At 66.2% G+C, this 56786-nt stretch carries 55 protein-coding genes and 2 tRNA genes (2 of these 57 only partly in view); 30 read left to right on the forward strand and 27 right to left on the reverse strand.

Annotation, left to right across the window (positions count from 1 at the left end; all coding sequences use genetic code 11):
- The 3 genes from WYM_RS07665 to WYM_RS21925 all read left to right on the forward strand — a co-directional run.
- Positions 1–2129: the 3' portion of an error-prone DNA polymerase gene (locus WYM_RS07665; protein WP_019180247.1), read on the forward strand. Its footprint begins 1480 nt before the window's first position; only the last 2129 of its 3609 coding nucleotides appear in the window; its start codon lies beyond the left edge, outside the window; its stop codon occupies positions 2127–2129.
- A 187-nt stretch (positions 2130–2316) separates the two neighbouring features.
- On the forward strand, positions 2317–2583 hold the full coding sequence (locus WYM_RS07670) for a hypothetical protein (RefSeq protein ID WP_019180248.1): 267 nt from the start codon (positions 2317–2319) through the stop codon (positions 2581–2583).
- 39 nt (positions 2584–2622) lie between these two features.
- On the forward strand, positions 2623–2796 hold the full coding sequence (locus WYM_RS21925; protein WP_019180249.1) for a hypothetical protein: 174 nt from the start codon (positions 2623–2625) through the stop codon (positions 2794–2796).
- 17 nt (positions 2797–2813) lie between these two features.
- Here WYM_RS21925 and WYM_RS07680 read toward each other — a convergent pair whose 3' ends face one another.
- The 3 genes from WYM_RS07680 to WYM_RS07690 form a co-directional block, all read right to left on the reverse strand.
- Positions 2814–3419 carry a hypothetical protein gene (locus WYM_RS07680; protein WP_019180250.1) on the reverse strand — a complete coding sequence of 202 codons (606 nt, stop codon included), beginning with the start codon at positions 3417–3419 and terminating at the stop codon, positions 2814–2816.
- A gap of 34 nt (positions 3420–3453) precedes the next feature.
- On the reverse strand, positions 3454–4383 hold the full coding sequence (locus WYM_RS07685) for an alpha/beta fold hydrolase (protein WP_040569179.1): 930 nt from the start codon (positions 4381–4383) through the stop codon (positions 3454–3456).
- An 80-nt stretch (positions 4384–4463) separates the two neighbouring features.
- The gene (locus tag WYM_RS07690; protein ID WP_019180252.1) at positions 4464–5207 is read right to left on the reverse strand and encodes an alpha/beta fold hydrolase; all 744 of its coding nucleotides are present in this window, start codon (positions 5205–5207) and stop codon (positions 4464–4466) included.
- Positions 5208–5469: 262 nt separating this feature from the next.
- Between WYM_RS07690 and WYM_RS07700 the strand changes: the two genes are divergently transcribed.
- From WYM_RS07700 to WYM_RS07715, 4 genes are all read left to right on the forward strand, one after another.
- Entirely contained in the window at positions 5470–5652 is a 183-nt protein-coding gene (locus WYM_RS07700; protein WP_019180254.1) for a hypothetical protein, read from the forward strand.
- On the forward strand, positions 5649–6068 hold the full coding sequence (locus WYM_RS07705; protein ID WP_019180255.1) for a hypothetical protein: 420 nt from the start codon (positions 5649–5651) through the stop codon (positions 6066–6068). The genes WYM_RS07700 and WYM_RS07705 overlap by 4 nt, the downstream gene beginning before the upstream one ends.
- An 87-nt stretch (positions 6069–6155) precedes the next feature.
- Positions 6156–6911 (forward strand): SDR family oxidoreductase, encoded by a 756-nt coding sequence (locus WYM_RS07710; RefSeq protein ID WP_026059655.1) that lies wholly within the window; start codon positions 6156–6158, stop codon positions 6909–6911.
- Positions 6912–6964: 53 nt separating this feature from the next.
- Positions 6965–7765 (forward strand): alpha/beta fold hydrolase, encoded by an 801-nt coding sequence (locus WYM_RS07715; RefSeq protein WP_019180257.1) that lies wholly within the window; start codon positions 6965–6967, stop codon positions 7763–7765.
- Here the strand turns inward: WYM_RS07715 and WYM_RS07720 are convergent, their stop codons facing one another.
- Positions 7766–8734 carry a hypothetical protein gene (locus WYM_RS07720; RefSeq protein ID WP_019180258.1) on the reverse strand — a complete coding sequence of 323 codons (969 nt, stop codon included), beginning with the start codon at positions 8732–8734 and terminating at the stop codon, positions 7766–7768.
- A 349-nt stretch (positions 8735–9083) separates the two neighbouring features.
- On the opposite strand from WYM_RS07720, the gene WYM_RS07725 reads away from it, so the two are divergent.
- Together WYM_RS07725 and WYM_RS21435 are read left to right on the forward strand one after the other, a co-directional pair.
- Positions 9084–9299: a hypothetical protein gene (locus WYM_RS07725; RefSeq protein ID WP_157524970.1), complete on the forward strand. Its 216-nt coding sequence runs from the start codon at positions 9084–9086 to the stop codon at positions 9297–9299.
- 34 nt (positions 9300–9333) lie between these two features.
- Positions 9334–10377 (forward strand): endonuclease/exonuclease/phosphatase family protein, encoded by a 1044-nt coding sequence (locus WYM_RS21435; RefSeq protein ID WP_083866176.1) that lies wholly within the window; start codon positions 9334–9336, stop codon positions 10375–10377.
- Here WYM_RS21435 and WYM_RS22360 read toward each other — a convergent pair.
- From WYM_RS22360 to WYM_RS07750, 4 genes are all read right to left on the reverse strand, one after another.
- Positions 10261–11673: a helix-turn-helix transcriptional regulator gene (locus tag WYM_RS22360; RefSeq protein WP_019180261.1), complete on the reverse strand. Its 1413-nt coding sequence runs from the start codon at positions 11671–11673 to the stop codon at positions 10261–10263. The genes WYM_RS21435 and WYM_RS22360 overlap by 117 nt on opposite strands.
- Before the next feature lie 7 nt (positions 11674–11680).
- Complete coding sequence (locus tag WYM_RS07740; RefSeq protein WP_157524972.1) at positions 11681–12265, reverse strand: hypothetical protein; 585 nt, start codon at positions 12263–12265, stop codon at positions 11681–11683.
- 292 nt (positions 12266–12557) lie between these two features.
- Positions 12558–13124, reverse strand: coding sequence for a dihydrofolate reductase family protein (locus tag WYM_RS07745; protein WP_019180263.1), 567 nt, complete (start codon positions 13122–13124; stop codon positions 12558–12560).
- Between the two features lie 206 nt (positions 13125–13330).
- Complete coding sequence (locus WYM_RS07750) at positions 13331–13729, reverse strand: VOC family protein (protein ID WP_019180264.1); 399 nt, start codon at positions 13727–13729, stop codon at positions 13331–13333.
- 68 nt (positions 13730–13797) lie between these two features.
- Between WYM_RS07750 and WYM_RS07755 the strand changes: the two genes are divergently transcribed.
- Positions 13798–14400, forward strand: coding sequence for a TetR/AcrR family transcriptional regulator (locus WYM_RS07755; protein WP_019180265.1), 603 nt, complete (start codon positions 13798–13800; stop codon positions 14398–14400).
- A 532-nt stretch (positions 14401–14932) separates the two neighbouring features.
- On the opposite strand, the gene WYM_RS21445 is transcribed toward WYM_RS07755, so the two are convergent.
- Complete coding sequence (locus WYM_RS21445; RefSeq protein WP_192813725.1) at positions 14933–15241, reverse strand: Dabb family protein; 309 nt, start codon at positions 15239–15241, stop codon at positions 14933–14935.
- A 199-nt stretch (positions 15242–15440) separates the two neighbouring features.
- Here WYM_RS21445 and WYM_RS07760 point away from each other — a divergent pair, with 199 nt between their 5' ends.
- A complete protein-coding gene (locus WYM_RS07760) occupies positions 15441–16016 on the forward strand; it encodes a dienelactone hydrolase family protein (RefSeq protein ID WP_040569182.1) in 576 nt (191 codons plus the stop codon).
- A 414-nt stretch (positions 16017–16430) separates the two neighbouring features.
- Positions 16431–16712, forward strand: coding sequence for a hypothetical protein (locus WYM_RS07765; protein WP_019180267.1), 282 nt, complete (start codon positions 16431–16433; stop codon positions 16710–16712).
- A gap of 248 nt (positions 16713–16960) precedes the next feature.
- On the opposite strand, the gene WYM_RS07775 is transcribed toward WYM_RS07765, so the two are convergent.
- Together WYM_RS07775 and WYM_RS21930 are read right to left on the reverse strand one after the other, a co-directional pair.
- Positions 16961–18166, reverse strand: coding sequence for an RNA polymerase sigma factor (locus tag WYM_RS07775; protein ID WP_019180268.1), 1206 nt, complete (start codon positions 18164–18166; stop codon positions 16961–16963).
- Between the two features lie 6 nt (positions 18167–18172).
- Positions 18173–18550: a YciI family protein gene (locus tag WYM_RS21930; protein ID WP_019180269.1), complete on the reverse strand. Its 378-nt coding sequence runs from the start codon at positions 18548–18550 to the stop codon at positions 18173–18175.
- 529 nt (positions 18551–19079) lie between these two features.
- Between WYM_RS21930 and WYM_RS07790 the strand changes: the two genes are divergently transcribed.
- Entirely contained in the window at positions 19080–19682 is a 603-nt protein-coding gene (locus WYM_RS07790; RefSeq protein ID WP_019180270.1) for a DUF998 domain-containing protein, read from the forward strand.
- Positions 19683–20206: 524 nt separating this feature from the next.
- Here the strand turns inward: WYM_RS07790 and WYM_RS07795 are convergent.
- A complete protein-coding gene (locus WYM_RS07795; RefSeq protein WP_237739350.1) occupies positions 20207–20851 on the reverse strand; it encodes a hypothetical protein in 645 nt (214 codons plus the stop codon).
- 119 nt (positions 20852–20970) lie between these two features.
- Between WYM_RS07795 and WYM_RS21455 the strand changes: the two genes are divergently transcribed.
- Positions 20971–21150 (forward strand): helix-turn-helix domain-containing protein, encoded by a 180-nt coding sequence (locus tag WYM_RS21455; protein WP_026059659.1) that lies wholly within the window; start codon positions 20971–20973, stop codon positions 21148–21150.
- 219 nt (positions 21151–21369) lie between these two features.
- Here WYM_RS21455 and WYM_RS07805 read toward each other — a convergent pair whose 3' ends face one another.
- Positions 21370–23400, reverse strand: a complete 2031-nt coding sequence (locus WYM_RS07805; protein ID WP_083866180.1) for an AAA family ATPase — start codon at positions 23398–23400, stop codon at positions 21370–21372.
- 317 nt (positions 23401–23717) lie between these two features.
- Between WYM_RS07805 and WYM_RS07810 the strand changes: the two genes are divergently transcribed.
- Entirely contained in the window at positions 23718–24659 is a 942-nt protein-coding gene (locus WYM_RS07810) for a hypothetical protein (RefSeq protein WP_157524978.1), read from the forward strand.
- 194 nt (positions 24660–24853) lie between these two features.
- Here the strand turns inward: WYM_RS07810 and WYM_RS07815 are convergent, their stop codons facing one another.
- From WYM_RS07815 to WYM_RS07840, 8 genes are all read right to left on the reverse strand, one after another.
- The gene (locus tag WYM_RS07815) at positions 24854–25537 is read right to left on the reverse strand and encodes a hypothetical protein (RefSeq protein ID WP_019180275.1); all 684 of its coding nucleotides are present in this window, start codon (positions 25535–25537) and stop codon (positions 24854–24856) included.
- On the reverse strand, positions 25534–25947 hold the full coding sequence (locus WYM_RS19680; protein WP_026059660.1) for a hypothetical protein: 414 nt from the start codon (positions 25945–25947) through the stop codon (positions 25534–25536). The genes WYM_RS07815 and WYM_RS19680 overlap by 4 nt, the downstream gene beginning before the upstream one ends.
- 808 nt (positions 25948–26755) lie before the next feature.
- Positions 26756–27418 carry a hypothetical protein gene (locus WYM_RS07825; protein WP_157524981.1) on the reverse strand — a complete coding sequence of 221 codons (663 nt, stop codon included), beginning with the start codon at positions 27416–27418 and terminating at the stop codon, positions 26756–26758.
- A gap of 155 nt (positions 27419–27573) precedes the next feature.
- A complete protein-coding gene (locus tag WYM_RS21710) occupies positions 27574–28419 on the reverse strand; it encodes a hypothetical protein (RefSeq protein WP_157524984.1) in 846 nt (281 codons plus the stop codon).
- Between the two features lie 51 nt (positions 28420–28470).
- Positions 28471–28582, reverse strand: a tRNA-OTHER gene (locus WYM_RS21715).
- Between the two features lie 260 nt (positions 28583–28842).
- The gene (locus WYM_RS07830; protein WP_019180278.1) at positions 28843–31581 is read right to left on the reverse strand and encodes an AAA family ATPase; all 2739 of its coding nucleotides are present in this window, start codon (positions 31579–31581) and stop codon (positions 28843–28845) included.
- Positions 31582–31879: 298 nt separating this feature from the next.
- Positions 31880–32950, reverse strand: a complete 1071-nt coding sequence (locus tag WYM_RS07835) for a hypothetical protein (RefSeq protein WP_157524987.1) — start codon at positions 32948–32950, stop codon at positions 31880–31882.
- Between the two features lie 167 nt (positions 32951–33117).
- Complete coding sequence (locus tag WYM_RS07840) at positions 33118–34647, reverse strand: AAA family ATPase (RefSeq protein WP_019180280.1); 1530 nt, start codon at positions 34645–34647, stop codon at positions 33118–33120.
- Positions 34648–34960: 313 nt separating this feature from the next.
- Between WYM_RS07840 and WYM_RS21460 the strand changes: the two genes are divergently transcribed.
- From WYM_RS21460 to WYM_RS07860, 5 genes are all read left to right on the forward strand, one after another.
- Complete coding sequence (locus WYM_RS21460; RefSeq protein ID WP_192813726.1) at positions 34961–36157, forward strand: DNA cytosine methyltransferase; 1197 nt, start codon at positions 34961–34963, stop codon at positions 36155–36157.
- Positions 36158–36262: 105 nt separating this feature from the next.
- Complete coding sequence (locus tag WYM_RS21465; protein ID WP_083866181.1) at positions 36263–36685, forward strand: very short patch repair endonuclease; 423 nt, start codon at positions 36263–36265, stop codon at positions 36683–36685.
- Between the two features lie 864 nt (positions 36686–37549).
- Positions 37550–38680, forward strand: a complete 1131-nt coding sequence (locus WYM_RS07850) for a tyrosine-type recombinase/integrase (protein ID WP_040569183.1) — start codon at positions 37550–37552, stop codon at positions 38678–38680.
- Positions 38681–38904: 224 nt separating this feature from the next.
- A complete protein-coding gene (locus tag WYM_RS07855) occupies positions 38905–41121 on the forward strand; it encodes an McrB family protein (protein ID WP_157524990.1) in 2217 nt (738 codons plus the stop codon).
- Positions 41118–42302 (forward strand): McrC family protein, encoded by a 1185-nt coding sequence (locus WYM_RS07860; RefSeq protein ID WP_019180283.1) that lies wholly within the window; start codon positions 41118–41120, stop codon positions 42300–42302. Before WYM_RS07855 ends, WYM_RS07860 begins: the two co-directional genes overlap by 4 nt.
- A 474-nt stretch (positions 42303–42776) precedes the next feature.
- Here WYM_RS07860 and WYM_RS21720 read toward each other — a convergent pair whose 3' ends face one another.
- Positions 42777–43331, reverse strand: coding sequence for a hypothetical protein (locus WYM_RS21720; protein ID WP_157524993.1), 555 nt, complete (start codon positions 43329–43331; stop codon positions 42777–42779).
- 66 nt (positions 43332–43397) lie between these two features.
- Between WYM_RS21720 and WYM_RS22365 the strand changes: the two genes are divergently transcribed.
- Positions 43398–43526 carry a hypothetical protein gene (locus WYM_RS22365; RefSeq protein WP_019180284.1) on the forward strand — a complete coding sequence of 43 codons (129 nt, stop codon included), beginning with the start codon at positions 43398–43400 and terminating at the stop codon, positions 43524–43526.
- Between the two features lie 219 nt (positions 43527–43745).
- Here the strand turns inward: WYM_RS22365 and WYM_RS07870 are convergent.
- Positions 43746–43817: transfer RNA gene (locus WYM_RS07870), tRNA-Arg, on the reverse strand.
- 224 nt (positions 43818–44041) lie between these two features.
- Between WYM_RS07870 and WYM_RS07875 the strand changes: the two genes are divergently transcribed.
- Entirely contained in the window at positions 44042–44908 is an 867-nt protein-coding gene (locus WYM_RS07875) for an EamA family transporter (protein WP_019180285.1), read from the forward strand.
- A gap of 31 nt (positions 44909–44939) precedes the next feature.
- On the opposite strand, the gene WYM_RS07880 is transcribed toward WYM_RS07875, so the two are convergent.
- Positions 44940–45692 (reverse strand): GntR family transcriptional regulator, encoded by a 753-nt coding sequence (locus WYM_RS07880; RefSeq protein ID WP_019180286.1) that lies wholly within the window; start codon positions 45690–45692, stop codon positions 44940–44942.
- A gap of 181 nt (positions 45693–45873) precedes the next feature.
- Here WYM_RS07880 and WYM_RS07885 point away from each other — a divergent pair, with 181 nt between their 5' ends.
- From WYM_RS07885 to WYM_RS07910, 6 genes are read left to right on the forward strand one after another with little or no spacing between them, the layout of a single operon-like run.
- Positions 45874–46803, forward strand: a complete 930-nt coding sequence (locus tag WYM_RS07885) for a phosphate/phosphite/phosphonate ABC transporter substrate-binding protein (protein ID WP_019180287.1) — start codon at positions 45874–45876, stop codon at positions 46801–46803.
- 44 nt (positions 46804–46847) lie between these two features.
- Positions 46848–47672: a phosphonate ABC transporter ATP-binding protein gene (phnC, locus tag WYM_RS07890; protein WP_019180288.1), complete on the forward strand. Its 825-nt coding sequence runs from the start codon at positions 46848–46850 to the stop codon at positions 47670–47672.
- Complete coding sequence (locus tag WYM_RS07895; RefSeq protein ID WP_019180289.1) at positions 47669–49405, forward strand: PhnE/PtxC family ABC transporter permease; 1737 nt, start codon at positions 47669–47671, stop codon at positions 49403–49405. The genes phnC and WYM_RS07895 overlap by 4 nt, the downstream gene beginning before the upstream one ends.
- Entirely contained in the window at positions 49402–50553 is a 1152-nt protein-coding gene (locus tag WYM_RS19685; RefSeq protein ID WP_019180290.1) for a TIGR03364 family FAD-dependent oxidoreductase, read from the forward strand. The genes WYM_RS07895 and WYM_RS19685 overlap by 4 nt, the downstream gene beginning before the upstream one ends.
- Positions 50550–51272, forward strand: a complete 723-nt coding sequence (locus WYM_RS07905) for an HAD-IA family hydrolase (RefSeq protein ID WP_019180291.1) — start codon at positions 50550–50552, stop codon at positions 51270–51272. The genes WYM_RS19685 and WYM_RS07905 overlap by 4 nt, the downstream gene beginning before the upstream one ends.
- 1 nt (position 51273) lies before the next feature.
- Positions 51274–52494 carry a zinc-binding dehydrogenase gene (locus WYM_RS07910; protein ID WP_019180292.1) on the forward strand — a complete coding sequence of 407 codons (1221 nt, stop codon included), beginning with the start codon at positions 51274–51276 and terminating at the stop codon, positions 52492–52494.
- 134 nt (positions 52495–52628) lie between these two features.
- Here WYM_RS07910 and WYM_RS07915 read toward each other — a convergent pair whose 3' ends face one another.
- Complete coding sequence (locus WYM_RS07915) at positions 52629–52913, reverse strand: hypothetical protein (RefSeq protein WP_019180293.1); 285 nt, start codon at positions 52911–52913, stop codon at positions 52629–52631.
- Positions 52914–53167: 254 nt separating this feature from the next.
- Here WYM_RS07915 and WYM_RS07920 point away from each other — a divergent pair, with 254 nt between their 5' ends.
- Positions 53168–54748 carry a Re/Si-specific NAD(P)(+) transhydrogenase subunit alpha gene (locus tag WYM_RS07920; protein ID WP_019180294.1) on the forward strand — a complete coding sequence of 527 codons (1581 nt, stop codon included), beginning with the start codon at positions 53168–53170 and terminating at the stop codon, positions 54746–54748.
- A complete protein-coding gene (pntB, locus tag WYM_RS07925; protein ID WP_019180295.1) occupies positions 54745–56181 on the forward strand; it encodes a Re/Si-specific NAD(P)(+) transhydrogenase subunit beta in 1437 nt (478 codons plus the stop codon). The genes WYM_RS07920 and pntB overlap by 4 nt, the downstream gene beginning before the upstream one ends.
- Positions 56182–56202: 21 nt before the next feature.
- On the opposite strand, the gene WYM_RS07930 is transcribed toward pntB, so the two are convergent.
- On the reverse strand, positions 56203–56553 hold the full coding sequence (locus WYM_RS07930) for a histone-like nucleoid-structuring protein Lsr2 (RefSeq protein ID WP_019180296.1): 351 nt from the start codon (positions 56551–56553) through the stop codon (positions 56203–56205).
- A 93-nt stretch (positions 56554–56646) separates the two neighbouring features.
- Positions 56647–56786 carry the 3' end of a helix-turn-helix transcriptional regulator gene (locus WYM_RS07935; protein ID WP_019180297.1) on the reverse strand. It continues 718 nt past the right edge of the window, so the window shows 140 of its 858 coding nt (coding positions 719–858); its start codon lies beyond the right edge, outside the window; its stop codon occupies positions 56647–56649.

The following is a 56786-nucleotide window of genomic DNA, read 5'->3' on the forward strand; positions in this document are numbered from 1 at the left end:
ACGCGGTGCGCGACATGGCCAAGGCGCTCGGGCACTCGCCCGGCCAGCAGGACGCCTGGTCGAAGCAGGTGGAGCGGTGGGGCGCGATGCTCGACACCGGCGACGACCACGACATCCCCGATCAGGTCATCGAGTTCGCCTCCGAGCTGCTCAAGGCGCCGCGGCACCTCGGCATCCACTCCGGCGGCATGGTGCTCACCGACCGCCCGGTGGGCGAGGTCGTGCCCATCGAGCACGCCCGCATGGAGAACCGCACGGTGATCCAGTGGGACAAGGACGACGCCGCCTGGATGGGGCTGGTCAAGTTCGACCTGCTGGGATTGGGGATGCTGGCAGCCCTGCAGTACTGCTTCGACATGATCCGCGCCTCGACGGGCGAGGAGTGGGAGCTGTCGACGCTCCCGAAGGAGGAGCAGGCGGTCTACGACATGCTGTGCCGCGCCGATTCGATCGGGGTGTTCCAGGTCGAGTCGCGCGCGCAGATCGGCCTGCTGCCCCGGCTGCAGCCGCGACGGTTCTACGACCTCGTGATCGAGATCGCCCTCATCCGGCCCGGACCCATCCAAGGCGGCGCGGTGCACCCGTACGTGCGGCGCAAGATGGGGCTCGAGAAGGTCACCTATGCGCACCCGAAGCTGAAGCCGGTGCTCGAGCGCACGCTCGGCATCCCGGTGTTCCAGGAGCAGCTCATGCAGATGGGGGTCGCCGTCGGCGACATCAGCGGCGAGGACGCCGACCTGCTGCGCCGGGCGATGGGTTCCAAGCGCGGCATCGAGCGCATCGAGTCGCTGAAAGAGAAGCTGTACGCCGGCATGGCGAACAACGGACTGGTGGGGGATGCCGCGGATCAGATCTACGCGAAGATCCAGGCGTTCGCGAACTTCGGCTTCGCGGAGTCGCACTCGCTGTCGTTCGGGCTGCTCGTGTACGCCAGCTCGTGGATCAAGCTCCACTACCCGGCCGCATTCCTGGCCGGACTGCTGCGCGCTCAGCCGATGGGCTTCTACTCACCGGGAACACTCGTCGCCGACGCCCGGCGCCACGGCGTCGAGGTGCGTCGCCCCGACCTGCACCTCTCGGGCGTCGAAGCCCTTCTCGAACCGGTCGAGGGCGCTTCGACAGGCTCAGCGACCGGGGTGGGCTCAGCGACCGGGGTGGGTTCAGCGACCGGGGTGGGTTCAGCGACCGGGGTGGGTTCAGCGACCGGGGTGGGTTCAGCGAACGGGGTGGGTTCAGTGAACGGGGTAGGTTCAGTGAACGGGGTGGGTTCAGCGAACGGGGCGGGCTCAGCGAGCGAGGGCTCGGCGGGTGGGGTTCGACCGCCGACGGGGATGGACTCGTGCGCGAACCGGCACCAGCCGCCGGTGGGCGAGTTCGACCGCGAGGCGCCCGACGAGTCCGCCGCGCATCGTCGAGACGGCGGCTTCGCGGTCCGGCTCGGACTCGCCGGGATCAAGGGGATCGGCGCCCCGGTCGCCCAGCGCATCGTCGCCGCGCGCGACGAGGGTGGGGCGTTCCGCGATCTGCGCGACCTCGTTCGCCGCACCGGCCTCACCGCTGCGCAGGTGGAGGCGCTGGCGACGGCCGGGGCGTTCGAGAGCCTGGGGCTCGCCCGTCGCGAGGCGATCTGGCTCGCCGGCTCGGCCGCACAGGATCGGCCAGAGTTCCTGCCCGACTCCCTGGTCGCGGTGCAGCCGCCGCTGTTCACCGATCCCAGCAGCTACGAGATCCTCGCCGCCGACCTGTGGGCCACCGGCGTCTCGACCGACGACCATCCGATGACGCACTACCGCTCGGGGCTGGACGCACGCGGGATCCTGACCTCTCACGAGCTGCGCAGTCATGAGACCGGGCGCCGCGTCGAGGTCGCAGGACTGGTGACGCACCGGCAACGGCCGGCCACGGCATCCGGAGTCACCTTCCTCAATCTCGAGGACGAACACGGGCTGGTGAACATCGTGTGCTCGGTGGGGGTGTGGAACCGGTATCGCCGCATCGTGCGGGATTCGCCCGCGCTGATCGCGCGGGGCATTCTCGAGCGCTCGGCCGAAGGCGTGACCAACCTCGTCGCCGACCGGTTCGAAGACCTGCGGGTCGGCGTGCAGCACCGCGCGCGCGACTTCCGCTGACCGGGCAACACCTGGCGGGCACTTCTCCGTAGCGGTGACCGGCCATCGTCGCAAGCCCCTACGGCGTGGGCGACGCGGCCCGTAGCGTCGCAAGCATCGAAAGGAGTCGCGATGCCTGAGCACCCGCCATCACGGATGGCGGGAAGACGCAGACGTCCACTCGGGGGGAGTGGTGAGGAAGGTGATAGTGACGACCCGGCACCAGCTGGTCATCAACGGCCATACGTATCCACTCGTCGACGACGCTCAGGTCGTCGACGCCAAGCGAACCATTCTCACCGCCATTCATGACGGCGGCGCTTTCGTCGAGGTGCCGGCCGGGTCGATCACGACAGCCGAGGTGCTGATCACCTCCGCGACCTCGATCGTCATCGAGCACATCGACGTTCCCGACTCGGCTCCCGAAGAGGGCGCCCCGTCATCGGACTCCGACGGGACGGAATTCTGGCTGTGAACGGCCGTTCCGATCAGATGCAGCGAAAGGATGAACAGCATGAACCGTGACGCGACCGATCAGCCGTCGGAAGACCAGGTCGAAGGAACGCCGAAGCCCGGTGGCCTCGGCCAGGACGGCACCATCCCGAACGACCCCGACGGCGTCGCCGCCGGTCACACCGGTGAGATGTCGACCTTCGAGCCGGAAGAGGACGAGGACGCGCCGGAGTAGCGCGATGGGTCCGTGCCTCACGAACGCTCGCCCGGGTACAGCGACCGGATGCGGTGACGCTCGTAGCGAAGAGTGGCGATGAGCACCGCCAATCCGAGGGCGATCCCGACCAACGTCGCCGGCACGGTGGGAAGGCCGAGCCCGACCGTGAGCGCCAATGTCACCAGCGCACCACCGAGGACGGCGTTCACCGCACCGATCATGCTGGCCATCGTGAAGAGGTAGGAGGACTTGGAGTACCGCACGCCGAGCTCGCCGGTGACTCGTGGGTCGTCCAGGGCGATCAGCGACGGGCCGATCGGGTCGAGTGCGGCGAAGTACTCCCGGATGCGAGCCATCCGGCGCTTGGCGGTGATGTTCTCGACACTGGTGTCGACGAGCCGCACGACGGTGAACCACCCGAGCATGAAGACCGTGGGGAACACGGTGAACGTGAGCACCGCGAGCAGCGACGGCGATGAACCGGCGAAGCCGACGGCGACGAGCCCGCCGGACAGCGTCGACAGGTAGATCGTGGATCGTGTCCCGGCCTCGCTGATCGTCGAACTCGCCGCGGACTGCAGCACGAAAAGCTCTGTGCCGAGGGCTCCCCGCAGTGCGGCGGAGTCGTCGGGCTCGCTCATTCCGCTTCTCCTCTTTCTCGTGTGACGAGGCGTGTCACGGTGTTCCGGCGCCGTCGCCGGGGGGTTCAGCGACCGCGAAGATCGCCTCGGCGAAAGCGTGGGGTGCTTCGGCGGGCAGATGGTGTCCCGCACCGGGCACGAGCCGGTGCTCGCGTGGTCCGGTGAAGAGATGCGCGTGCTGCGTTCCATCCGTGGCAGGAAAGTTGCCGTCGGCCGTGCCGTCGAGCGTGATCGTGGGGACGCTGATGACAGGTGTCGTGGCGAGCAGCCGTTCGATGTCGTCGTATCGCGGGGCGCCCGGGGCCAGACCGAGCCGATGGCGGTACGAGTGGATGACGACATCGACGAAGTCCGGGTTCTCGAATGCACGGGCTGCTCGTGCGAGGTCTTCGTCAGCGAACGCCCATTCGGGCGAGTTGCGCCGCCAGATGACGTCCGCCACCTCGCGCCGGTTCAGTTCGAGCCCGCGTCGACCGCGTTCGGTCGCGAAGTACCAGAAGTACCAGAGGCCGGCTTCCAGGTCGGGTCGGCCGGGCTTCTGCGATGCCGCGATCTCTTGGATGAGGTATCCGTTCACCGACACCAAGCCAGAGATCCGCCCGGGATGCAGCGCCGCGACCACGCATGCCGCTCGGCCACCCCAGTCGTACCCCGCGAGAACCGGCTGTTCCAGCTGGAGTGCGTCGAGGAACGCGATCACGTCTGCGCCGAGAGCAGCCTGCTGACCGGTGCGACTGCTGCGCGCGTCGAGGAACCGGGTCGGTCCGTGGCCCCGCAGGTAGGGGACCAGAACACGGAATCCGGCGTCGATGAGCAGCGGTGCTACTTCGCTGTAGCTGTGGACGTCATACGGAAAGCCGTGCAGCAGCACGACCGCCTCGTCGGCGGGGTCGCCCAGGTCGTAGTAGGCAACCGAGAGTTCGCCCGCGTCGACCCGACGCAGGAGGGGAGTAGGTGTGATCATGCGCTTCTGTGCCTTCTCTTCGGGGACGGAGGAGGTGGCGCCCCGCACGCCGGACCCGGGTGCGGAGCGCCACGGATCACTCACGCGGCGTTTGCCTCGACGCCGGCGACATACGCCTTGCCGGCCTCGGCGATCACGGCGGCGACGGCGTCGGGCTGCGAGACCGAGATGGCGTGAGATGCTCCTGCGATCTCGTGAATGCCGCGGGATGCGGCTCGTTCGGCCCCGGCACGGTGGACGGCGACGGGAATGTTCAGGTCCTGGTCTCCGAAGACGTGCCACGACGGGATGCTCTTCCACGCCGGTCGCGGTGTGGGAAGCCCTTCCGAGAGCGCGGCTTCGGTGACGGGGCGCTGGGTCGCCGCCATGAGGGCGGTCTCGGCCTCATCGACATCGGCCGCGAACTGGTGGTGGAACGCGTCCGGGCGGATCGCGAACTCGTTCCCGCCGCCGGCAAGCGGGTATGCGGCGAGGGCGTCGCCCAGCGTGCTCCCGGGCGCGCTCGTCGACAGCTCGAACGCGCTCTGCCCGGTGTCGGGCACGAACGCGCAGACGTAGACCAGACCGACCACAGCGTCGTTGTCAGCCGCGGCCTCGGTGATCACCAGCCCTCCATAGGAGTGACCCACGAGGATGACGGGACCGCCGACGGAGGCGATGACGTCGCGGACGTAGGCGGCGTCGCCGGCGACGCTACGCAGCGGATTGGCGACCGCGACAGCGGTGACGCCATGACCCTGCAGTCGGGCGATGACGCCGTTCCAGGAGGCGGACTCCGCGAAGGCGCCGTGGACGAGGACGATGGTCGGTTTCTGAGCGGTCATGATCTTCTCTCTGTTCTTTCTCGTGTTGGGTGGGTGGTCGGTCGGTCAGACTGCGGCGAAGGCCTTGCGGAGAACACGCACGGCCTGCTCGATGGCGGCCGTCGTCGCCGCGGAGGACGTATCGAGCTCGATGTGTCTGCGGGCGGCCATGCCAGAGAAGACCGGGCAGCGCGGCGACCTGTGACGGATTTCTCGCATCAGGCATCAGCCGACGGCAACTGTCACAGATCGTGAGGCTGCTCGGTCATACCTGTGAGCACTCATGACTGACAACGACACCCACGCACATCTCGCTGCCTCGCACGCGGCGTTCCAACGTTCCCGCCGCCGCGCTTTCGGCATCGCGTACCGCATGCTGGGCAGTGTCACCGCCGAAGGGATCACGCGTCTGCTCTGGGTCATGAGCCCGGACAAGCTGCGCCACGTCGCGAATGTCGGGGCATGACCTCGTGGTATGCCCGGCGACTGCAGCACCTCCGCCCGGGCCGGGGATCGCAGGCGTCCTCAGCTGGCGCCATCACTGAAGCACTGCGCCATGCCTGGGAGCAGCGGGACGCGGAGCAGTTGGCGGCCGCCGTGACCCGGCGCGCGACCCTCACCATGGACAGCGGCGGCGAGACGCCAGGCCTTTCCGGCGTCCTCTCCGGCCGTGCTGAAGTCGGAGCGGCGCTCCTCCGTCTGACCGACACCTACCACCCGGCATCCGTCGAACCGGCTGAGGTCAACGGCGGTCCCGGAATCGTCCTCCGTTCGGGCGCCCGAGTCGTGGGTGTGATCGCCGTCGCCATCCGTGGTGGCCGCGTCGATCAACTGTGGGCAGTGCTCAACCCCGACAAGCTCACGCACTGGAACCTCTGCTGAATCCGCCGGTCTGTCACAACGACGAGGTCGCCCTTGTCATAGCTGGTGGGCGTCACAACGACGCCCGCTCACTCGGAAGGCATGGACATGGCACGAATCGTCGTCATCGGAGGCACCGGCCTCATCGGCTCTAAGGTCGTCGCAAAGCTCACCGAACACGGGCATGACGCCGTCGCGGCGGCTCCCAACACCGGGGTCAACACCATCACCGGCGAAGGATTGGCCGAGGCGCTGACCGGCGCGAACGTCGTCGTCGACGTGTCCAATTCGCCTTCCTTCGCTCCGGACGATGTCATGAACTTCTTCACGACCTCGACGAGCAACCTGCTGAAGGCGGAAGCCGAGGCGGGGGTCACGCACCACGTCGCACTGACGATCGTGGGCACGAACCGCCCACAGAGCATCCCGTACTTCGCGGCGAAGGTCGCTCAAGAGAAGCTGATCCGCGAGTCGGGAATTCCGTACTCGCTCGTGCACGCGACGCAGTTCTTCGAGTTCGTCGGAAGCATCGCCGACATCTCTACCGAAGGCGAGACGGTCCGCCTTCCCGGTGCCCTCGTGCAGCCCATCGCGGCGGAGGATGTCGCCACTGCCGTCGCCCGCACGGCGGCCGGCAGCCCCGTGGGCGACGTCGAGATCGCGGGGCCGGAGGCGTTCGGCATGGACGAGTTCATCCGACGCGGCCTGAGCTTCCGCAAGGACTCTCGTACGGTGGTCCGCGACGACACAGCGCCGTACTACGGCGCCGTCGTGGAGGAGCGCACCCTCGTTCCCGTCGACGGAGCGCAGATCTTCGAGACGCGCCTCGAGGAGTGGCTTCCCCTGAACCCGCCGCGCGCCTGAACCTGCGCCATGATGCTCCGCCGGCCGGTCCGCCGACGGAGCATCATGGAGCCATGACGATGCGCGTGCAGCTGAGTCCGACGGCGACACTGGCCTACGACGCGATCGGGAGCGGTATTCCGCTCCTGGCGCTGCACGGTGCGTACTCGGCACGTGCCGAAGTGCGGGGCTTTCTCGAGCCGATGCTCGCCGAGCGGCCGGTGCGCCGGATCTATGCGGATCTGCCGGGCCACGGCGAGTCACGGCCTTCCAGCGGACTTCGAACTCCGGATGACGTCCTCGACCTCGTCGACCGATTGTTGGAAGCCGAGACGTCCGGCGGCCGGTTCCTCGTTCTCGGGCACTCTTTCGGGGGCCATTTCGCACGGGCGATCGCCGCGCGGCATCCCGACAGGGTCGCCGGGATGGCGCTCATTTGCTCGTTCGTCGCGGGGGAGCAGCGCACCGCCGAGAGCCGGGTGGTTCGTGACGACGGAGCGTCAGCCGCCCTCGACCCTGACCGGCGGAGCGAATACGAGGGCTACTTCGTCGTGCGGACGGCGGACACCCTCGAGCGCTTTCGAAGGGCGGTCATACCGGCCACCGGCGATGTGGACGACGAGACTCTCGAGGTCGCCATCGCCGCAGGACCCCACGCTGCGGACCCGGATGAGGTCGCCGTCGACGCCCCGGTGCTCGTGATGTCGGGACGACACGACAGCTGGGTGGGGTGGGAGCGCCAGGAGCGCCTCGGCGATCTCTATCCGCATGCCACTGTCGTGACTGCCGCCGACGCAGGCCACGCGCTGCCGCACGAACGTCCCGGTCTGGTTACGGCGCTCCTTTGCGACTGGCTGGACGAGATCGGCGTGTGATCAGCGGGCTTCGTCCCACCACTGCAGCACGCGTGTTCCGAAGAGGGTGAGCCACCGCGACGGCTCGCCCTCGGCGACGTCGACATCGAACCACGTTCGGCCGGCGAGCGCCGCTCCCTGCAACCAGGTCCCGTCCGGTTGCCGGGCCTTCCGTACGACCTCGACGGCGTCGGCCAGTCGAGGATCGGGTGGGATGCCGTCGTGCAGGGCTGCCTCACGGAAATAGTCCAGCGCAGCCAGGGCGCTGTACCGGTGCCGGTTGGGGTAGACGAACTCCGTCGCGAAGTCGCCGACCAGCGCTCCGGTACTCGCGCGGTAGAGCAGGTTGCGGGAGAGAAGGTACTTCTCACCGAGTCGCCGCGTCTCACGAAGGGTCGTGGCGCCGGTCAGCTTCTCGTACGCGAGCAGGCCGACGACCGCGTTCAGGGTCGAGTGGAACGAGGAGCGGGTCGAGTTCCCCTCTTCCGCTTCGCAATTCCAGCCGCCGTCGGCGAGCCGGTGCGAGGGGAACCACTCGGCGAGCGCGCTCACATCGGCACCGAGCCAGGCGCCGGCGGCCAGCGTGTACGAGTTGATGCAGACGTCGATCTCGCCACCCCAGTAGGGGAGGTCGGCATAGTCCCACCGGCTGTTCGCATCCAGCTTCTCTGCGGTGCCGCTCAGGGTCGAGGCGTCGAGACCCCATTCCCGCAGGTCTTTGAGCGCCCAGGTGGTCGCGATCCACGGCTGGCCGGGTCGACTCGGCTCATCGCTCTCGAAGAAGCCGGCCGGGAAGAACGAGCCGCCGGCCCACTGCCCGTCCGGGTCCTGCTTCGACAGCAGCTGCGCACCGAACCCCTCGGACGCGATGAGGGAGCGGGTCGCCTCCCACGTCGCTTGGGGAGCTTTCACGAGATCACGTTCGACCTGCCACCGCAGGGCGGGATCGGAGTCCATCAGCCAGGTCAGCACGCGAGTCTCGATCGCCATTTCTGCACCGTACCGGCGACCGCGGACGCGACGAAAGCGCCGGCCTGCGGCATCCGCTGCGCGAAAGAGGCGTGCGTGGACGGACCGAAGCGTAAGAAATACTCGGCGGTTCGACCTTCGTCAAGCCCCTCATCGAGAGCGCGACCATCGCGCACGCTGAACGCACTTCGCCGCTCGAATCGTCGTCGCAGCGGACCTGCTCGGGCCGATGTCGTAGCCCGGCTGGCTCGTGCGGGATGACAGCGCGGCGAGACGATCGTTGGATTGACGACGGCATCGTGGGACGATGCCGTGGACGGCTCGCGATCGGGGGAGAGGCGGCTGTTGCTCAGGGACTGGAGGCCAGCAGGTGAGCTTGGGGTATGACGTATCGGTGTGGGAGCGGTATGCGACCGAGCTGGCGCTCGCCTTCGGCGATACGGCGACGCGGATCAAGGCCGTGCGCACCGCCTACTACGTGCAGGGCTTCGACGTCGATCTGATCTCGGACGCCAGTGGCTTTCCGGTGTGGAGGGTGCGGCAGGCGATCCGCGACGGGGCGCCGAGCCCGGAACAGGATGCGTAGGTCCACGGCTCTTTGACTGCGCGAGGACCGAGGAATGGAGCGACCCGAGATTTTGCGCCCGCCGGAGCGGCTCAGGGTATTGACGTTCAACGTCCTGGACCGTGCCCAGGCGGAGGGCGACAAGCGGGAAGTGATCCTCAAGGACGGACTGGCGCGTCTCGACGCCGATGTCATCGCCCTGCAGGAGGTCACGCGGTCGGACGAGGTCGACCAGGCACGTGACTGGTTCGGATTCGAAGTGACGATCATCGACCACCCGAACGCGCCCGGGGAGTCGGTGGGGGCGTGCTTGGTCAGTCGCCACCCCGTGGCCGCGACGCACGTGCTGGGCAGCCCGGCAGCTGCACGCGCGCCCGGACTGCCCTGGCTCGGCGCGGTGGCGGCGGAAGTGCTCGTCCCGCCGCCGATAGGACCGGTTCTGGTGATCCACCACAAGCCGAGCTGGCAGCTCGACAGGGAGGACCTGCGCGAGAACCAGGCGGTGGCCGTCGCGCGGTTCGCCGACGACCTCACTCGCGACCGTCCCGATCTGCCGGTCATTCTCGTCGGAGACTTCGACGCTGCTCCGGATGCCGCGAGCATGCGGTTCCTCACCGGCAAGGCGTCGCTCGGGGGGATGGCAGTCCGCTACGAAGATTGCTGGGAGGCCCTTCATCCGCGGGAGGCCGGCCACACCTTCAGCCCGCGGAATCCGCTGGTGAGGGCGGGCCAGATGCCCCTCGAACGAGGCCGCCGCATCGATCACATCATGGTCAGATCCGGCGACCACGGGCCGCTTCTCGATGTGGCAGAGTGCCGGCTGGTCTTCGACGAGGAAGTGGACGGAGTATGGGGGAGCGATCACTTCGGGGTCTGCGCCGACCTGGTTCCGCCACCGCATCGGCCCCGGGGAGTGGGGCGCAGCGTCGCGGTGATGTTCGAACGGCCTCACGGAGTCGAGTTGCGACCCCCGCACCGAGGGTCAGTTAGCGAGTCCATGCGCTGTCTTGGGCTGCGATTCGTTCGGGCCGAGTCTCTGTGTCGAATCGGTCCGCAGCCACGCTGCGGCGGCTTGGACACGGCGGTTGACGTCGGCTGACCGGCCGAGTCCGAGCTTGTCGAAGATGTTGGAGACGTGGGTGTCGACGGTGCGTTCGGAGACGAATAGCTGGGCCGCGATCGCTGCGTTGCTCCGTCCCTCGGCGATGAGCGCGAGCACTTCACGCTCACGTGGCGAGAGCGATCCCTCGAGGAACGGGCGCGCGCCGATGAGTTCACGCGGCGGCTCGGCCGCTATGAATCTCTGCAGCCGACGGGAGAGCGGAGTGAACGCTGCGACGAACAGGACAGCGAGGACGAGTGTGCCGACGCTCGCGATCAATACCGCCTGATCTCGTGCCACCACAGCGAGCATGGAGGCGAGCAGGCTGGCCAGTTGCGCGCTCACGAGCGCCCAGAGGCCCAGCAGAACCCACCGCACTGAGCGGGCCGCGGCACCTGTTACACCGTCGTCGCGAGTGGTGTGGGCGATGAGGACTCCCGCGGCGACGATCACCGGCGGCATGCAGAATGCGACCCAAAGCACCGCCGCCGCAAGGGACTGGTCGATCAGCGCGGCCTCGGCTGCGATAAGGAGCAGAAAGTTCGTGACGATGGTGAGCAGCGGAGCGCATGAGGCGACGGCGGCGACGGTGACGCGGGCGCGTAGCAGACCGCGTGCGCGAACAGCAGCCATCCATGCAAGCGCAGCCACGACGACCATGGACAGCATCCACAGCGCTGTCATGATGCCGAACATGCCGGTCAAGAGGACGGATGTCTCGTCGGGGATGAGTGGTGCGAGCGGCGCGCCGAGGCTCCGGTACGCGTCTGGGCATGACGTGTCCGGGCAACTCGCCTCCGGCGAGACGGTGACCAGTCCGATTGCGAAAGTGACGACGAGGAGCCCGGCGATGCCCAGGCGCCACCACCGCAGCTTCCGTGGCTGATGGTCGACCTCCTCGATCGCGATCAGCGCGACCAGCCCGGCGAGGGTGACGGAAACCATGTACCAGCCACCCTCCAGCGCGACGAGCACCTCGGCGAGAACCGACCCGCTCGGAGCCGCTGCGCCGGCGCCGGCCGCCCACACGATGTAGGCCGAAAGACTCGCTCCGAGCCAGAGCGTCGCACGCGAGGTGCGCGCATGTCCACGCTCGCGGAGCGCCGCGGCACAGCCGATGACTGCGAGAGCTGAACCCGCGCAGACGATGGCGAAGAACAATGGCGTCGCGGGCACAGACCCCGCCAGGTAGACGGCTGTGAAGCACCCGAGAGCTACCACCGTGAGCGCACCGGTGGCCCACGGCGCGGCCACGCCCCAGGTCCGTGAGTGCTCGGTGATGCTCCCGGGCATGCGCCGATTATCCCGCGTGACGTCGCGCTGCGGCAGGTGTGCCGGTGGCATACTGCCAGCCGCCGGCACCGAAGCCGACCGCCACGACGACCCATCCGATTGCGAGTGCCCATCCGGCGATGAATCCACCGAGCATCACCAGCGGAATCGCCGCGACGAGAACGATCGCAGCCCAGAGTAAGTATGCGTGGCGCCGACTAGCGACCAACGCCGCGATCCCGAGAAGCAGGATGCCGGCGGGAAGCGTCACGAACAGCACGTTGATGACTGATCCTTGGACCTGCCCGTCGATACCCCCGATGAAGGTGAGCAGGTCGTCGCCGACGAGCCCCACCGCCGGCGCCGCGGCGACCGCGGCGACCGGCCCCGGGTAGGCCGCGACGCAGAACCCCACGAACGTCAGCGCTGTGGCGACCGCTCCCAAATGCGGAGCACCGCGTCTGATCGCCGCGCCGACGACGAGTGAAGCGATCGCTCCAAAGACGCCGGCGACGATCAGAAAGAGCAATCCCCACTGTGCCCCCACGGGATCGGCGGCGATCGCCGCGGCCGATGCAGGGATGTCTGACGCCGGGTCATACGGTGTGCTCACCGCCCACCCTGCCATGGCGAGTGGGCCAACCGGAGTCGTGACAGCGAGCGCGATACGCCCGCGAGAGGTCTGGGCTAGGACGGTCGCACTCGGTGCGACAGATGCTGTGGACATGTGCTTGCTTCCTCGCTGTCTCCGACGAATTCGGAGCGTTCGGCCCGAAGCTACGACGGGGGCGAGCCTCAGCGCCTCGGTGCCACCACGGAATCAGGACACTCCGTGCCGGCACGGACCCTCCGGGCGGAACCTCCCGAACGAGTCGGTGCTGGCCGTCGACGACCTCCGGTACCGGTCAGTGGTTCACGTCGTAGACGACCTTCACGACACCGTTGGCGTACGCCGCCGATTCGCGCAGCGTGAGCTGCTGCGGCGCCGCCGGGAAGATCGTCTTGCCTGAGCCGAGCAACACCGGGAACACGAGCAGGTTGTACCGGTCGATGAGGTTGGCCTCAGCGAGACGTGTGGCAAGGTCGGCGCTGCCGTGGATGAAGACGCCGCCGCCCTCGCCGTCGCGCAGCGCCGCTACCTCTTCCGTCGAGCGCAGGATGCGGGTCTCGCCCCAGCCATCGAGCAGGTCGTCCTCGGCGAGCGTGGTGGACGCGACGTACTTGGGCAGGTCGCGGTACGCCGCGTGGTCCTCTGATTCTCGCCAGAACGGCGCGAACGCCTCGTAGCTACGGCGGCCGAACAGGAGTGCCGTGGTATCAGCCAGCTCTTCGCCCTTCAGAGAGTAGGCGTCGGCGTCGAACGGGGTGCGGAACACCCACCCACCGTTAGGGTGACCTTCGACCGCACCGCCGGGCGAATCGACGATGCCGTCAACGGTGATGAAGCCGGTATAAACAAGTTCGCGGGTCATTCTCTGCTCCAAGTCCGGGGTCGCATTTCACCCCCTTGCTATGGCGTCGAACGAACATCGTCCAGATCGACACCGACGCCAGGCCAGTGCCCGGCGTCCTGTTCGGCGAGCTAGGCGCTTTGCTTGCTGCGTGCGGCGCATCGGAAAGCTGGCTGAGCTACGGGTTTCCGCGATAGCCGGCCGAATAAGGTTGATGTCCCGCACGATCAAGAGGCGAAGGCGTCCGCGAACTCGGGGCTCGGCGAGATCTCTTCGATCACGTCGACCAGGATGCTTCCCGGCGCTTCGACGATGAAGTGGCGCTGACCGAAAACCTCGTCCCGCAGCTCGAGCCTGATGGGCAGACCCCGATCCCGCAGGCGGGCGTACTCGACGGTCGCGTCGTCGATCTCGAGGTTCAGCAGAACGCCGCCGCACGGCACACGGAATCCTTCCGGGATCGTGGGATGCGTGCAGTCCAGCACCGCGAGCTCGTGCGACCCGTGGCGCAGACTCACGTACCAGTCGGCCGAGAAGCTCACCTCGAACCCGAAGTGACTGACGAAGAAGTGCGCCACGAGGGAGGGATCCGCGACCTGCAGCACGGGATACGAACTCTTGAGCATGATCTCATCTCCTTACGTACAATATGAATGTAAGAACTATACATACCGATTGTACGTAAAGGAAACCTATGCCTCGCGCCTCTGCCGCGGACGCCGCGCTCACTGCTCAGAAGGTGCTGGATGCCGCGCTGCGATGCTTCACGGAGCACGGCTACCACGCGACGTCCGTCGATCAGATCGCCAAGTCCGCTGGCGTGACCCGCGGGGCGGTGTATCACCATTTCCACGACAAGACCGGCCTCCTCCGGGCGATCGTCCGCGCCGGGCATGAGCGCGTCGCCGCGTACGTGGTCGCTCGGTCTGAACCACACGAGGACGACCCCGTGGCACTCCTGCGGTCGGGCTGCCATGCGTTCGTCGATGGCGTCACGCAGGACGAGGCTGCCCGGCTCATCCTCATCGACGGTCCTGCTGCGCTCGGCTGGACCGAGTGGCGAGCGCTTGACGAGGCGGCTTCCATGAGTGAGCTTCGCGAAGCACTTGCCCTTCTTGTCCCGACGGCGCAGGTCGAGGCTCTCACCCGACTGCTCTCGGGTGCGATGAACGAGGGCGTCCTCTGGCTCATCCACCGCCCCGACGATCGAGAGGCCCGCGACGCTATCCACCGGGCTCTGGACCAGCTCGTCGACGCCGTCGGCGCATCCGCAACCGGCCCCACAGCTGCGTCGTAGCCGTAGTCCCCCCGCGTGGCGCTGAGATCGAGCGGCACCGGGTGAAACCTTGCGGCGCGGAGCGCCATTCGGCCGCGCGCTCGAGCGCGCGCATCCGGGCAGCCGCCGTGACACCTGCGGCGAGCACGAGACTGAGGGCGCCGTCCCACAGCACCAGATCGCTGGCACCCGGCACTGCGAACCCGACCAGGAGACCGACGATCACTAGCGCCAACTTGCTGCTCAGCGCGATGACCCACACAGCGAGCAGTCCGGGACGGACGGCAAGGAGGGCAAAGAGTGCAGCCCACGTCGTAAGCCCGACCGTCCGCCAGACCTCCGCGACGAGAACCTCTGCTGACGCGTCCCGCAACGCGGTGGCGCTGAATACCGCCGCGACGAGCGCGAGCACCGCGGCCACGGTCGCAGCGGCTCGAGCGATCAGTCTGTACCGGCGCATCGCGCCAGGATCACCCGCCGAAATGAACAGCAGGTCACCGATCGCGGCTCAACATGGTGAAGGGACTCCGACCATCGCCGCCCGCTCTGCTAGCTACGCATCGACGTCGTATACGACGACTTCCTCGGCCAGTTGGGAGATTTGTTCCGCTATAGGTTGATGGGCCGGATGGGGGAGGTAACCATCACGAGCTTCACGGCTCGAGAAGCTCACGATGAGCGCCCAGTCGAAGCCGCCTCCGAGACCTTCGGGACTTGTATTGGCTCCGCAATGAACGGCGAGCACGCCGGGGATCGTCTCCACGAATGCGCCCGCCGTGACGCTGAGTTCCTCCAACGCGGCGGCGGTGATGTCGGCGCCCCAGCGGACGAGCACAACATGGACAACGGATGGTGTGGACACACACCCAGGATGCACCATCAAGCCTCCCTCGGCCGGCGCGCGGCAGTCCGGTGGCGCTGATGAGAACGATCAGTTTGCGTCGCGCAGTAACGGGGCGGATCACCCCTAGAGATCCTCTCGCAAGGGCGGGAGCCGTTGACTTTCCTGCTGAGCCCGGATGATCTTGAAGCACTCGGTCGGCGTGGTGCACACTGACCGGATGGCTGACATCGTGCTGTTTCCGTCCGTCCTCGGTGTCCGACCTGGTATTCAAGACGCGGCTGACCTGCTCGGGGAAGATGGGCACCGTGTTCTCATCGTGGACATGTACGGCGGCAGAGTCTTCGACGACTACGACGACGCCAGCGCCTACGAGGAGTCCATCGGCTACCCCGAATTGATGCGACGTGCACGAGAAGCGGTGAAGGACATCCCCGACGGATTCCTGACTGCCGGGTTCTCGAACGGTGCGGCGATGGCGGAGTACGTGGCGACTCAGCGGGCGGTGAAGGGCGTGTTGATGTTTTCAGGTGCCCTGGATGTCAAGATGCTGGGTGCTGACTCCTGGCCCGCCGGCGTGAACGCCCAGATCCATTGCGCCATCGACGACCCCTTCCGAGATCAGGCGGGAATCGACGCGGTTGTGGAACAGATACGAGCCGCCGGCGCCGACGTGCAGGTGTTCGACTACCCCGGCGCAGGCCATCTGTTCACCGACCGGTCGATGCCCTCGGAGTACGACGCGCAGGCGGCAGGCCCACTGTGGTCGCGGGTGCGTGCGTTTTGCATGTCGTAGGTGCGCCCAGCGACTCCTCATCGAGACGCAGGTGGCAGCTGGCCCATCGCAGTGCACGTCGGCAGTCCGCCCCAGACCGGCCACGTGCGGCCCACGCCTCTCGTAGCAGGCGTAATGTCGAGTGCGCTCCGCGGAAACGGTCCACGGAGGTAGGCCAGAACGCTGCAGATAGGTTCTGGCAAGCGCACCGGAGGCAACACAGTGACTACAGATTTCATCGTTCGGGGTGATCACCTCCCCGTCCTTTCCGCCCTCGCCGTTATCCAGGCGCCGGGGTCGCACTCTCCCCAAGCACTGATCTGGGGTCTCGACCTTCGGCATGAAGCGACGAGGCACGCAGCGCAGAAGCGGCTACGTCATACTTCTCGCGATGTCGCCGGGCTGGCGGCCATCTACCCCCGGCTCACTCATGTCGTGGTCGCCTACACGCACGGCGGCTCACTGCCCGAGGGGGCCTGCCTCGCGGCGGCAGCGCAGGCAGCCACGCGGATGCATTCCACTCTCGAGCGCAGCCGGGGTGAATCGGTCGATGTCGTCAACCTCGACGTCACCGGCTGGGAAGATGGCGAATTGCTTCGCGATCGCGTCCTCGAGGCCGTCGCAGGGAATCCCCGGGCAGCCGGCGATGCCGCACTCGCCTGGCACGACATCATCGACACCCCCATCCATTCCGCAGCCATGCGGCAGTTCTACTGACACCTCCGGCCGCGGCCCTGGTCCTGCCCACGGCACCCAGACGGCGCCGCCTCCTCGCACGCCGCACGACGATCGACGAGCGCGCCGGTTGCTCATGAGGTCGGCCGCAGGGGTGCAACCGGCTTGTGCCGGTCAGGGCGAGACGTCAGGTCGGCCGAGTGCCGGTCAGTGCTGCACGTCATAGACGACTTTCACGACACCGTCGGTGATGAAGCCGGTATCGAGGGGATGTCCGATCGACGAGTTTCTCACCCTGTTTCTTCCGCCGCGGCGCGCAGAAGCCATCGGCGTTCGCTCTGGTTGCGTGTGAGTCGTGCTGCGAGGGCGTATGCGTCCCGGGCCTCGGCTGGTCGACCCGCGCGCGCGAGCAGGTGCGCTCGCACGGCAAGGGTCTGGTGGGTGGGCGCTGCCGTTATCGTGGTGAGTTCTGCGAGGCCGGCTTCGGCCCCGTTCACCTCACCGATCGCGACGCAGCGCCCAAGCGAGCTGATTGGTCCAGGGTCCAGTGCGCAGAGCACCTCGTAGAGCCCGAGGATCTGACGCCAGTCGGTCGTGTGGGCGGTGACGGCCTCGTCATGCACGGCGGCGATCGCCGCGCGCAGCTGGAACGGGCCGAGCGGATGGGAACGCAGCGCTTCGGTCACCAGCTCGACGCCCTCGGAGACCAGCTGGGGTCGCCACAGCGTGCGGTCCTGCTCCGCGAGCGGGACCAGCACACCACCCGCATCCACGCGTGCGGGCTGGCGTGCGTCGGTCAGAAGGATGAGCGCGATCAGCCCCATCACTTCACCTCGCCACTCATACGGCGCTTGCGCCAGGAGCATGCGCGCCAGTCGGAGGGACTCTGCGGCCAGCGCGGGACGGCTGATCGCGTCCCCCTCGACAGCGGTGTGCGATTCGGTGTGGATCAGTCCGAGCACATCGAGCACGGCAGGCAGGCGCTGCCCAACGTCGACGATCGAGTCGAGGGGGATGCCGCGGAGGGTGGACTTCGCTCGGGATATGCGCGTACCGATCGTCGCCTCGGAGACGACCAATCCGCGGGCGATCTCGCGGGTGGTCAATCCGCCGACGCATCGCAACGTCAAGGCCACCTGCGACCCGTGGGACAGCGCCGGATGGCAGCACAGGAAGAACAGCAGGAGCGTGTCGTCCTCGTCCGATGACGCGAGGGTCAACTCCATCGACGCCACTCGTCGCTCGCGTTCCCGCCGCGCGATCTCGGAGCGCATCGTGTCGATCGCTCGCCGAGTTGCGACGGTGACGAGCCACGCGACCGGTTGATTAGGGATGCCCTCGATACGCCATTGTCGGGCTGCGGCGATCAAGGCCTCCTGAACGGCGTCCTCCGCGTCGTCGAAGTTCCCGATCCGGCGCACCAGGATCGCCAGTGCCCGGGGTGCCGCCGCGCGTAGGGCGGAGGTGAGCGCGGCGGCAGGGGGTGGCGTCGGCATCAGGGGTCACGTAGTGGCCGCGAAGTCCGCTTCGGTCCATACCCGCGCGATACGAACCCCGTCGGTCGCGGCCGCTTCCGGGAACCGCGCGGCGATCACGGCTGCCCGTGCTTCGTCGTCGACGTCGACGAGGTAGTAGCCGGAGACGACCTCGGTCACCTCGGGCAACGGAGCGTTCGTCACCAACGGTCCCTGGGGCCCACGGCTGACCAGCTTCTGGGCGTCGGTGTCGAGCGCCTTCGAGTCGACCAGCTCGCCCGTCGATTCGAGCTCCGTTTGCACGTCCCAGTAGATCTGATAGGCCGCGGACCGCTCGTCATCGGTCATACCGGCGAACAACTCGATCACGGCCGGGTTGTTGTGGATGAGAATGAGGTACTTCACTCTGTGCTCCTTGTTTCGGCCACCGGATGCGGCCATCTCAGTGTGTCGGAGCCATCGCCAAGATCTCGACATCATCCCTCCAACATCGTCCGACGCGCTCCCGCCAACGCCCGACCAGCCGCCTGGTAGGCGAGCCACCTCCGCGCGGCGACCGAACACGGATCGCCTCGCGAGCGAGTGATCACAGCGGTCCGAATACGTCCTTGAGTTCAGCATGCAGGTCGAGCTGGTCGAGGAGCGGCGCAAGTTCGCGTTCCTCGAATCGGAAGTGCGATTCCATGATCGCCGCGAAGCCCTCTAGGTGCTGGGCGAGGGCGCGGCGTCGTACTCGCGGCTGTCGCACAATCGGAAGACGCGTGCGAGGTGCCCGCCGACGGGAGGGCCTGCCTTCGCCACGGTTCGAGGATCCAGTGTGAACGCCCACTATGGCGCGCAAGTGGGAGCGGAATAGCGCAGGACTGCGAGCTGCCGTCGGTAGAGTGCGGCGCAGGAGGATGCCCGTGGTCGCTGCAGGTATGGCAGTCGGATATTGAGCGTCGCTGACATCGCCGCCGTGACGGCGCTCGTCACCGGTGGGGCCACAGTTGCGCTGATCGTAATTCTGCACGTGCTCGAGCCCGAGTACGACCCGTCCTGGCGGATGATCAGCGAGTACTCCGTCGGGCGATACGGGTGGGTCATGCGCATCGCCTTCGTCACGATGGCGATCAGCCCGGCCGCGATGTGCGTGGCGCTGTGGCCGCTCGGCGGCGCGTGGACGATCGGCCTTGCCGCCGTTGCGCTGGGCGCGCTCGGTGCCGCGTTCATCGACGCCGATCCCATCATGACTCCGCGTGCTGAGGCCACGCGCGTGGGCAGGGCGCACACGGTGCTGGGTGGTGTGTTGCTCGCCGGCTTTCCTCCTGCCGCGCTGTTGGCGGGAGTCGGGGTGATGACCGCGCTCGGATGGGTGTTGGCGATCGCCTCTGTTGTTCCATGGGCCGGCCTGGTCTGGTTCCTCATCGCCGCTGCCCCCGCGCACGGGCAGGGCGGCTCTCCTGAGATTCGAATCGGATGGCCGGACAGGTTCTGCCTTGTGGCCTACCTGGGATGGGTGGTGGTCGCCGCTATCGGCGTTCTGTCCGTCGTGTGATGCAAGAGCGCCTTCGCGAAGGCGAACTCGCATCAAGCGCCATCTCGACCGACACTTCCCGCGAGCGAGAACGCATCTCGGTCCGGCCCGACCCGCTTGAGTGTGGGCAAACTCGCGAAACTGGGACTCGAAGTCGCGAGAAAACGCCTGTCGGGAAGCGAAAAAGAATGATGCCCCTGGAGGGACTCGAACACGTCTTGAGCATTTTGCATGGCGACGTGGAACGACAAGTTTCGCGGAATTACGCGGGTTTCTGAGAGTCAACCGACGTAGAGCGACGTCCGAAAACAGCCAGCGGCAAATGGAATGCGGGCAAATTGCGGGCAAGAATCTGCTGTCGGGGAGTGGTATTTCGGCCCACGCCGCGATCAAATGCGGGCAAGCTTGCGCTGAACACAACGCCAAGGCGTCCATTTTGGGCACTCTGATTAAGCGCTGAGACCTTCGTTTAGCAACATGTTCGAACGGCCATCGGCACTCGTTGTGGCTGGCACCCCGCGAACAGACGGCATCCCCGCCGCGTCTCATCGGCCGGTCGAAGGCCCTCCGGGCTGGGACGGCCCCTGGTGAGGCGCCGCAGGGTCATATGGTCTGCCCGGGTTGTATGGGTCGACCGCCGGCGCCCGCCGGGGTTCCTGGATCCGTACCTCGGGAGCCAGACCCGAGTCGCGAGCGCGACTCATGAGGCGGGTCGCGGTGCTCTGGCTGATCTGCAGGGTGTCGGCGACGAGCTTGAGCGGCGGATAGCTGATCGCCGTCGCGACGCGATAGACGGCGATCGCGGCGTAGAGGGACTCGATGGGCTCGCGCTCCTCGTGCGCCCGCACGCGACTGAGAAAGTCGCGCACCGGTATGGGGTCGAGCTTGTCGCGATCCTCGCTGTCGACGTCGACGGTGACGACATCGAGAGCTGACCTCGTCATGATCCAGTGCGTTCGCACCTCGCGGAGCACCTGGCTAGTGACGTCGACGCCTTCCGCTTCGCGCTCGAGGGCAGCGAAGACGACCGCGGTGCGTCCGAGCATGTCATCCCACTCCACGCGGACGGTGATCGTGCCGGGAACGTCCTGCTCACCCGACACACGCGCGCGCCAGGACTTCGGGAGCGTCACCCCACTGCCGAGATCAATGCGTTCGTCGCTGAAGTCATACACCTCGACGTCTGCCATGAAGCCCACTATTCCAGGTCCTCGAAGAATCGCGAAGAAGACTGTCGATCTTGGCTCAGGGGTGTGGTACTTTGCGACGAAGGGAGTGTGACACTGCTGGCTCACAGAAGGGCGGGACCATGAACCGATCACAAGATTGTCTGGCACTGACGATGAAGGATGCCGCGAAGCTCGTCGGCGTCGACTACCGAACGATCAAGCTCGGCATCGAGAGCGGGACCATCCCCACGGTCCAGCTTGGCCCGCGCCGCATGATCCCTCGCGTGCCTCTTCTGCGCGCCTTCGGCGTCGACACCTGATAGCGGCGAACGGGCGGTGTAGCCCCACGTCCAAGCAGCCGGCAGGCACGGCGTGATCCCTGAGCGAGCGACGATCGATGCGGAACCGCCTTCGCGCGTGCTCACATACGACGGCACCGACGCGAGTTGACCGGGAAGTTCAGCACGGCCACTCGCTCTTCTCCAACGAAGACCTCAAGCTGAAACGCTAGCTTGACTGGGCTCACGGCAGGAGCGTCGCTACTTGTCGCCACCAGGGTTCAGTGTGAATGGGACGTTGAAGGCGGCTTCGAGGCCGGAGCGCAACGTCTTCAGCACGGTCTTCGTGCGGGGAGCAAGGCGCAGCTCGCTACCGAGCGCCGCGAGCCGCGTCGCGATGATCTTGTGGCCGACTCCGTCGGGCATACCCCTGTGCCGTGCCACGAACGTGTCGACGGCCTTCGCGATCGTCTGATCACTGCTTAGGTCAGCGGCCAAGATCCGCTCTACATGAAGCTCGTCGAGGTACGCATTCACAACTTCGAGGTACTGAGTGCGCTCAACGAAGTCTTCAATCGCTTTGCCGTGCGGGAGCTGGAACACATGCGACCGGGGTACGCCGGCTTCAAGCAACTGCTTCCTTCTCGTGTTCCCTGACGAATCTCCGTCGACGAGAAAGCAAGTAATGAGCGCGACCGAGTGCATCGCCTGCGCGATGGGAACGTTGGACAGGCCGAACGCGATCTGGAAGTCGAGGGGACGACCGCCGTCCGCGAGCCGGAGCAATGTCGGTAGGAGGATCATCTCGGATACTCCTTCCGCGAGCACTGCTCGACGGAACGCAGAGAACGCCGCGGCCTCCGCTCCCATCGCAAAGAGCAGGTGCGAGAAACCCGGCTCGGAGTCAGTCCAGAAAGTGTTCGCCAAGGTGCTCACGCTTCGGTCAGTGGGATCCCGACGCACGACACGGATCCCGGTGCCGAGATCGAGCGGGAGACATCCGGGACTGTGAGTGGTGTAGATCACCTTGTGAACATCGAGTTGATCAGTGAGCACTCGCACGAGATCTGCCTGAGCGTCGTAATGGAGATTGCGCTCCGCCTCATCGATCATGAGGACGGGAGGGACGTCCAACTCTCGCGCGATCAGGAAACAAACCAAGCCAAGAAAGGTTCGAAGACCATCGCTGCGTTCACTGATTGGCGTGACCGTGAAGTCAGCGCTGTCAACCTCGTTTATGTTCACCTCGACGAGCCCGCCTTCATTAATCGCGAGCTCGACGGAGAGCGCGGATTGGCTCCATGACGGTTGCAGTCGCTCGGACAGCGCCGCGTTGACGCGCCGCTCAAGACTGCGCATACGTGCCGGCGCACCGCTGCTGATCGCTAGCCACAACTCGTCAACAGAAGTTTCTGCGATGGCGAGCAGGTTTCGAAACGGTGAACCGGGGTTCGCGCGGGTCGCATCATCGGCGAGGTTATAACGCTCGCGGATCTCTCGGTCTTCGTCCGTGAACAGAAGGAACTTCGGAGCGCGCTCCTCAAGGGTCCTGCGGATGGCGGCGCCGGGGCTGGCCTTGCGCGCTGCGACCAGTGCCTGCTGAGTTGCCTCGGCAGATTTCGCGATCGCGGCCCGAAGCGCGGCCAGTCCCGTTCCACGACCGGGAACCCCCAGCACATCCGATCCGAAGGCCTTGAGTGCGGCGAGCTCGCCTTCCAGTGCCTCGAGGGCATCGGAGTTCGACTCCTCGGAGGCGCGAACGATCGCTTTCGAGAGCGTGCCTGGAATTGGTTCCCGTCGGTCGACCGCGTGCTCATCAAGGACATCCGCGGCGTTGGCAATCGCGCTACGAAGCGACTCTGCGAGTGCCCGCGCCTCGGTGAACGGTTTCGGGTTCCTGTTCACGGTGAGGTCGGTGCCGGTAACCTGCACGCCCGACGCTTTTCGACTCACGCGCAGCAGAGTGAGATTGTCTTTCGAGATCGCGATGTCTGGATCGATGTCGAGTGCGGCCACGCTGGCCAGATCGGTGGCATCAAGCCTGAAGCGTGCCCTGACGACAACGTCGTCTGGCTGCGGCGGCCGCTGCCGGTTAAACGATCGAGGATCGAGTGGGACGGTGCCCTCCGAGCTCAGCCATCGAAGACCATCGAGGACTGAGCTTTTCCCGGACTCGTTGGGACCAATAAATGCGATCGTCGGACCATCCACATTGCACCTGGTAGAACGCAGCCGACGATAGCCACTGAACTCAATCTCTATCAACCGCACTGGCATTCCTTCCGCAGCCATCGTTTCGACTCCGATACTGGCACGCACGTGAAGAGGGCGTGCGTTTAGAGTCCCTCACTGGGCATGGCCGGTGAGGGGTGTGTAGCGAGGAGAGCGGAGCTCGATCGTTCTCGCCGCCAAGCAGGTGTCGGATAGTGCGGTTGCTGATAACGCGCAAGCGACCTTTACGATCGTTGTCGACGGCCTCGAGGACCGAGGGACAAATGGGAATCAGTGTTGTTGACCGGAAGCTGCTATGGGGACGGGCGGGCAACCGTTGTGCTTGGCCCGGCTGTGATCAAAGGCTTGGGGCTGATCTCCGCACACCGGAGTCGGCCTTGCTCCAGGAACACGGCGCAGTCATCGGCGAAGAAGCGCACGTTCGTTCCTCCCGCCCAGACGGTCCACGACATGATCCGGAGTATCCGAGTGAGAAGCTGGACACCTACGACAACCTCATACTTCTGTGCCCGACCCATCACACCACTATCGACAAAGAGAGTGGCGCCGCTTGGTCGATTGAGGAACTCCAGCGGATGAAAGCAGACCATGAACGGGCTATCGACGCGATGACCGGCGCCGCTGACCTAGTGACGAGGGACATCCAGGAGGTACTGGCGGCACAAGTCGCGCTCTGGGAAAGGCTTGCCCATGTCGACGAATGGCAGAAGTTGACTGCGTGCCTCAATCAGGTGCATCCCTTCATTCGCAAGGACGTCGCGGATGATCTGTTCACGCTCAGCACATGGCTGCTCCAGCGGCGTTGGCCGTCGGGTTACGAGAGGATTGTCGCGGCTTTCGAGCAGTTCGGGAACGTGCTCGGTTGTCTCCTTCAGTTGGTTGGGCGCAATTTCGAGCCGCGCGAGGAACTGCTTGAACTGCCGCGCGGGCACAAGCGCATTGATTGGAACCCGTCTCTCTATACGGAATTGCTCACCGACTTCAACGTGAAGGCAAACGTCATTTGGCTGCTGACCATGGAGCTGACACGCGCGGCGAACCTCCTCATCACGGCGGTGGCGTCGGAACTCGACCCTCTCTATCGGATGGCTGAGGGTTATGTGCTCATGCAGGACGGCGACGCGATCTTCGGCTCCTCGGTCTCGCGCCTGGAATACGCGCCTACCGATATCCGGAGCCTGCCGAGGCCCTATTCGCTGGCTGCACTGATGCAGCGGACGGCGAAGGAGCTTGGCGGGGGTGACCCCCGCCGCGAGCGCGACGTTGACCACTATGCAGTCAACGTCGCGGAGTGGTCTGAGCACACGCTAGAGACTTAGTACGATCCCTGAATGGGCCGATTCGCTGCCGTGACGACTCGTGGCCCGTTAACGGCCTTGTTTGCGACTACCGGTCCGAGATAGCCGGGATCGCCGGGATGCCGAGTCGTCCATCTCCGTCGGCTGCCGGGATGCAGGGCCGCTGGGCAGCGCTAGAGACGCGCGGGTGGCGCGATGCAGGCGGCTGTGTCTCCCTAAAGCGAGCGAATGAATCGGTCAATAATCAAGATCGCCTCCACTGCGGAGTCAGCTGATATCTCCTCGCCGTGCACGGCTCTATTGGCCACGGACAGCGCGTACCTGAGGGGCGACGCTGACTCGGGCGAGATCGCGCCCTGTTTGGTCGCGACAGCGAGCATCTGGCCGGCGGCCATGCGTCGCGTCGCAGTCACGGACGGATCCAGGCGGGATGCAAGTACAATCTCGAGCTCTCGCCTCATTCGTGCGAGCGCGTTCCACGATTCGCCCTCCGCGACGTCCCGCAGCGCCTTCTCACCGCTTTGTGAAAGTCGTTCGTCGCCCCACACAGCTTGATTGGGAACTCTGGCCTGGGCCGGCTCGGTGAGATTCTCCGAATCTCTCTCCGGCACCTCGCCGATGAACTCACGCGCGGCGTTGAACGCAGTCCGAAAACGTGTCCGCACTTCCTCGTGCCGGACATAGTTGGACATCGAAGTGCCGCCTAGGTCGCGAACGACCAGAGATCCCAGAGCATGGAGGTCGGTGGTTTCAACCACGTCACTCACACGCAAGGACTCGAGCATCCGCGCTTGCTCCCGGAAGGCTGCTGCCTGCGTGATGCTACGCGTTGCGGCGAGGACCACCGTGACCACGGACAACACCGTCCCAACCACGGCGAGTAGTGCTTCGAAACTCATCGCTCGCCCTCCTGGGAGCGGAATCGCCGAACGAATGCCCGGATCTCTACAAGTTCAGAAAGGAGAGCCTGGGCAGCTACGAACTCTGCGTGTACGCGACGTGCAAACGAGAACGCAATCACGCCCGCGAGGATGAGGATTCCGGCGGTTACCCAAGAAGCGATCATCCACCCCCACTCAATCGATACATCAGGGTTTACCTGGATAAGCGGCACGAGCGTCGCAACCGCGACAGCGGAGCCTGCGCCGGCCAGCGCCTTCGCGGACGTGGTGATGTGTTCGTACTTCCACTGATAGAGCGAAGTGAGCAACGAGTGCGCCTCATTTGTATCGACGATTGCGAGATCGATAAGGTCGCCGACTCGGACGGGCCGTCCGAGATAAGTTGCCACCCAAGCCTTGAATCCCATGACATGAAGCTAGTGGATCGCTCACGTCGGGCGGGATTCATTTGCTGACACCACGACGACGGCCAGCGCGAACTTGACTAGATTTACGACCGAGAGCGCAAGCAAGATTTTCTATCAGGGTAGGCAGGACGGGCGCAACGGTTAATCAAACGGCAGGCCGATTTTCGCGACCTTGTCGTTACTGCTTCAACCTGGACCATGCGTGCCTCGTGCCGCGAAGGTCCCCAATGGGTCGGCACGTTGGCTGCTCCGTCTCAAGGACCTCACCGATCTACTCGACGCTCCGGGGTGGGAGGCATGACGTTGCGCCCAGACTCGCGTCCGCCGCACTCGTCAACCGCGGAGCGCTGGAGTGCTCGTCCTGGGGACCGTCGGCTGAATGGTCGGAAGGGATTGCGCGCCTACTTTTCGCTACCGGGCTCGGCCACATGATCGTTTTAATCGCCCCGCGCAGGGGCCGTCAAACTCCGCATTAGGTCCGCCGCCCACCTCCCGACACCTGACGGTCGCTCGGCCGACACTCTGACTCAGAAGAAGAGGGATCCAAAACCGGGCGCCGGCTCGAATCGAATCAGCTTCCGACCAATTGTGCGATCGGGACCGCCGAACGTGCAGATGGTTCTACGGGGTCTCTTCTCGTTTCGAAGTTCCGGTTGCTGCACGGGCGCGCCTGCGCGCCAACGGAGGGGCAGTGTGCGCTCAGGACGATCGGATTCTGTGACGCTCGCCGCGAGACAACCGAAACGTCGAAGCCGTTGACGTCAGGCTGGGCGGTCAGACCACAGCACCGTTCCCCGCGCCTATAGCTCTAGGGGGGGTCATCGCCCGGCGGGTGAGACAGCCTCTCAATAGGCCCGGCCGCGACGCGCCGCCACGGCTGTCCCACCGAGTCGGCGAATTCTATGGAAGGTTGTAGCCCGAGAAGATGCTCCTCTGGTCGCCAGCCCGCTTTCCGCCATCCGTCGGGTAAAGGCACAACCGCCGCGACCTCCTTGCGCTCGCGTGGAAGCAGTGTCGTGGGATCGGTGCGGAATGGAGGGCCCTCAAAGAGGTCCTCATCAGCGTTGTGATCCTCGGCCCAGAAGGCAACTGGCCCGATGACCTCGTCGCTGTTGTTGTAAATCGCAAACCGGAAGAGCAGGGCATCGACCTTCAGCCGCCCATCTCGCCCGAGCACGTCCGGCGCGGCGACGATGGAGTGCTTGTACCGAAGACGCGATCCCGCACGACGCAGCAGCTTGCCCACGGCGACCGAGTAGACCTTCCGGGCCTGGGCCTCCGCACGGACCTTGGCATCCGCCTCAAACGTTCTGCGTGCGCTGCGGGCTTGGTTGCGGCTGTAAATCGCAGAAGCGACGGCCGCGAGGAGCGCTAGGAAGGCAACTAAGACCGTCGCCCACTCTGCCAAACTGCCGATCGAGACCGACCAGTCATCGTTTCGAAGCGGTAGTAGAGCCACTGCCACAGACACCGGACCAGGATGGCACATCGAAGTCCGCGGGTGCGCGCAATACCAGCATGGTGGGGATCACTTGCTTCTCGGTGGCAACAGCCCGTTCGGAGTTCGGATCCTTAAGGAATTGTTGGACGGCCCCGCCTTGGCGGCCACCTCGGGGCGGTAGCGCTTCAGGTCCAGGAATGTTTCCGCAGGTCGCGGATCACCAACTCCGGTGGCTTCGGGGGATCCGAGAGCCCGCCTGTGCTGCTTCGACCGTCCACGAATCGTCGACGGAGGTTGCGGAGCCACAACTGCTCGTCTGAAGTCTCGAGCCTCCGAGCGGCGTGCATCATGCGCTGGTGGTGAATCGGGAAATCACGCTCGAACGCCTGATATGTGACAAGTGCATCGAAATAGCACTTCCAGAAGTGTTCGAGCAGGTTCGCCAGAATCGTAACGCGGAACAACGATATGCGGTCGAGGTCTGCCGTCCTCGCTACATTAATGCCATCGGTAGAGCGCGCCAGTGCCGTTGTCCACTCACCATGTGCCAGTGAGTTTCGTGTATCGATTAGCGGATTGAGATGGTCACGTGCCACTCGAAGTAGGTCAAAGTAGCGGGCCCGGTCCGATGGCGGGAGCCTACGCGGAATGTCCTTGACACCCAGCTGAACACTTGGCTCTCGCCGCGCAAGACGGTCTGCCAGCGCAATCTTGAGGAGCAACTGCCACCTGGCGGAGAGCCCGCCGCGTAGTGCATCCTCGCGCTGCTGAGTGGTCAGCCGGGAGTGAGGGTGCCAGGTCAGCCATGCGAGGCGCGCCTCGTACTGGGCAGCGAGGAGGAGATGCGCAACGCGCGAGGAAGTGGTCATTGCCACTTCGGCAGAGCCGGAGCGACCACCCTCTAGCCGTCCGAGCGGGCTGCGGGCAGCTTGCGCCTTCGCATATAGCAAGGTGTGGCGCAGGGCGGCGCTCCCCGTCCGAACGTTTTCATCGATTGCAGCGAATAGATCCAGCGTCTCTTGATTGTCCATCGTTAGCTCTCTCCAATACCGGCGCAAGATGCGGCTTGTGATCCGCATCCTCCGCCGGTACGGGAGTCGAACCCGAAAACTCTCGAGTCACCAGAATAGGCGCGCACCGCACGTCCGCAGCGCCTCTCCTCGTCAAGTGTGTTTCCCATTACACCAACCGGCCGCATCGGGTTGCCCCGCTGATTCCGCGAGGCTATCACCTACGTGAACTTCGAATACCACATCCACGACAGCTAGGACGCGCTACCGCGCAAGACGCCACTGCCCGGGCCGGACCATCAGCTTCTTGTCCGGGTGCACGGAGGCCGGTCCCTCAGGGCAACAAGCGAGGAGATTCTGTAGCCCAGGCCGAAACCCCGCGGTGATCGCGCACGAATAAGCCGCCCGAGCGTCTTCTCCTGAGCGCCCGCCAATCAAGCGCGTCTACATCCCCATCCGGCGCTCCGCACTCGGCGTCATACCCACCTGCCCCGTCGCCATCGCCGCCTCGCGGTTCCGCGCCGCGCGACGCACTTCGGCTTGGGCCGCGCGCACAGCATCCTGCATAGTCAACTCCGGAGTGCCGCGCTGCATCGACTCGGCAAGGCACTCGCGGGCCGCGGCATCCGTCCGCGCCACGACGATCGCGACGTTATGCACCCGCCCTCGCGTGAGGCCAACATAGAGCCCTGCGGCATCCACATCCGGCCCGACGACCGACGCATCGGCGGTGTCGCCCTGCACCCCGTGCACCGTGGACGCGTAGGCGAGCTGCAAATGGTCCCGCGCGTACTCAGTGGACACTCGCCGCACCTCGCCGCTGTCGCTCACGGAGACAAGAGACAGGTACTCGTCGCGGATGCCACGCACGATCCACTGCGCGCGATTCTCGACGCCCGTGAGCCGGTCGTTGCGGCGGGTCTGGACGGTGTCGCCGGCGAGGATGCGCTGCTGCCCCATGCCCCACGCGACGACGCGGACGTCAAGCTCGCCCTGATCCACTCGCCGCTGCTGGACGGCGTCGTTGATCGCATCCGCCTCAGCATTCGTGCCGGACACTAGCGTCACCCGCTTGCCTCGCGCGTGCCACTCGAAGTACGCGTCGATCATCCGCTCACGCGCTGCGTCGTGATGATCGACCCGGTCGACGTGACCGTGTTCGACAAGCTCGCCCGCAACCACCAGCGCGCGCTCGCGACCACCCGCATCCCGGAGCCGCAGTGTGAGCGCCGCGTAGTCGGGATCGCGGAACCGGTGCACCGTGTCGAGCTCGACTGCAGCGTTCGCGTGCCGAATCGCAGAACCCATCGCACCCGCGTGTCCGACCGGCAACGCCTGATGCGTGTCACCCACGAATGCCAGCCCGACACCCTGCTCGATCGCGAGCTCGACGAGGACGTTCGCCGTCTGTAGGTCGACCATGCCGGCTTCGTCGACGACGATACGGTCGCGAGAACGCAACACGTACTGAGTCGGCCCGCTGTACACGGCGCCCGTGCTGGGATCGATATCTCCCACTCGAAGCCTGCTCCACACCTTCGCGCCGGCCTCGTCGGTGCCCCACCGGTAGCCATGGTCCGAAACCAAGGCATGAATACTGGATGCCGCGGCCCCGACCTCGCGAGACGCTACCGACGCGGCCTTGCGCGTAGGAGCAACGACGAGCATCCGCCGCCGTTGCGACGCGAGCGCCCCGCACGCAGCGCGCAGTATCGTCGTCTTGCCCGCGCCAGCGGGGCCGGCCACCGTCACGAGCCCGTCCGTGCCGGCGATGGCGCACGCAGCAACGCACTGCGACGCATCCAGTGTCGACAAATCGTCGTCCGGTGCGAGCCGGTGCAACTCGACCGGCAACAGTGAGCGCCCCGGTTGGGCGAGTACGTCCAGGCGGCTGGCGAGACGCACCTTGGCGCGTACGGTCTCGGTCGCCATGAACGCCTTGACGTGCGCCGGCGGCTCCGCGACGAGCCGATAGACGGAACGCCTGGCACGGTCCGTGATCTCGGCGATCACGCCATCGAGCCGGTCGCGTTCCGCAACGACGCCCGTGCGCGAGAGCGCGCGTATTGCGCCTGCGCGGATGTCGAAGATGCTGAACCGTCCGCCGCATGATGTGGACCGTTCGTCTGCATCGACGACCGCCATTGCAGCGAGCAGATCCAGGTCGATTGCCTGTGGGTCTGTTGCAACGACGGGAGTGGATGCGCGCGGGGCGGTCAGACTCGGATCGATCGCACCAATCTGGTCGCGGACGAGCGCCTCCCAAGACAGCTCATCGAGATGCGTCGGCTTGTTCGGACGCGACACCGCCCACGCGCGCCGATCGATTTGCTGCAGCACCTCCGCGCTCGGCGCGGATCCTCCGTGCGCGGCCGACCACTCCGCGATGAGCCGCGCACGGTTGCCTTCGATCTGCTCCGACCGACGCGAGACGGGTCGGACGGCGCCGGCGAGTTCGGCGATCTCCCCAGTGTCGTCAAGCGCGTATCCGTGCCGGGCGAGCGCGGCGATCCAGGCGGGATCGGTGCGGGCGGCGAGCTCGCCCTCGGCGTTGACGACGGTGTGCAGCTTCATCGCTACGCGAGAGTCGAGGTTCGACCACTTGCCGTCCGCGCCGAGCACCTTGATGTTCAGCCAGAGGTGACGGTGGATGTGCGGGTCGAGCGCGCGCGAGCGCCGATGCTGCAGCTCGACGACCTCGATGCGGGTGACCTCCTCGCGGATGAGCCCGCCGTGCCCGCGCCGAGCGTTGAGCTCCGTCTGCCATGTGAGCAGGATGCGGTCGCGCAGCCGGTCCTGGAGCGCTTCGAACTCGCTGGCGAGCTCGGGATGCAGCAGCGCGGCGATGCTGTACGACTTCGGGTGATTGAGTGTCCCGTCGAGCAGCAGGTCGGCGTCGGGGCTTAGCCGCTGATGGCCGCGTTGTTCTCCGGTGACCGGGTCGTGTCCCGTGAGCCAGACTCGAAGGCCGCCGGCGGTGAGCTCGTCGCTGCCGATCCTGCCGCTCGCGACGATGAAGCGTGAGACCATCGAATTGGATGCCGCAGCATACGCCTCGAGCGCGTCAACGCTGGGGGAGTGCTGCAGGTGAGCATCGCAGATGCCCTCGAGCGCGTAGCCGATCGCCTGTCGAACCCCTCGGGATTCGACACCTCGCTTCCATCGCTCGAGGCCTCCGCGCATGCCGCCAGGATAGGGTGCGTTTTGCCTTTTATCCAGGCATTTTCCCGGTGTGCAGGTACGTGTAGGGGAGTGCTTCTAAAGGGTGTAGGTCACCCTGGGTGCCTGCGTGCATCGATCTTGCATCGTGCTTGTCAGGTGGGAGTTGTCGTGGTCGCACATCGAACGGGTGTCGAGTCGCTCCGTCCGTATGTAGATCTGGCCAGCTCGGTTGCGAATTACCCCTCGGACTGGGGCGGACGTTTTGGGAGCGGCTCGGCGAAGCTCTGCACAGCGGCCTGCTGTACGAGCCGGCGTAGGTTCAGTCGCGGTCAAGGGGTCGCACGTCCAACGCGTGCCGCTCGCGAACGAGATTCACCGAGGCCCACTTTGCAACCCGCTCCTCCAGGCCAGAGGCGGCAAGCAGCGATATCGGACCCACGGCAGTGGCGACTTCCGCCTCCCCGTTCACGACTCCGTGCGGGCCGATGACCACGCCTTCGACATCGACCGCTAGTGCCGTGTGGCACTCAGTCATGTACGCGACCGCCTGCTCGTATCCGTTGCGAAGCACATACTCGGACTTCGCCGAATACTTGCATTCGAGGAGAAGTGCGCGCTCATTCGATTCGAAAAGTCCAATGTCGGCGCCGATCGGACGCCCCTTTGCCCCCAGCTGCTCCAGAGCTTGCGCGTACGGCGACCGGCTGTTGTAGTACCGGAACGCCGCGGCGACCTCGTACCAGATATCAAGCGTCCGGCGAGAATTGTGGGCTTCGAAGATCGGGCCTGATCCGATGCCGATTGGTCGAAGGTTGGAAATCGCCCAGCCTTGCCCGCGCAGGGCGAGCAGCACTTCGCCGAGACATCCGAGATGAAAGAGCGCGCCGCGAAGCTCAGCCGCCGGAAGTAGCAGCTCACGAGCGACATCGGCCACGTGTGTGCGCTTCGAGATAATCTCCTCGGCGACGTCGGCGAGTCCGAGCCATGGGCGGCCTGATGCCCGCAGGGCCCCCAAGTCCTCACGATCCGGCTGAGCGAATTCGCCATACGTGGGTCGAAGCGACTCCCACGCTAGGCGGATCGCCGATAGCTCGGGTCTGACAGATTTGTCCACATCCGATGCAACCCTGATGGCGTCCTGCTGGATCGCAATCAGCTCCTCGGCAACCCAGCCAAACACCGAGGTCAGAATGTTGTCCGGCGTCCGCTCCCGCACGACTGTATGGAATGCGCTCGGAGGCCATCCTTGTTGTCGACTTCGGACCCAATTGACCTTGCCGGACGGCGCAGCCCTCACTTCGCGTCGTCGCTCAGACTGCGCGGGCAGCGCATCGATCCACGCGACCGCCGAATCTGGCAGTCGGGCGACGAGAGGAATCAGGTGGGCCATAAGCACTCGATTGGCTCGGGTGCGCACCGCTGAGGCACTCCACTCATGCTCCCCGGAGGCTAGCTCAGCCACGGCAGAGTACAGCTGGCCCAGTCCACTGAAGCTCGCGAGGGCCTCGTGCAGACCCGCGGTCGGGATCGATGGGCCCGCATGCGTGATTGAGCTGGTCAGCGCAACACCTGCAGCTGTGTCGTCACCCAACTCCATTGGTCCTCAAGTCCTTCGTCAGTAGACAAAGCCGCACCGAGGGCGTCCAGTACGGAGTCGTCGATACGTGCAAGCCATGCCCCGGAGCTCGTCACGTAGGCTTCCGCCACCAGTTCCGCTACGGTCCCGTGGCCAAGCCCGATTCCGGAGGCGACATACCGCGGGATACCAAGGAAGAGGGCGGGACCCAGTGCTGTGCTGTGCTTCGCGCGATGGGCTGCGTACAGCGTCACCACCCGGGTCCTCACCTCGGAGCGGATTTCCGGAGGGACTTGCGTAAGTTCAGCGGCGAGTGCGCTGTCAAAGCCGAGCGAATCCGGAGGCGCTATCGGCACGTGGGCAAACCTACGACCAAGCGCCTGCCCGAAGCGGAAAACGCGGACGGCGTCTAGCGCATTGTAGGTTCCGAGAAGTCGCCATTCGGCACCGGCAAGGAACTCGACCGGCTCAATGGGCGAATCGGCCATCAGTTCGTCGAGTTGCGTCACCTCCGACATAACGGATTCGGTCCATCCAAGCGAGATCTCGCCAGCGTTGGGGTCGGCCGATACCCGACCCAGCGACACCGCCTGGCCGGAGAGCCACGTCAGCGCGCCACCGAAAATTCGGTCCATGTCCGCACGGTTTGCTTCGTCCAGCACCAGCCATTCGTCTCGCGAGACGGCTTCCAATAGATGGCCGATGGCGAAGCGAATTCGTCCTTTGTCGTCGACCGTGTCGCCACCCAGCAGGTCCCGCGTGGTCCAGGATTCGTCAGGGGTCACGATCCTGCGGTCGTGCGCCATTGACATCCCAAATGAAGCTGGCGTCTGCGCGACTTCCCGCACGACTTCCTCGATCAGTTGGGTCTTGCCGGTCCCGGGCGGTCCAACCAGCATGGTGGCCGATCGCGATGCGATGGACGTTCTGACCATCCGGAGCGTTCGATCATCGATGACGAGGCGCGCGGGTACAGACTGCATCGACGGCGCGGTGGTCGACGACGCCTCCACATGAGGCTGCTCCGCCTGAACAATCTCCCAGGCGATACCGTACGCGTTGGATAGCTTGGTGGCAGTCGTCGCAGTGCGTTCGTCGCTAGAACGCACACCCCATCCGAGCCCCCACGTCCCGCTCTCCGATTCATGCATCAAAATGACTGCCTGATGGCCGCCCCTCAGCACGTCCTTGCGCGCGGCGTCTTTAGTGTCCTCCATAACGCCCTCGTCCACGCACACTCCGACGAGGAGCGAGGCCTGCTGTGCGCGTGGCGACTGCGTGCTGCGCACCGAGAAGTTGCCTGGCTTCGAGATAGTGACGGACGTCACGGCTCCACGGGAGAGCCCCGCAGCCGCCGCCAACACCTCATCCAGTCGGTGGAACTTGTTCACGCTCGGCGCCGAGATGTTCACCGACTCAAGAGCTTGTCGGACGTGATCAAGGTTTTCCGCAAACGGTGAATCCACGATCGACACGTTATCGCTGATCTGGACCTCGTCAGGAAGCGCCACGAAGCGCAGCGCCCGTGTTCCACGTAGTTGCGCGAAGGCGCGTTCACGCCCGCCGTTGACGAAGTCCGTCTGCGAGATGAGGCGTCCTGGATAGTCGAACGAGTGGCCCTCTCGGCGTGCGCGAAGGACGAGAGTGCTCTACTAGCTCGCATCTCGCGGTGTTCAGTCGGTGCACCGGTATGCTCCCGGCGGCGGGCGATACTCCCCGAGGGCCCGGATCGTCGGTGGCTCGCGATATCGTCGCCAGCGGCCGGTCGACTCGAGCTTCGGGCAGATCAGAGATACCGTTTGACGTTGGTTAGGAGTTAGAAGCATGACGAGCACTTCGTGGAAGGTGGCCGGCCTGTTCGCCGGGATCGGGGGCGTCGAACTTGGTCTTGAGCGCGCACTCGGGAACCAGATCGAGACGCTTGCCTTCTGCGAGTGGTGGGAGCCTGCGCAATCCGTCCTCCGGGCGCGATTCCACGGGGTGCCCATCGAACCTGACGTCCGCGAAATGAAGCGGCTCCCTGAAGGCACAAACCTCGTTACCGCTGGTTTTCCTTGCACGGATCTGTCGCAGGCCGGCCGTACTGCTGGGATCGGCGGGGTTAACTCCGGCCTTGTGGTGAATGTCTTCCGACTGCTGGAGGATGCGCGGCGTCGTGGAGGTGCTCTTCCGACGCTCCTTATTGAGAACGTTCCGAACATGCTCGCTCTCGATCGTGGAAAGGCAATGAGCTACTTGATCTCTGAGATCGAGGCGCTTGGGTACGCGTGGGCCTATCGGGTTGTTGATTCTCGATTCACGGGGGTTCCTCAGCGCCGTCGCCGGGTGATCCTGCTCGCATCCGTCGATCTCGATCCGCGCCGAATCCTTTTCGCCGACGACGCAGGGGACAGGTCCGAGGACTTCCGCGAGGACATGTTCGGTTTCTACTGGACCGAGGGACTGCGCGGGCTCGGCTGGGCACAGGACGCGGTCCCTACCCTTAAGGGTGGATCGACGGTTGGCATACCCTCACCTCCCGCAGTGTGGGTCCGCGACGCGGCACCAGGACGTCGTCTTGTGAAGCCCTCGGTGGAGGACGCGGAGGAAATGCAGGGCTTTGACCGCGGGTGGACCGACGTCGATCATCTTTCGCCCAGAAGGAACGGCCCAAGATGGAAGCTCATCGGGAACGCTGTAACTGTGGGCGTTTCGCGCTGGGTGGGCAGCAGGCTGAATGATCCTGCCGAGCCGGTTACCGACTTCCGACAGTGGACACCCGGGAGTGGATCTTGGCCAACCGCTGCGGCGGGTGAGAAGGGCATGATCGCCGTCCCGGAGTCTCTCAGCGAGTTCCCTAGCCATGCGGACTACACCCACCTCGGAGACATCATCGATACCCAGAACGCCGATGCGCTCAGCTTGCGAGGTGCGAAAGGGTTCTGGAGCCGCCTGCAGCGGGGAAACCTAGGTCAGTACCCAGGGTTCCGCGCAGCTGTGCAAGAACACATCAACGACCTTGAGTACGCGCTGGCGGGATAAAGACTTGGGCGCCGAAAAAGCGATGCAAGTTGAATCCCCCGCTGCACACCGCGATCAGCTACCACACCCGTGACCACCATCATGGGTCTGAGCAGTGTGTGATCAATGGCCGAGTCATGGGCGACGTCGGAGAGCACGAGGAAGTCGATGCTCGCGAACAAACGTCGCGACACCTCGACGGAACTCGCCCTACGCCGGCAACTGCACTCGCGAGGGTTGCGCTATCGGGTCGACTACGCGCCCGTCCCGGGCCTGCGGCGCAGGGCCGACATCGTCTTCACACGTGCGCGAATCGCAGTCTTCATCGACGGCTGTTTTTGGCACGGTTGTCCCGTACACGCCTCCGCTCCCAAGCGGAATGCCAACTATTGGGGACCGAAGCTCGCGGCGAACATCGAGCGCGACCGCGACACTGATCGACGGCTTGAAACCGAGGGGTGGCGAGTGATGCGGTTTTGGGAGCACGAAGCGCCCGGAGCCGCGGCGGATCGAATTGAGGCGGCTGTGCGTGCCACTACGTGTTCATGATCTCGGCCGCCCGCCGTGACCGCAACGCAGATTGAACGCGATGGGGAACACGATCTTCTCGTCCACGCGGACCCGTCCGCAAACACGGGACGATCAACTTCGCGCTTAATAGCGAGCCTGGCGCACTCAAACTGCGAGACTCTCGCGAGACGGGGCCGCCGCTCTCCCGTCTCGCTCGAACGCCCGTTTGCGTGCGCTGCGTGGACGATCGATTACGGGATGAATGTCCGACGATCCTTCATAATCCGAATCGGCTCTCGAGCGATCAGAAGCGGCGCAGTGCTCGGCATCGACGGCTGCTGATAGGTCGGGGGATGGTTATCGGCTCGATAGGCGGCCAGCCACGGCCGGAGCACCGGAGAGGTCAATGTGGAGCACGCGCAGCGAAGCGAGCATGAACGACATTGACTTCGCCAAGCGCAGGCTGAGGATGGGCCGTCGAGGCGAGGGCCTGTCGTGATCGCCGGCGAGTTCCGCTGACGACGCGGCCTTGACCACCGCTCGGCGGTAAGGAGGTCCGTGATGTTGCTTCGAGCGCCTCTGACGCGCTTCATCACGCCCCACCGCCCGGACCCATCATCGCGCCCGCGCAGATCGCCCCACCCGAACCACTCTTGCCTCATGACGTGAAAGCTGAGCGGAGCGAGCAGCGCGGAGCCTGCGAGGAGTGGGCGGCGAGAACGGAGACGCGACCGATCGCTACACTCTCGGCGTCGGAGAGAGAGGCCCCCCTCCAACCCAACGCCAGTTGACGACGTCTTTCGCCATCTATCCACATTCGGGATCGGCCGAGTTGACGGCACCCGAGCAGTGTCCGACACTGGCTCGATACTGACCGTCGAGCCGGCACGAGCGGAGGTCGAGATGGGCAGCATCACCCCTTACGACTCGGCGAAGGGGCGCCGCTACCGCGTGCGCTATCGCAAGCCGGATCGCACAGAGGCGGAGAAGCGCGGGTTCACGACGATGCGCGAGGCGAAGCTCTACCTCTCCATGGTCACGGTCTCGAAGTCGAAGGGTGAGTACATCGACCCGTCCTCGTCGCGGGTTCCGGTGCGGATGTTCGCCGACAGTTGGCTGCGATCCAAGCAGCCGCCGATGTCGAAACCCTCTTACTACATGACGCTCGAGCGGGCGTGGAAGAACCACGTCGCTCCAGTCTGGGCTGACAGGGAGATCTCATCGATCCGGCGCTCCGAAGTCCAGGACTGGGTGTCCGACCTCGCGTCGCAGAAGTCGCGTACGGTCGTGCTTCGCTCGTTGGGGATCCTCGCCGGCATTCTCGACGTCGCCATCGACGATCGTCGTCTCGCGAGCAATCCAGCCCGTCGCGTGCGTAGTCTTCCTCGGAACGGACCGGGCAAGCGTCGCGTCTACCTCTCCCACGACCAGGTCGCGACGCTGGCGGCCTGCTCGGCGTATCCGACGCTCGTGCTGACGCTTGCGTACACCGGTCTGCGGTGGGGGGAGATTACAGGGCTGCGGGTCCGAAGCGTGAACCGCCTCCGTCGGCGCTTCGTCATCGAGGAGAACGCGGTGATGATCGCGTATGAGATCCACGTCGGCACGCCTAAGACGCACGAGAAGCGCTCGGTTCCGTATCCCGAGCGGCTCGCTCCGATGATCGAGCAGGCGTGCGCCGGCAAGGGTCCGGAAGGACTGCTTTTCGGTGACGGGGTCAACCACATGCGCAACTCGGGCAGCAAGGGGTGGTTTGCGAACGCGGTGCGGCGTGCGCAGGCGTTCGATCCGTCGATCCCGCGGCTCACTCCGCACGACCTACGTCACACCGCTGCGTCGCTCGCGATCAGTTCGGGGGCGAACGTGAAGGCTGTGCAGCGGATGCTCGGCCACGCGTCAGCGGCGATGACGCTGGACACCTACGCTGATCTCTTCGACGACGATCTGGATGCCGTGGCGACGCGTCTGAACGACCGGATGCCGTTGGTGGCGCTGCCGTCGGGCCCGCAGACCCGCTATGGCCGACCACGGTGACCCCAGCCGGCAGCCCGCGAGGTTCTGAAGGGCTCGAGGCCTCCTCGCTTCTTGGTGCGAGTCGCCGGACGAAGCGGCCGCCGAAGTGCGGACCGGAAACAGTCCATCGAGGCGGCCCAAACTGCCGAGATTATGCCTCAACGTGCGGTTCGTCGTGGCTGACGCATCCCACGCTAGGTTGAGAGCACCCGTGACTCGACGACGCACCCGTGGGAGGAAAGCTATTGAAAACTCAACTGGATGTGCCCGAGATCACAAGACTCTACGGCGCGCTCGATGAGTTCCGAGAACGGTCCCTGCGACATTTGCAGTCGAGCTTCATCCCTGCGGACGATCCAGAAGCGGAAAGCGTGTGGACCCATGCCTCGGCATCTGAGCTAGTGCGCGAGTTCATCGAGAAGCCCGATGACACAAAGCGTGGATTCTTAGACAAGCTGAGGGATCAGCTAGCGAACATCTCCCGCCCGGCTGGCCAGCTCATCGAGGAGCTCACCTGGTTGCACCTTGTCGTTGCCTCCAAACAGGGGTATCCCTCGAAGCGCCAGTTGCTTGATGAGGTTGCGTATATCGGTCATGCCACCGGCCCGTCCGGAATCTTCGATGAAGCACTCCACACCGGGCTCGCTGCTACTGGGACGTCATTCTTCACACGACGCCCAAACCAGCTGTGGTTGCTCGTGCGCTTCGCCGAGAGATGGACTGCGGCATCCACTCGCGAGCGAGAGATGTGGCTGAGCGACCCCGACGCGTTTCGTGCAATGGTGTTCTCTCTCGAAGGCGTCGCAGACCAGACGCAGCGGCATGCCCTGCTCCATCTCGTGCACCCGGACTCGTTCGAGGACACCGTCAGCCAGTATCACAAGCGAAAGATGGCCTCACTCGCAGAGCCGTCCGAGGAAGGCGAGAACGACGACGCGACGATCGCGCTCGTCCGCGCTCGCTTGACGAAGACCTACGGCGACGGCTTCTCGTTCTATCACTCAGAGGTGCGCGGGTTATGGGACTTTGAGCCCGAGCCCACGGTCGAACCGACGACCCCTGAGCTATTCATCCCTGAGCCGACTGAGCCGCAGGTTCGTGGCGCATGGCTCATCCGAGGATCGGGCGGCGAGCGCGTTCCAGACTGGCTGGCCGACGGTACCTGCGGGATCGGCTTCGCGGATACATTTCCGTTTGCACTCGTGCCTGGGGTCAGTCGCGACGAGCTCAGGACAATGGCAGACGAAGCAGGCACGGACACAACGGCCGGCGGCTTCAACCACGAGCTGGGCCAGGTCTGGCGATTCGTGAACAAGATGGAGATCGGCGACTACGTCGTGACGGTCAACGGTCAGAACGTCTATCTCGGCGTCGTTGATTCCGGTTCGCGCGACATTCTCGCTCGAACCCGAAAGGAAACAGTTCGATCGATTGAGTGGCTGAACGCTGACGCGCCGATTCAGCGACGCGATATCGCGAAAAGCCTTCAGTCCAAGATGAAGACGCTGCTTACGTTGACGCTCATCACGCCGGAGATCGATGAATTGGAACGCTGGGTGAGCGGAGAGACCCAACAGCCGTCACCGGTCGATCCGATGCCAGTTGGGCTACCTCTCGCCACCACGCAACTCGCGCAGGACCTCCTCCTCGCCAAGCCGTGGCTCGACGAGGTCATCGAGCTGCTCGAAGAGAAGCGCCAGGTCGTTCTTTACGGACCCCCGGGAACCGGAAAGACCTATCTCGCCCAAGCCTTGGCGGAGCACCTCGCGGGCGGCGTCGGTGCCTTCGAAATCGTGCAGTTCCACCCGTCCTACACCTACGAGGACTTCTTCGAGGGATACCGTCCCGTCCCCGGCGGTGCGGGCAAGGTCGACTTCGCGATCAAGTCGGGCCCGTTGCGCCGGATAGCGGATGCGGCGGCCGCAGCCCCCAGCATCCCGCATGTTCTTATCATCGACGAGATCAACCGCGCCAATCTCGCAAAGGTCTTCGGCGAGCTTTACTTCTTGCTTGAGTATCGCGATCAGCCGATCAGCCTTCAGTACTCCGACATGGAGTTCACACTCCCAGAGAATCTCTACATTGTCGGGACGATGAACACGGCCGACCGCTCGATCGCGCTCGTCGATGCCGCGATGCGCCGCCGCTTCTACTTTGTTGAGATGTCGCCGGCGGTTGCGCCTGTAAGCGAGATGCTTAGCCGCTGGCTCGCCGCGCGAGGCATGTCAGACGAGCCAGCGCGCTTGCTGGCCGAGCTGAACGCACGCCTCGGCGATCCGGATGCAGCGATCGGTCCGTCGTACTTGATGACCGAGCACGTCTTGAAGCCGGGTCGCCTCGAACGCATCTGGACGCACGGCATCATGCCCCTACTTGAAGAGCGCTTCTACGGTAATCGTGACGAACTGACGCGGTTCTCGCTCAAGAGCATCCGGGCGGCGATCGCACCCTCCGGCACATGACAATCGAGCTGAACGAGTGGGGGGCGAAGGGCGAGCTCGAACTCGACGCCGATGCGGTCAGAGCGTTCGCCAACGCCAAGCAGTTCGAGCTTGCGCCGGACCGCGAAGTCTCCGGAAGGTGGCGCCTCTCGGCGACCCGCTACGTCGGCGTTGCCGCCATCAGCGGGCACACGATCCGCGTGGCGCCGAAGATTCCGGTACATAGACTCTTCGAACTACTCACCCACACGATGCAACTGGTCGAGTGGAGAGAGGATGCCGCGGATTGGGAAGTATCCAACGACCTCGTGTCCGTGATCGCGGCATCTTTTCTCGACAACGCCGAGCGGGCGTTGCGGGGCGGGATGTTGCAGGGCTACGTCACGGTCGACGAAGACCTCTATTCCGTGCGCGGCCGGATTGACTTCGGCCGACTTTCGGGAAGGCCTCCTGATCTGCCGCTGCCAATGGCCGTGACCTATGACGACTACACGACCGATGTGCTCGAGAATCAGCTGCTCGCCGGTGCCGGGAGGGTACTTCTGAGGCTCGGGATGCTAACGCCCGCCCTGACTCGCCGGTTGCGTCGCCTGGAGTTCCAACTCGTCGATATCAACCCGACGCGACCGTCTGCCTCACCGGCGGAGGTGCGTTGGACGAGACTGAACGAGCGCTACCGCTCCGCCGTAGCCCTGGCCCGCCTCATCCTGCAGAGCACGGCCTTCGACTTCGAAGGCGAGGGCTCGTCGCGCGGATCGACTTTGCTCGTAAACATGGATCGGGTGTTCGAGGACGTCGTAGGCCGCGGCGTCGACCGTGCGCTTGTGCCGATGGGCTTCTCGGTCGATCTGCAGCATCGTGCGCATCTCGATCACGAGAAGCGCATCGACATTCGCCCCGATGTTGTCGTCTTCAATGGTACCGATGTTGTTGCTGTTGCCGACCTCAAGAACAAGCGCACAGGAACTGTCAGCCCCGACGACGTCTATCAAGCGGTGGGATACGCTACGCGGTTCCGTCTCACCGAGGTTTCGCTGATCTATCCGGAACCGCCCCCTTACGATGAGGTGATCGTGGGTGGGGTGCGGGTGCGGCTGCTATGCGTCGATATCTCGCTTCCTCCGGCCGAGCGGCAGCACGCTGTCATGCAAGTCGCAAATGCCCTCGTAGCTCACGACGTACCGCCCGCGGCCCCATGCTGATCTGACGCCCTCGGTCCTGACCTGGAAGGCCGAAGACCTCAACCTCGTACAACCGCCCCGCCTTCGGCCCCGGGCTCGGCGAGGGTCTCGGCGTGGGTGAAGTTCGTCTGACCGAGCGGCGAGCGCTCGCTAGCGACTCTCGCTGGGCGGATCGTCGCTGTGCGTCAACGTCTCCATGAGCACGCTGACATCGGGGCGAGCCACGGGCTCGGGCGTCGATGAGGAATCGGACTGATTTTTCGTCACTGCTGCTCTTCCGGCCTGGGCGAGTGGAGTTCGCCTAACGCTTCTTCTCATTTTCACTGCCGTCCGCAGTCAATGCCTCAAGAAGGTCATCAACCGAGGGCCGTGGTTCAGGTTTAGGAGCGGGACGCTCCTTGTCGTTACTGACCATCGCCAGCCACCAGACCGATGATTCGGTCGGAGTCAGTGCCGGGGGGCGTGAGAGTGATCGTCTCCATCAGGTCATCCACCTCAGGGCGTGGGGATTGGGCCGGGGGTTGAGATTTCTCCGACAAGGGACACTCCAGTGCTGTCGACGTATGCGTTCAAGGTTGCAACGAGAAGGGCGGCGATCAGGCTTATGACCAGGAGCCGGAAGGCCCGCTTCGCGTGAATCGCCCTCGCCTCGTTCTGGCTATTTCGATTCTCAATCTCCTTGGTCCTCAGTTCAAGCAGTTGGTCCTCTATCTTGGCCAGGGACTCGTCCGAGTCGACCCATTTGCTGACGAGATTACGCGCTCCCGCAACATCGAGTGGTCGAGGCCAAAGGGCGGCCGCTGCTTCCGTCACTGTCCAGACCGTTATTACTAGCGGAATGAGGCCGGCGAAAGATGACTCTGCACGGATAAGCGATGCGCCGACACCGCTCGCCAGAACGCCAGCTGCGAGCACCACGAACGAGGCCTTGGCATCGAGCGATCGAGTTCGCTCCGCCGCGTCGCCCTTTATAGCCGTAATTTCAGCGATGAGCAGACGAACGCGGCGAGCGCGCGACCGCTTCTTGGACTGCCATCGCAGCTTCGCCACTATCGAACCCTACCGGGGCGGCATTGCCGACCAGTGCGCCGACCTTCGGCAGACGGAGTCTTGGCGATGACGCTCGACACCTACGCGGACCTCTTCGATGACGATCTGGATGCCGTGGCGACGCGACTGAACGACCAGATGCCGCTGGTGGCGCTGCCGTCGGGACCGCGGACCCGCTACGCCCGACCCCAGTGACTCCAGAGAGCAGATCGCTCAGTTTTTCTCTGAGGCTCAAGTCGCCCGAGATGCTCGTTTTCGGCGTTTCGAGACCTCCAGCGGACCGCGCTGAAGGGGCTTGTCGTCGCCCTCCGAGCGCCCTCAGAGTTTTCAGAATGCGGGCAAAAAGCGGGCAAAAACGCGGTTCGTGTGGTCTGACATTAGAAGAAACAGCTGGTCAGAGGTAAAAAGAGGTTGTGCCCCTGGAGGGACTCGAACCCCCAACCGTTTCCTTAGGACGGAACTGCTCTTCCATTGAGCTACAGAGGCTGGCCCCGCAAGTCTAACCGCCCACGTCCCGAAGCCCCGGGTGAACGAGCGCGTCACTGGCGAGTGCTACCCTGCCGGTGATAGCGCCTAGGGTTCCGGAGTCTTCAACTCGACTGGTCCGAGCGGCGCCACGGCTCACCGCCCAACGGAGAGCCGTCATCTGACAGGACAAAAGCCCGGAGGACCCCGTTCGTCGTGCCCTGCGACGAGCCGAAGGGTCTCAGATGTCCGTCACCGCTGTCCTGCTTGTTCTCGGCGCCGCTGTCGCGCACGCGGCGTGGAACGTCATCGCCCACGGCGCGAGCCGGGCCGGCCTGCCGTTCCTCTGGTGCGGCTCGGTCGTCAGCACCGTTCTCTGGCTGCCGATCGTTCCGCTGACCGGCGGCTTCGGCACCGACGACATCCCCGGGTTCCTGCTCGGCATCACGGTCTCCGCCGTCATGCACGTCGGCTACATGATGGTGCTGCAGCGCGGCTACGCGCTCGGCAACCTGTCGGCCGTCTACGCGGTGGCCCGCGGAACCGGACCCCTCCTCACCGTCATCGTCGCGATCACCTTTCTCGGCGAGCGACCGTCGCCGCTGGCCCTCATCGGGGTGGCGGCGATCATCGCCGGCGTCGTCGCCATCGGCTTCGTCGACCGGCCGCCGGCGGGGGAGCGACGGCGGGGTATCGACCCCGCCATTCTCTTCGGCATGCTGACCGGGGTCGCGATCGCGGCATACACGGTGTGGGATGCCTCGTCCCTGCGCCTCTGGAACATCTCGCCCGTCGCATTCATGGTCGGCTGCACGCTGCTCGAAGTGCCGATCTTCACCGCGCTGCTCGGCCGGCGACTGCGTGCGGTCGTGCCGCTCGCGAAGCTCGAGTGGCGGCGGCTGCTGGTCTTCGGCATCCTGTCGCCGCTGTCCTACATCCTGGTGCTCGCGGCCATCACCATCGCTCCGGTCGCGCTCGTCGCGCCGATGCGCGAGGTGAGCGTCGTGCTGGTCAGCCTGTTCGGCGCGTTCGTGCTGCACGAGGGCCGCCCGGCGGCGCGGCTCGCGGCATCCGGAATCGTCGTCGCCGGGATCGTGTTCCTCGCGGTGTGACCCGTCGGGAGTTGACGGCTGAGTCGTCCGGCTACGCCGAGCCGAGGGGGCGCACATACGCGTCGCCCTGCCGTGAGCGCCCCGAGGCGGCGACGGTGAAGCGGACGATGTCGCTGAGGTAGCGGTCATCCGAGGCTTCGATGGTGCGACCCTCGGCATCCCTCGACACGCGCCGCAGGCGCAGCAGCGGCGAGCCCACGGGCACCTCGAGCAGGCGGGCGTCGACGTCATCGGCGGCGACCGCGTCGATCTCGTGATCGACACTGGCCGACCCCTGACCATGGGAGATGAGGTACTCGGTGATCGAGACGGTGTCGAGGTCGACGCCGAACAGCAGCCGCCCGACCGGCTCGATGTACGTGAGGCGCTCGAGCATCGTGGGCCGGCTGTCGAGCAGGCGCAGGCGCAGCACGTCGACGACGGAAGCGCCCTCGGGGATGTCGAGGGCCGCGGCCTTCTCGGCGTCGGCCTTGCGCAGACTGACCTCCTGCGTCTGCGCCCCGGGAGCGGCGCCGATGTCGGTGGCCCAGCGCGTGAACGGGATCGACACGTCGACGGCCTGATGCGCCTTGCGGGTGCGCACGCGGGCGGGCCGGCCGCGGGTGGTCTCGATGAGACCCTCTTGCCGCAGGGCGGCCAGCGCGTTGCGGATCGGCCCGCGCGAAGTGCTCCACTGCTGAGCGAGCTCGGCCTCGGTGGGCACGTCTTCGCCGGGGCTGAGCTGCCCGCTCACGATGCGCGACCGAAGGTCATCGGCGATCTGCTTGTATACGACTTCGGCCACATAGGCATATTACTCAGGCACCTGGATAAGCCGCGCTCTGCGGCTCACTCCGGCCCAATTGTTCACCTAGAGGTGCCGTAGGTGAACAACTCTTGAATAGACCAGACGTAGGTATACATCCCCGGGCGTCGGATGCGAGAGTTCTGGAGGTTCTTCACCCCCCTCCTCCCGAAAGGCTGTCATGAACCTCCGTGCAAAGAATGCGACGGTCGCCCTGGCCGGCGCCGCGCTCCTCGCCCTCGGACTCTCCGCGTGCTCTGGGAACGCCGGCGCCGCGACCGAAGAGACCACCGCCGCAGCGAGCGGCTACGCGGTCGACGAGAACACCATCGTCTTCGGCGTGGTGCCCGACTCGGCCGACACCGAGACCAACTACAAGCCGCTCATGGACTACATCGCCCAGGAGACCGGAAAGACTGTCGAGTACCACGAGTCCACCGACTACGCCGCGCTCATCGAGGCCGCCATCGCGGGCAAGATCGACGCCGCCTCGTTCTCGGGCTTCACGTACGTCACCGCGACCAACAACGGCGCCGAGATCACGCCGATCTCGTCGATCGTCACGGGCGAGGGCCAGGAGCCGGGCTACTTCTCGCAGGCGATCGTCCCGACGGGCAGCGACATCTCGTCCCTCGCCGACTTCAAGGGCAAGAAGGTCTGCTTCGTCGACCCGTCGTCGACCTCGGGCTACCTCTTCCCGTCGTACAACCTGCTGCAGGAGAACATCGACCCCGAAACCGACGTCACGCCCGTCTTCGCGGGCAAGCACGACGTCAGTGTGCAGAAGGTGGGCGAAGGCGTCGAGTGCGAGGCGGGCTTCGCTGAGGACAGCGAGGTCGAGGCATCCGACAAGGTCGAGGTCGTCGCCGAGACCATGGTGCCGGGCGCCCCGATCGTCTACTCGAACACCCTGCCGGAGGACGTCCAGCAGCAGCTGATCGACATCCTCGCGGAGGTCACGATCGACGACATCATCGCCGCCGGCATCGACAGCGCCGACTCGGAGGGCTTCCGCAGCGTCTTCTTCGAGACCAAGCCCGTCGACGACGAGTACTACGACACGGTCCGCGACATCTGCGAAGAGACCAACGCCACCCAGTGCCAGGGCTGAACCCCGGGCCCTGATACAAGATCCGACGAGAGCCCGAGCAGAAGATGACCTCCACCACCACTGCTGAGACCGTCGTCCGACTGGACGGTGTCACCAAGCGCTTCGGCGCCACCACCGCCCTGGACGACGTCTCGCTCACCGTGAACCGCGGCGAGATCGTGGTGCTGCTCGGGCTCTCGGGGTCGGGCAAGTCGACGCTGCTGCGGCATCTCGACGGACTCGAGGTTCCCACCTCGGGCTCCGTCGAGGTGCTCGGCGACGACGTGCCCCGCCTCACCGGCCGGCGCCTGCGCACCCTGCGCAGCAAGGTCGGCTTCATCTTCCAGCAGTTCGAGCTCGTTCCCTCGCTCACGGTGCTCGAGAACGTGCTCACCGGCGCTCTCGCCTCGGTGAACGGCCCACGGCTGGGACTGTGGTCGTACTCGAAGGCGCGCAAGCTGACGGCGCTCGGTCACCTCGACCGCGTCGGCCTGCTCGATCGCGCCTACCAGCGCGCCGACACCCTCTCGGGCGGTCAGCAGCAGCGCGTGGCGATCGCCCGCGCGCTCATGCAGAGCCCGTCGGTGCTGCTCGCCGACGAGCCCGTCGCCTCGCTCGACCCCGAGTCGAGCGACCAGGTGATGGCGCTCATCCGTGAGATCGCCGCCGATGAGGGCCTCACCGTCGTCTGCAGCCTGCACCAGGTCGACCTCGCCATCTCGTGGGCCGACCGCATCGTCGGCCTGCGCCACGGCCGGGTCGTGCTCGACCTGCCGACCGAGGGCCTCACCAAGAGCCAGGTCATGGAGATCTACGGCCGCGTCGCCACCTCGACCGCTGAGCTGCGCGCCGTGCAAGACGAACTGCTCCTCGCGGAGGCGGCGCGATGACGACCACCGTCGAGCGCCCGCGCCTTGGGACGCCCCGGCTGAGCGTCGCCGATCGCGCGCCCAAGCGGCCGATCTCGCCCGAGCGCATCGCCGCGGCGCTCACGCTCCTCGCGATCCTCGGCCTGTCGATCGCCGCCCTCGGCGAGGTCGAGATCTCGATCCCCGACATGATCGCCAGCTGGGGCAACGCGGAGCGCTTCTTCGCCCGAGTCGGCGCGCTGTCGTTCCCCGAGCCACCCGAGCTTCTCGGGCTCGTCGGGCTGACGCTCGGGATCGTCCTCACCGGAACGCTGCTCGCCGCCGTCATCTCGGTGCCGGTCGCCTACCTCGCCGCCTCCAACACCACGCCCGGCAACGGGTGGCGTGCCGCGGCCCGCTTCTTCGGCGTGCTGACCCGTGCGCTGCCGGACGTCGTCCTGGCGATGGTGTTCGTGCTGATGTTCTCGCTCGGCGCCCTTCCCGGCATCCTGGCCATCGGCATCCACTCCATCGGCATGATCTCGAAGATGTTCGCCGACGCGATCGAGCAGATCGATGAGGGACCGCGCCTCGCGATTCGCGCCGCCGGCGGCTCGAAGCTGCAGGAGTTCTTCAGCGGCGTGCTGCCCCAGGTGCTCCCGTCGTGGGTCGCCACCGTGCTGCACCGCAACGACATCAACCTGCGTGGCAGCGTCGTGCTCGGCTACGTCGGCGTCGCGGGCCTCGGCCTCGAGATGTCGTACGCCTTCAAGTCGCTCAACTACGGCCTGGGTCTCGGCATCGCCGTCGTGATCCTCGTCCTGTGCATCGTGATCGAGATCATCTCCAGCTCCGTGCGCGCCGCGATGCTCGGACATACGAGCAACCGCGGCACGTGGGCAGACAAGCTCGTGCACCGCCGGGTGGCGAATCTTGCGAACGGGACGGATGCCGCACCCCGCCGTCCTGCCTGGGCGACGTCTCCGCAGACCGCCGTCCGTCGCCCGTGGACAGCGCTGCGCGTACGCAACGTCGCCGCCGGCTGGATCGCGTTCGCCGTCGTCATCGCCGGCGTGTGGGTGTGCCAGATCACCTGGACCGACTTCTTCACTTTCTGGGGCAAGATCCCCGAGGTCGCCGTGCAGTTCTGGCCGCCGACCTTCGGCGTGTACGGCGCCGAGGTGATGTTCGAGGCGCTGCGCGAGACCATCGCGATCGCGCTCGCAGCAACGCTCCTGACCCTCGGCCCGTCGCTCGTGCTCGGCTCGTTCGCGGCGCGCAACGTCGCCCCGAGCGGCGGCATCCGCGGCACCGCCCGCCTGCTGCTGGTCGGCATCCGGGGGGTGCCCGAGATCATCCTGGCGATCGTCCTCATCGTCATCACCGGCCTCGGCATGCAGGCCGGCACGATCGCCCTCGCCTTCGGCAGCATCGGACTGCTCGGCAAGCTCGTCGCCGACTCGCTCGAAGAGGTCGACCGCGGCCCTGAGCGCGCGTTGTTCGCCACGGGTGCCGGCCGCCTGCAGGTGTACGCCGGCGCCACGGTGCCGCAGGGCACGCGGGCGCTCATCGGCCACGGGTTCTACGTGCTCGACACCAACGTCCGCGCGGCCACCATCCTCGGTGTCGTCGGCGGCGGCGGCGTGGGCTACTACCTGCTCAACGCCAGTCAAGGTTCGAACTACGGCATGGTGACCGCGATCGTGCTGATGATCCTCGTCACGGTGCTCGTCGTCGAAGGCCTCGCCATGTGGATGCGGAAGGTGTTCCGATGAGCCGTGTCTACGACGTCGCCATCGTCGGCTCGGGCATCGTCGGCCTCGGAGCCGCGTACGCGGCGGCCACGCGCGGCCAGCGGGTGATCGTGATCGACCGCGCCTCGGAGCCGATGGGCTCGACCGTCCGCAACTTCGGACACCTCTGCATCGGCGCCCAGGCCGGCGTCGCCCGCGAGTACGCCGATGCCTCGCGCCCGCTGTGGCTGCAGCTGTCCCGCGACGCCGGGTTCTGGCTGCGCGAGTCGGGCACGCTGGTCGTCGCCCGTCACGACGACGAGCTGCGGCTTCTCGAGGCGGCGGCCCGCGACGGCGGCATCGAGCTGCTCGACGCGGATGACATCGAACGGCGCACGCCGGTGCGGGCACGCATCGCGGTCGGGGGAGCCCACGTCGCGCCCGACCTGCAGACCGACCCGCGGGCAGCCGGTCCCGCCATCCGCGCCCATCTCGCCTCGCTCGGCGTCGAGTTCCTTCTTCGCACCTCGGTCGGCCGCGTCACCGCAGGGCTCGTGCAGACCTCGCGCGGTGACATCCACGCCGGACTCGTCGTGGTCGCGGTCAACCACGACGTCGACCAGCTGCTGCCCGACCTCGCCGAAGCCGTCGGCGTGCAGCGCTGCGGGCTCGACATGCTCCGTGTGCGCGCCGACATCCCGGCTCTCACCGCGCCGCTCCTGACCGGCTGGTCGCTCGTCCGCTACGGCCGCTTCGCGGCGCTGCCCGAAGTAGCGGTGCTGCGCGAGCGCCTCCACGACGAGCGCCCAGACCTCGCGGCGATCGACATCAACCAGATGTACACCCAGCTGCCCGACGGCTCGTTCATCGTCGGCGACACACACGCCAGAGGCGCCGGCATCCCGCCCTTCCAGTCCGAGGCGGCGTCGGATCTCATGCTCGAGGAGTTCCGCGGCCTCTTCGGCGTGAGCCCGCGGGTGGTCGAGCGCTGGCAGGGCATCTACGCCACCGGGCCCGACGAGTTCCTCGTCGCCGAGCCCGAGTCCGACCTCGTCGTGCTCGCCGCCACGACGGGGATCGGCATGACCACAGGTCTGGGTCTCGCCGAGACCACCCTCGCCCCTCGCCTCGGCACTCGCCTCATGAGCCATGCCGACGCCGTCCCGCACAGAGAAGGAACTCTTCGATGACCAGCACCGCTCCCGCCCCCGTCCTCGCGCCCGCGCTCACCGTGCCGGTCGAACTCGTCGTGCTCGACATGGCGGGCACGACGGTGCGCGACGACGGCATCGTCGAGCGCGCCTTCGCGCGTGCCGCGAACGCGACGGGCGTCGCTGAGCGGATGCCGTGGGCCGAGGCCCTCGACTACGTCCGCGTGACGATGGGTCAGTCCAAGATCGAGGTCTTCACGCATCTCGCCGGCGGCGACCGCGCGAAGGCGGAGGAGGCCACCGCCGCCTTCGAGTCTGCCTACTCCGATCTCATCGTCGAGGAGGGCGTCGAGCCCATCGCCGGTGCCCGCGAGACGCTCGAGCAATTGCGCGCGGCCGGCCTCTCGGTGGTGCTCACGACGGGCTTCGCACCGGTCACGCGGGACGCGATCCTCGAGGGTCTCCGCTGGCGCCCTCTGGTCGACGGCGCCCTGTCGCCCGTCGACGCCGGCCGCGGCCGCCCCGCGCCCGACCTCGTGCTCGCGGCGCTGCTGCACGCTCGGGCGTCGGCTGTGGCATCCGTCGTCGTCGTCGGCGACACGGCCAGCGACATCGCGTCAGGCCGTGCCGCGGGAGCAGGCCTCGTCGTGGGCGTGCTGAGCGGCGCGCACGACCGGGCCGCGCTCGAAGCCGCCGGCGCCGACGCCGTGATCGCCGACGTGACGGAGCTGCCCGCGCTGCTCGGCCTGGCCCGCTGACATGGCCGCCACGTTCACGACGGCTCTGGTCACGACGGCTCCGGTCACGACGGCTCCGGCTACGACCGGACCCCAGCGCGCCGCCGCTCCATCATCCGGGCGCGAGGTGTGTCTCACGCCGCCGGCCGTCGCCATGGCGTGGGTCGGTCAGGGTCGCCCGCACGAGGCGGTCGCCGTGCCCGGCGTCGTGCTGGCGGACGGCGATCTGCTCGTGACGGTGGAGCTTGCCACCGTGTGCGGATCGGACGTGCACACCGTACAGGGCCATCGCTCCGCGGCGACGCCGCTCGTGCTCGGGCACGAGTACGTCGGGCGTGTGCACTCGCTGCAGGGCGAACCGCGGACGGTCGACGGCGTGCGCCTGCGTGAAGGCGACCGCGTCGTGTGGAGCATCATGGCCAGCTGCCGCGCCTGCGACCGCTGCATGAAGGGTCTGCCGCAGAAGTGCCGGGCCCTGCTCAAGTACGGGCACGAGCGCATCGGTGGGCGGTGGGAGCTCAACGGCGGCTTCGCCACGCACGTGCATCTGCGCGCCGGGACCGCCATCGTCAAGGTGGACGACTCGCTGCCCGCCGAGGTGCTCGCGCCTGCGACGTGCGGCACGGCCACCGCCTGGGCCGCCGTCGACCGGGCCGACGACATCGTCGACGTCGACGACGCGATCGTCCTCGTGCTCGGCGCCGGCCTCATCGGGCTGACGGCGAGCGCCATGGCCGCCGACCGGGGGGCGCGTGTCATCGTCGCCGACCTCGATCCCGTCCGTCGCGAGCTGGCGCTGCGCTTCGGTGCGGTGTCCGCCGTCGACCCGCGGGATCCCGATCAGCTGAGCGAGGCCGTCGTGCGCGCGGGGGGTGCGGAAGTGGATGTCGTGATCGAGGCATCCGGATCGCGCGCCGCGGTCGTCTCGGCCCTCGAGACCGTCGGCGTGGGCGGTGTGGTCGTCCTCGTCGGGAGCGTCTTCGCCACGCCGTCCGTGGCGGTCGATCCGGAGCTGGTCGTGCGCAACCTCGTCACCGTCCGCGGCGTCCACAACTACCGGCCGCGCGATCTCGCCGGCGCGGTGAACTACCTGCACCGCCGGAGCACGACCTACCCCTTCGCCGAGCTCACCGGGGATCGGTACCCGCTGTCGCAGCTCGACGACGCGCTCGCCGCCGCTGCGCGTGGCGAGGCTGTACGCGTGGCGGTCGACCCGACGGCAGGCGCGACGAGCGGGCGCTAGCCCCGGCAGCAGAGGCGTTCGGACCCCTACGGTGTGCTGCGCCAGGGGTCTGACGGCGCCGTACAGACGGACGACGGCCCCGGAGCCTGCGCTCCGGGGCCGTCGCCGTACGATCTGGTCTGGCGGGCGAAGCCTCAGGTCTTGTTGCCGAGGGCGAAACGGACGGAGCCGTCCTGCGCCAGCTCGGCATCGAGGATGCGGTCATCCAGTGATGAGGCGGCGACCTCGTCGAGGAAGACGCGAGCGCCGTCGGTGATCACGACGGTGTCACTGGGCTCAGGGTCGGGGGCGACGCTCAGCTCGAAGCCCGACGGTTCGCCGGTGTCGCGGATGCGCACCCCTCCGTCCTCGGCTTGCGGGACGCGGGAGACGATCTGCTTGACGGCCTCGGCGGCGGTTTCGGTCAGCGTGAGAGTCATGCTCGTACCTTTCCGTTTGCGGTTCCGAGTCGGCCACGATTCCGAGATTCGGCGGGTGTCGCAAGCCTGGAGGCCCGTTCGGAGGGGATTCCCATGTTCACCCCGTGTGCGGATCCAGAAACTTCTCGCTTTCTTGATGCCGTTCGGCGTGCAATGAACCTTGCATCGTCCGAGCCGTCTGAGAGGGTGGAGGCGTCGTCGGCCCGCCGACCCGGCGTCCGCCGACCCGCCGTCGTACAGATCCAGAGGAACGCATGACCCGCATAGGCATCGTCGCCGAAGCTTCCGGGGAGACCCGAGTGGCCGCGACTCCCACGACCGTCCCCAAGCTCATCGCCCTCGGCTACGACGTCGTCGTCGAAGCCGGCGCGGGCGCCGCCTCGTCGTTCCCGGATGCCGCGTACACGGCTGCCGGCGCCGCCGTGGTCGACGGAGCCACCGCGTGGGCGTCGCCCGTCGTGCTGAAGGTCAACGCGCCCGCACCGGCCGAGATCGACCGTCTCGCCGACGGCGCCATCATCGTCGCGACGCTGACTCCCGCCCTGCGCCCCGAGCTCGTCGAGGGTCTTGCGACCCGCGGTATCACCGCGCTCGCCCTCGACGCGGTGCCTCGCATCTCGCGTGCGCAATCCATGGACGTGCTGAGCTCGATGGCCAACATCGCCGGGTATCGCGCCGTCGTCGAGGCCGCGCACGAGTTCGGACGCTTCTTCACCGGCCAGGTCACGGCCGCCGGCAAGGTGCCGCCGGCGAAGGTGCTGGTGGCGGGTGCCGGTGTGGCCGGCCTCGCCGCGATCGGCGCGGCGTCGAGCCTCGGCGCGATCGTGCGCGCGACGGATCCGCGACCCGAGGTGGCCGACCAGGTCGCGTCGATCGGCGGGCAGTACGTCGAGGTCGTGGTGCCCGAAGAGGCGAAGCAGATCTCGGCCGACGGCTACGCGAAGGCGACGAGCGAGGCGTACGACACGCGCGCGGCCGAGATGTACTCGGAGCAGGCCGCCGACGTCGACATCATCATCACCACCGCGCTCATCCCGGGTCGGCCGGCGCCGCGCCTCATCACCGCGGCCGACGTGGCGAGCATGAAGCCGGGCAGCGTCATCGTCGACATGGCGGCCGCGCAAGGCGGCAACGTCGAGGGCTCGGTCGCGGGGGAGAGGGTCGTCACCGCGAACGGCGTCGTGATCCTCGGCTACACCGACCTTCCCGGGCGGCTCCCGCAGCAGGCCTCGCAGCTCTTCGCGACGAACCTCGTCAACCTCATCAAGCTCCTCACGCCGGGCAAGGACGGCGAGCTGACACTCGACTTCGACGACGTCGTGCAGCGCACGGTCACCGTCGTGCGCGACGGTGCGGTGACGTGGCCGCCGCCGCCGGTGCAGGTGTCGGCGGCTTCGACGGGTGCGGGCGCTTCGACGGGCTCAGCGACCACGGGGTCAGCGACTGCAAACTCAGCGATCGTCGGAGCGAAGCGGCCGATGTCGACGGGGAAGCGGACGGGCCTCGTCGTGGCGGGCATTGCGGCGCTGTTCGCGATCTGCGCGTTCGCGCCACCACCGCTGCCGCAGCACTTCCTCGTGCTGACCCTCGCGATCGTGGTCGGCTTCTACGTGATCGGCCATGTGGCCCACGCGCTCCACACGCCGCTCATGAGCGTCACCAACGCCATCTCGGGCATCATCGTCGTCGGCGCCATGGTGCAGATCACCGCGCCGAATCTCACCGTGCAGATCCTCGCCGCGATCGCGGTGCTGCTGGCGAGCATCAACATCTTCGGCGGGTTCGCCGTCACGCGGCGCATGCTCGCGATGTTCCAGAAGGGCGAGACCCGATGATCCCGGTCGCAGGCGCCATCGCGGGTGCGGCCTACATCGTCGCCGCCCTGTTGTTCATCCTCAGCCTCGCGGGGCTCAGCAAGCACGAGACGAGCCGCCGCGGCGTCACCTATGGAATCGCCGGCATGGTGATCGCCCTCGTCGCCACGGTGGGGGTCACCGCCGCCGGGGCGTGGGGCCGGCCGGAGGCGGTCACCGGACTCGTGCTGCTCGTCGCCGCGGTCCTCATCGGCGGGGCCATCGGGCTCTGGCGCGCGCGCATCGTCGAGATGACGGGCATGCCCGAGCTCATCGCCTTGCTGCATTCGTTCGTCGGCCTGGCCGCGGTGCTCGTCGGCTGGAACGGCGCGCTCTACGAGACCGGTCTCGAGGGCGCACTGGCCGACATCCACCACGCCGAGGTGTTCATCGGCGTCTTCATCGGCGGTGTCACCTTCACCGGCTCGATCGTCGCGTTCCTGAAGCTGTCCGCGCGCATCTCGTCACGACCCCTGATGCTGCCCGGCAAGAACGCGCTGAACGTGGGCGCGCTCGTCGCGTTCGTGGTGCTGACGGTCTGGTACGTCGTCACGCCCGAGCTGTGGCTGCTCGTGCTGGTCACCGCCCTGGCTCTCGCCCTCGGGTGGCACCTGGTCGCCTCGATCGGCGGCGGCGACATGCCCGTCGTCGTGTCGATGCTCAACAGCTACTCGGGATGGGCGGCGGCCGCAGCCGGCTTCCTCCTGAACAACGACCTGCTCATCGTCACCGGCGCCCTTGTCGGGTCGTCGGGTGCGTACCTCAGCTACATCATGTGCAAGGCGATGAACCGGTCGTTCCTCTCGGTGATCGCGGGCGGCTTCGGCATCGAGGCGCCGAGGACCGGCGAAGAAGCGGCCGGCGAGCATCGCGAGATCGACGCCGAGGGCGCGGCCGACCTTCTCGCCGGCGCGGCGCGCGTCGTCATCACCCCCGGCTACGGCATGGCCGTCGCACAGGCGCAGCACGGCGTCGCCGACCTCGTGCAGCGACTGCGTGAGCACGGCGTCGACGTGCGGTTCGGCATCCATCCCGTCGCGGGGCGCCTCCCCGGGCACATGAATGTGCTGCTGGCCGAGGCGAAGGTGCCGTACGACATCGTCCTCGAGATGGACGAGATCAACGACGAGCTCTCACAGGTCGACGTCGTGCTCGTGATAGGGGCGAACGACACCGTCAATCCCGCGGCCGCCGAGGATCCCGGCAGCCCCATCGCGGGAATGCCGGTGCTGCGGGTGTGGGAGGCGCCGAACGTCATCGTGTTCAAGCGCTCGATGGCATCCGGATATGCGGGCGTGCAGAATCCGCTGTTCTACCGAGAGAACACTCAGATGCTCTTCGGCGACGCGAAAGACAAAGTCGACGAGATTCTCACGCACCTCGTCAAAGAGGCGAAAGCGACGAATCGGTCGTGAAAAGCCACGAGGCGGCGTACGTCAGTGCGCCGCTTCGTACGCTTCGAGAACGGATGCCGGAACCCGGCCCCGTTCCGAGACCTGATAGCCGTTCTTCTTCGCCCATTCCCGCACCGCGCTGTAGTCCTGCTGGCCCGAGCGCCGCCGCGGGCGGGCCGACGAGGCGTTGGCGGTGCCGCGGCCGGACGAAACCGAGCGGGCGGCTTTGGTGAAGCGCTCGAGTGCGCCGCGCAATTCGGCCGCGTTCTCGGTGGTGAGATCGATTTCGTAGGCGTTGCCGTCGAGCGAGAAAAGGACGGTCTCGCCTTCACCGGGTTCGAGGAGGGTGCCGTCGATGTCGTCGACGAGCTGATGCACGATTCTGCGGGCCATGAAAGGCACGATATACGCAATTGTCGCGCAGGTGCCAGGTGAAATGAATTCCCGTGCGGAATTGCCGCTATCGCCGCATTGCGGTGAGCGAATTCATGGCAGCAGGCCGGCGCGTCGCGCCGTCGCCACGGCGGCATGGCGGGTCGAGGCATCCAGCTTCGCCATCGCCGCCTGGAGGTACGACTTGACGGTGCCCTCTTTGAGGTCGAGCGTGGCGGCGATCTCGGCGTTGG

Source organism: Microbacterium yannicii PS01 (genome assembly GCF_000304335.1).
Classification (GTDB): domain Bacteria; phylum Actinomycetota; class Actinomycetes; order Actinomycetales; family Microbacteriaceae; genus Microbacterium; species Microbacterium yannicii_A.

Bases quoted from the DNA above. Each gene is read 5' to 3' on its own strand.
- WYM_RS21925 (WP_019180249.1), top strand. From the start codon at position 2,623: ATGAACCGTGACGCGACCGATCAGCCGTCGGAAGACCAGGTCGAAGGA.
- WYM_RS07680 (WP_019180250.1), bottom strand. From the start codon at position 3,419: ATGAGCGAGCCCGACGACTCCGCCGCACTGCGGGGAGCCCTCGGCACA.
- WYM_RS07685 (WP_040569179.1), bottom strand. From the start codon at position 4,383: ATGATCACACCTACTCCCCTCCTGCGTCGGGTCGACGCGGGCGAACTC.
- WYM_RS07690 (WP_019180252.1), bottom strand. From the start codon at position 5,207: ATGACCGCTCAGAAACCGACCATCGTCCTCGTCCACGGCGCCTTCGCG.
- WYM_RS07700 (WP_019180254.1), top strand. From the start codon at position 5,470: ATGACTGACAACGACACCCACGCACATCTCGCTGCCTCGCACGCGGCG.
- WYM_RS07705 (WP_019180255.1), top strand. From the start codon at position 5,649: ATGACCTCGTGGTATGCCCGGCGACTGCAGCACCTCCGCCCGGGCCGG.
- WYM_RS07710 (WP_026059655.1), top strand. From the start codon at position 6,156: ATGGCACGAATCGTCGTCATCGGAGGCACCGGCCTCATCGGCTCTAAG.
- WYM_RS07715 (WP_019180257.1), top strand. From the start codon at position 6,965: ATGACGATGCGCGTGCAGCTGAGTCCGACGGCGACACTGGCCTACGAC.
- WYM_RS07720 (WP_019180258.1), bottom strand. From the start codon at position 8,734: ATGGCGATCGAGACTCGCGTGCTGACCTGGCTGATGGACTCCGATCCC.
- WYM_RS21435 (WP_083866176.1), top strand. From the start codon at position 9,334: ATGGAGCGACCCGAGATTTTGCGCCCGCCGGAGCGGCTCAGGGTATTG.
- WYM_RS22360 (WP_019180261.1), bottom strand. From the start codon at position 11,673: ATGCCCGGGAGCATCACCGAGCACTCACGGACCTGGGGCGTGGCCGCG.
- WYM_RS07745 (WP_019180263.1), bottom strand. From the start codon at position 13,124: ATGACCCGCGAACTTGTTTATACCGGCTTCATCACCGTTGACGGCATC.
- WYM_RS07750 (WP_019180264.1), bottom strand. From the start codon at position 13,729: ATGCTCAAGAGTTCGTATCCCGTGCTGCAGGTCGCGGATCCCTCCCTC.
- WYM_RS07755 (WP_019180265.1), top strand. From the start codon at position 13,798: ATGCCTCGCGCCTCTGCCGCGGACGCCGCGCTCACTGCTCAGAAGGTG.
- WYM_RS07760 (WP_040569182.1), top strand. From the start codon at position 15,441: ATGGCTGACATCGTGCTGTTTCCGTCCGTCCTCGGTGTCCGACCTGGT.
- WYM_RS07775 (WP_019180268.1), bottom strand. From the start codon at position 18,166: ATGCCGACGCCACCCCCTGCCGCCGCGCTCACCTCCGCCCTACGCGCG.
- WYM_RS07795 (WP_237739350.1), bottom strand. From the start codon at position 20,851: ATGGCAGACGTCGAGGTGTATGACTTCAGCGACGAACGCATTGATCTC.
- WYM_RS21455 (WP_026059659.1), top strand. From the start codon at position 20,971: ATGAACCGATCACAAGATTGTCTGGCACTGACGATGAAGGATGCCGCG.
- WYM_RS07805 (WP_083866180.1), bottom strand. From the start codon at position 23,400: ATGGCTGCGGAAGGAATGCCAGTGCGGTTGATAGAGATTGAGTTCAGT.
- WYM_RS07815 (WP_019180275.1), bottom strand. From the start codon at position 25,537: ATGAGTTTCGAAGCACTACTCGCCGTGGTTGGGACGGTGTTGTCCGTG.
- WYM_RS19680 (WP_026059660.1), bottom strand. From the start codon at position 25,947: ATGGGATTCAAGGCTTGGGTGGCAACTTATCTCGGACGGCCCGTCCGA.
- WYM_RS21710 (WP_157524984.1), bottom strand. From the start codon at position 28,419: ATGGACAATCAAGAGACGCTGGATCTATTCGCTGCAATCGATGAAAAC.
- WYM_RS07830 (WP_019180278.1), bottom strand. From the start codon at position 31,581: ATGCGCGGAGGCCTCGAGCGATGGAAGCGAGGTGTCGAATCCCGAGGG.
- WYM_RS07835 (WP_157524987.1), bottom strand. From the start codon at position 32,950: ATGGCCCACCTGATTCCTCTCGTCGCCCGACTGCCAGATTCGGCGGTC.
- WYM_RS21460 (WP_192813726.1), top strand. From the start codon at position 34,961: ATGACGAGCACTTCGTGGAAGGTGGCCGGCCTGTTCGCCGGGATCGGG.
- WYM_RS21465 (WP_083866181.1), top strand. From the start codon at position 36,263: ATGGCCGAGTCATGGGCGACGTCGGAGAGCACGAGGAAGTCGATGCTC.
- WYM_RS07850 (WP_040569183.1), top strand. From the start codon at position 37,550: ATGGGCAGCATCACCCCTTACGACTCGGCGAAGGGGCGCCGCTACCGC.
- WYM_RS07860 (WP_019180283.1), top strand. From the start codon at position 41,118: ATGACAATCGAGCTGAACGAGTGGGGGGCGAAGGGCGAGCTCGAACTC.
- WYM_RS22365 (WP_019180284.1), top strand. From the start codon at position 43,398: ATGACGCTCGACACCTACGCGGACCTCTTCGATGACGATCTGGATGCC.
- WYM_RS07875 (WP_019180285.1), top strand. From the start codon at position 44,042: ATGTCCGTCACCGCTGTCCTGCTTGTTCTCGGCGCCGCTGTCGCGCAC.
- WYM_RS07885 (WP_019180287.1), top strand. From the start codon at position 45,874: ATGAACCTCCGTGCAAAGAATGCGACGGTCGCCCTGGCCGGCGCCGCG.
- phnC (WP_019180288.1), top strand. From the start codon at position 46,848: ATGACCTCCACCACCACTGCTGAGACCGTCGTCCGACTGGACGGTGTC.
- WYM_RS07895 (WP_019180289.1), top strand. From the start codon at position 47,669: ATGACGACCACCGTCGAGCGCCCGCGCCTTGGGACGCCCCGGCTGAGC.
- WYM_RS19685 (WP_019180290.1), top strand. From the start codon at position 49,402: ATGAGCCGTGTCTACGACGTCGCCATCGTCGGCTCGGGCATCGTCGGC.
- WYM_RS07905 (WP_019180291.1), top strand. From the start codon at position 50,550: ATGACCAGCACCGCTCCCGCCCCCGTCCTCGCGCCCGCGCTCACCGTG.
- WYM_RS07910 (WP_019180292.1), top strand. From the start codon at position 51,274: ATGGCCGCCACGTTCACGACGGCTCTGGTCACGACGGCTCCGGTCACG.
- WYM_RS07915 (WP_019180293.1), bottom strand. From the start codon at position 52,913: ATGACTCTCACGCTGACCGAAACCGCCGCCGAGGCCGTCAAGCAGATC.
- WYM_RS07920 (WP_019180294.1), top strand. From the start codon at position 53,168: ATGACCCGCATAGGCATCGTCGCCGAAGCTTCCGGGGAGACCCGAGTG.
- pntB (WP_019180295.1), top strand. From the start codon at position 54,745: ATGATCCCGGTCGCAGGCGCCATCGCGGGTGCGGCCTACATCGTCGCC.
- WYM_RS07930 (WP_019180296.1), bottom strand. From the start codon at position 56,553: ATGGCCCGCAGAATCGTGCATCAGCTCGTCGACGACATCGACGGCACC.